Source organism: Oleispirillum naphthae, from assembly GCA_027864655.1.
Taxonomy (GTDB): Bacteria; Pseudomonadota; Alphaproteobacteria; order Rhodospirillales; family Rhodospirillaceae; genus Oleispirillum; species Oleispirillum naphthae.
Genome location: JAQAZG010000013.1, coordinates 57,672 through 112,007 on the forward strand (window position 1 = coordinate 57,672; position 54,336 = coordinate 112,007).

At 69.6% G+C, this 54,336-nt stretch carries 54 protein-coding genes and 2 tRNA genes (2 of these 56 running past the window's edge); 32 read left to right on the top strand and 24 right to left on the bottom strand.

What is annotated here, in order from left to right:
* From O7R11_RS13340 to O7R11_RS13350, 3 genes are all read left to right on the top strand, one after another.
* Window positions 1-414 carry the 3' portion of a TRAP transporter permease gene (locus tag O7R11_RS13340; protein WP_337998022.1) on the top strand. The gene continues 1,449 nt to the left of window position 1, outside the view, so the window shows 414 of its 1,863 coding nt (coding positions 1,450-1,863); its start codon lies beyond the left edge, outside the window; the stop codon is at window positions 412-414.
* A 5-nt stretch (window positions 415-419) separates the two neighbouring features.
* Window positions 420-968, top strand: coding sequence for a manganese efflux pump MntP (locus O7R11_RS13345; RefSeq protein ID WP_337998023.1), 549 nt, complete (start codon window positions 420-422; stop codon window positions 966-968).
* 73 nt (window positions 969-1,041) lie between these two features.
* A complete protein-coding gene (locus O7R11_RS13350) occupies window positions 1,042-2,802 on the top strand; it encodes a cation:proton antiporter domain-containing protein (RefSeq protein ID WP_337998024.1) in 1,761 nt (586 codons plus the stop codon).
* Window positions 2,803-2,954: 152 nt separating this feature from the next.
* On the opposite strand, the gene O7R11_RS13355 is transcribed toward O7R11_RS13350, so the two are convergent.
* The 4 genes from O7R11_RS13355 to O7R11_RS13370 form a co-directional block, all read right to left on the bottom strand.
* On the bottom strand, window positions 2,955-3,497 hold the full coding sequence (locus tag O7R11_RS13355) for an SH3 domain-containing protein (protein WP_337998025.1): 543 nt from the start codon (window positions 3,495-3,497) through the stop codon (window positions 2,955-2,957).
* 123 nt (window positions 3,498-3,620) lie between these two features.
* Window positions 3,621-3,697 (bottom strand) — tRNA-Arg (locus O7R11_RS13360).
* Between the two features lie 78 nt (window positions 3,698-3,775).
* The gene (locus O7R11_RS13365) at window positions 3,776-4,684 is read right to left on the bottom strand and encodes an acetyl-CoA carboxylase carboxyl transferase subunit alpha (RefSeq protein WP_337998026.1); all 909 of its coding nucleotides are present in this window, start codon (window positions 4,682-4,684) and stop codon (window positions 3,776-3,778) included.
* An 8-nt stretch (window positions 4,685-4,692) separates the two neighbouring features.
* Complete coding sequence (locus tag O7R11_RS13370) at window positions 4,693-5,583, bottom strand: NUDIX hydrolase (protein ID WP_337998027.1); 891 nt, start codon at window positions 5,581-5,583, stop codon at window positions 4,693-4,695.
* A gap of 224 nt (window positions 5,584-5,807) precedes the next feature.
* Between O7R11_RS13370 and scpA the strand changes: the two genes are divergently transcribed.
* The 6 genes from scpA (at window position 5,808) to rpmB (ending at window position 11,408) form a co-directional block, all read left to right on the top strand.
* A complete protein-coding gene (gene scpA / locus O7R11_RS13375; RefSeq protein WP_337998028.1) occupies window positions 5,808-7,964 on the top strand; it encodes a methylmalonyl-CoA mutase in 2,157 nt (718 codons plus the stop codon).
* A 131-nt stretch (window positions 7,965-8,095) separates the two neighbouring features.
* Window positions 8,096-8,824: a hypothetical protein gene (locus tag O7R11_RS13380; RefSeq protein ID WP_337998029.1), complete on the top strand. Its 729-nt coding sequence runs from the start codon at window positions 8,096-8,098 to the stop codon at window positions 8,822-8,824.
* An 83-nt stretch (window positions 8,825-8,907) separates the two neighbouring features.
* The gene (locus tag O7R11_RS13385) at window positions 8,908-9,333 is read left to right on the top strand and encodes a hypothetical protein (RefSeq protein ID WP_337998030.1); all 426 of its coding nucleotides are present in this window, start codon (window positions 8,908-8,910) and stop codon (window positions 9,331-9,333) included.
* A 13-nt stretch (window positions 9,334-9,346) separates the two neighbouring features.
* Window positions 9,347-10,384 (top strand): methylmalonyl Co-A mutase-associated GTPase MeaB, encoded by a 1,038-nt coding sequence (meaB, locus tag O7R11_RS13390; RefSeq protein WP_337998031.1) that lies wholly within the window; start codon window positions 9,347-9,349, stop codon window positions 10,382-10,384.
* A gap of 27 nt (window positions 10,385-10,411) precedes the next feature.
* Window positions 10,412-11,020, top strand: a complete 609-nt coding sequence (locus O7R11_RS13395) for a protein phosphatase CheZ (protein ID WP_337998032.1) — start codon at window positions 10,412-10,414, stop codon at window positions 11,018-11,020.
* 85 nt (window positions 11,021-11,105) lie between these two features.
* Complete coding sequence (gene rpmB, locus O7R11_RS13400) at window positions 11,106-11,408, top strand: 50S ribosomal protein L28 (protein ID WP_337998033.1); 303 nt, start codon at window positions 11,106-11,108, stop codon at window positions 11,406-11,408.
* Window positions 11,409-11,631: 223 nt separating this feature from the next.
* Here rpmB and O7R11_RS13405 read toward each other — a convergent pair whose 3' ends face one another.
* From O7R11_RS13405 to O7R11_RS13415, 3 genes are read right to left on the bottom strand one after another with little or no spacing between them, the layout of a single operon-like run.
* Window positions 11,632-13,503 (bottom strand): cobaltochelatase CobT-related protein, encoded by a 1,872-nt coding sequence (locus tag O7R11_RS13405; protein ID WP_337998034.1) that lies wholly within the window; start codon window positions 13,501-13,503, stop codon window positions 11,632-11,634.
* A gap of 4 nt (window positions 13,504-13,507) precedes the next feature.
* Complete coding sequence (gene cobS, locus O7R11_RS13410) at window positions 13,508-14,524, bottom strand: cobaltochelatase subunit CobS (protein WP_337998035.1); 1,017 nt, start codon at window positions 14,522-14,524, stop codon at window positions 13,508-13,510.
* 24 nt (window positions 14,525-14,548) lie between these two features.
* A complete protein-coding gene (locus O7R11_RS13415) occupies window positions 14,549-15,151 on the bottom strand; it encodes a J domain-containing protein (RefSeq protein WP_337998036.1) in 603 nt (200 codons plus the stop codon).
* Between the two features lie 362 nt (window positions 15,152-15,513).
* Between O7R11_RS13415 and O7R11_RS13420 the strand changes: the two genes are divergently transcribed.
* On the top strand, window positions 15,514-15,834 hold the full coding sequence (locus tag O7R11_RS13420; protein ID WP_337998037.1) for a ribbon-helix-helix domain-containing protein: 321 nt from the start codon (window positions 15,514-15,516) through the stop codon (window positions 15,832-15,834).
* A gap of 48 nt (window positions 15,835-15,882) precedes the next feature.
* Here O7R11_RS13420 and O7R11_RS13425 read toward each other — a convergent pair whose 3' ends face one another.
* From O7R11_RS13425 to O7R11_RS13445, 5 genes are all read right to left on the bottom strand, one after another.
* A complete protein-coding gene (locus O7R11_RS13425) occupies window positions 15,883-16,458 on the bottom strand; it encodes a DUF2889 domain-containing protein (protein ID WP_337998038.1) in 576 nt (191 codons plus the stop codon).
* A 58-nt stretch (window positions 16,459-16,516) separates the two neighbouring features.
* Window positions 16,517-16,951 carry a CBS domain-containing protein gene (locus tag O7R11_RS13430; protein ID WP_337998039.1) on the bottom strand — a complete coding sequence of 145 codons (435 nt, stop codon included), beginning with the start codon at window positions 16,949-16,951 and terminating at the stop codon, window positions 16,517-16,519.
* Window positions 16,952-17,074: 123 nt separating this feature from the next.
* Entirely contained in the window at window positions 17,075-18,337 is a 1,263-nt protein-coding gene (locus O7R11_RS13435) for an HlyC/CorC family transporter (RefSeq protein WP_337998040.1), read from the bottom strand.
* Window positions 18,334-19,479, bottom strand: a complete 1,146-nt coding sequence (gene aroB, locus O7R11_RS13440; protein WP_337998041.1) for a 3-dehydroquinate synthase — start codon at window positions 19,477-19,479, stop codon at window positions 18,334-18,336. Before aroB ends, O7R11_RS13435 begins: the two co-directional genes overlap by 4 nt.
* Window positions 19,476-20,045, bottom strand: a complete 570-nt coding sequence (locus tag O7R11_RS13445) for a shikimate kinase (protein ID WP_337998042.1) — start codon at window positions 20,043-20,045, stop codon at window positions 19,476-19,478. Before O7R11_RS13445 ends, aroB begins: the two co-directional genes overlap by 4 nt.
* A 171-nt stretch (window positions 20,046-20,216) precedes the next feature.
* Between O7R11_RS13445 and O7R11_RS13450 the strand changes: the two genes are divergently transcribed.
* Genes O7R11_RS13450 through O7R11_RS13460 form a run of 3 tightly spaced genes read left to right on the top strand, consistent with a single transcriptional unit; the run spans window position 20,217 to window position 23,089 of the window.
* The gene (locus O7R11_RS13450) at window positions 20,217-20,354 is read left to right on the top strand and encodes a hypothetical protein (protein WP_337998043.1); all 138 of its coding nucleotides are present in this window, start codon (window positions 20,217-20,219) and stop codon (window positions 20,352-20,354) included.
* Window positions 20,355-20,385: 31 nt separating this feature from the next.
* The gene (locus tag O7R11_RS13455) at window positions 20,386-22,179 is read left to right on the top strand and encodes a hypothetical protein (RefSeq protein ID WP_337998044.1); all 1,794 of its coding nucleotides are present in this window, start codon (window positions 20,386-20,388) and stop codon (window positions 22,177-22,179) included.
* A 1-nt stretch (window position 22,180) separates the two neighbouring features.
* Window positions 22,181-23,089, top strand: coding sequence for a site-specific tyrosine recombinase XerD (locus O7R11_RS13460; protein ID WP_337998045.1), 909 nt, complete (start codon window positions 22,181-22,183; stop codon window positions 23,087-23,089).
* A 170-nt stretch (window positions 23,090-23,259) separates the two neighbouring features.
* On the opposite strand, the gene gluQRS is transcribed toward O7R11_RS13460, so the two are convergent.
* Window positions 23,260-24,108, bottom strand: a complete 849-nt coding sequence (gluQRS, locus tag O7R11_RS13465; protein WP_337998046.1) for a tRNA glutamyl-Q(34) synthetase GluQRS — start codon at window positions 24,106-24,108, stop codon at window positions 23,260-23,262.
* 168 nt (window positions 24,109-24,276) lie between these two features.
* Here gluQRS and O7R11_RS13470 point away from each other — a divergent pair, with 168 nt between their 5' ends.
* A complete protein-coding gene (locus O7R11_RS13470; RefSeq protein WP_337998047.1) occupies window positions 24,277-24,837 on the top strand; it encodes an HNH endonuclease in 561 nt (186 codons plus the stop codon).
* Between the two features lie 169 nt (window positions 24,838-25,006).
* On the opposite strand, the gene O7R11_RS13475 is transcribed toward O7R11_RS13470, so the two are convergent.
* The 6 genes from O7R11_RS13475 to amrS all read right to left on the bottom strand — a co-directional run bounded on the left by O7R11_RS13475 (window position 25,007) and on the right by amrS (window position 31,136).
* Window positions 25,007-25,522: a disulfide bond formation protein B gene (locus O7R11_RS13475; protein WP_337998048.1), complete on the bottom strand. Its 516-nt coding sequence runs from the start codon at window positions 25,520-25,522 to the stop codon at window positions 25,007-25,009.
* 19 nt (window positions 25,523-25,541) lie between these two features.
* Window positions 25,542-26,126: a YqaA family protein gene (locus O7R11_RS13480; protein WP_337998049.1), complete on the bottom strand. Its 585-nt coding sequence runs from the start codon at window positions 26,124-26,126 to the stop codon at window positions 25,542-25,544.
* Window positions 26,127-26,191: 65 nt separating this feature from the next.
* Entirely contained in the window at window positions 26,192-26,953 is a 762-nt protein-coding gene (locus O7R11_RS13485) for a sulfite exporter TauE/SafE family protein (RefSeq protein ID WP_337998050.1), read from the bottom strand.
* Window positions 26,929-28,422 carry a leucyl aminopeptidase family protein gene (locus O7R11_RS13490; RefSeq protein WP_337998051.1) on the bottom strand — a complete coding sequence of 498 codons (1,494 nt, stop codon included), beginning with the start codon at window positions 28,420-28,422 and terminating at the stop codon, window positions 26,929-26,931. Before O7R11_RS13490 ends, O7R11_RS13485 begins: the two co-directional genes overlap by 25 nt.
* Window positions 28,419-29,951, bottom strand: coding sequence for a leucyl aminopeptidase (locus O7R11_RS13495; RefSeq protein WP_337998052.1), 1,533 nt, complete (start codon window positions 29,949-29,951; stop codon window positions 28,419-28,421). Before O7R11_RS13495 ends, O7R11_RS13490 begins: the two co-directional genes overlap by 4 nt.
* Window positions 29,952-30,044: 93 nt before the next feature.
* The gene (gene amrS, locus O7R11_RS13500) at window positions 30,045-31,136 is read right to left on the bottom strand and encodes an AmmeMemoRadiSam system radical SAM enzyme (RefSeq protein WP_337998053.1); all 1,092 of its coding nucleotides are present in this window, start codon (window positions 31,134-31,136) and stop codon (window positions 30,045-30,047) included.
* A 125-nt stretch (window positions 31,137-31,261) separates the two neighbouring features.
* Here amrS and amrB point away from each other — a divergent pair, with 125 nt between their 5' ends.
* From amrB to O7R11_RS13515, 3 genes are read left to right on the top strand one after another with little or no spacing between them, the layout of a single operon-like run.
* Entirely contained in the window at window positions 31,262-32,641 is a 1,380-nt protein-coding gene (gene amrB, locus O7R11_RS13505) for an AmmeMemoRadiSam system protein B (protein WP_337998054.1), read from the top strand.
* Entirely contained in the window at window positions 32,641-33,594 is a 954-nt protein-coding gene (locus tag O7R11_RS13510; RefSeq protein ID WP_337998055.1) for an L-threonylcarbamoyladenylate synthase, read from the top strand. Before amrB ends, O7R11_RS13510 begins: the two co-directional genes overlap by 1 nt.
* Window positions 33,595-33,620: 26 nt before the next feature.
* On the top strand, window positions 33,621-35,039 hold the full coding sequence (locus O7R11_RS13515; RefSeq protein WP_337998056.1) for an FAD-binding oxidoreductase: 1,419 nt from the start codon (window positions 33,621-33,623) through the stop codon (window positions 35,037-35,039).
* 187 nt (window positions 35,040-35,226) lie between these two features.
* Here O7R11_RS13515 and O7R11_RS13520 read toward each other — a convergent pair whose 3' ends face one another.
* The gene (locus tag O7R11_RS13520; RefSeq protein ID WP_337998057.1) at window positions 35,227-35,934 is read right to left on the bottom strand and encodes a response regulator transcription factor; all 708 of its coding nucleotides are present in this window, start codon (window positions 35,932-35,934) and stop codon (window positions 35,227-35,229) included.
* Window positions 35,935-36,062: 128 nt separating this feature from the next.
* Window positions 36,063-38,327, bottom strand: coding sequence for a PAS domain-containing hybrid sensor histidine kinase/response regulator (locus O7R11_RS13525; RefSeq protein WP_337998058.1), 2,265 nt, complete (start codon window positions 38,325-38,327; stop codon window positions 36,063-36,065).
* Between the two features lie 159 nt (window positions 38,328-38,486).
* On the opposite strand from O7R11_RS13525, the gene O7R11_RS13530 reads away from it, so the two are divergent.
* Window positions 38,487-39,299: a hypothetical protein gene (locus O7R11_RS13530; protein ID WP_337998059.1), complete on the top strand. Its 813-nt coding sequence runs from the start codon at window positions 38,487-38,489 to the stop codon at window positions 39,297-39,299.
* Here O7R11_RS13530 and O7R11_RS13535 read toward each other — a convergent pair.
* Window positions 39,296-40,114: a polyphosphate kinase 2 family protein gene (locus O7R11_RS13535; RefSeq protein ID WP_337998060.1), complete on the bottom strand. Its 819-nt coding sequence runs from the start codon at window positions 40,112-40,114 to the stop codon at window positions 39,296-39,298. The two genes, O7R11_RS13530 and O7R11_RS13535, sit on opposite strands and share 4 nt — an antisense overlap.
* A gap of 334 nt (window positions 40,115-40,448) precedes the next feature.
* Here O7R11_RS13535 and gap point away from each other — a divergent pair, with 334 nt between their 5' ends.
* From gap to O7R11_RS13565, 6 genes are all read left to right on the top strand, one after another.
* Window positions 40,449-41,456 (top strand): type I glyceraldehyde-3-phosphate dehydrogenase, encoded by a 1,008-nt coding sequence (gene gap, locus O7R11_RS13540; RefSeq protein WP_337998061.1) that lies wholly within the window; start codon window positions 40,449-40,451, stop codon window positions 41,454-41,456.
* Between the two features lie 93 nt (window positions 41,457-41,549).
* Window positions 41,550-42,737 (top strand): phosphoglycerate kinase, encoded by a 1,188-nt coding sequence (locus O7R11_RS13545; protein ID WP_337998062.1) that lies wholly within the window; start codon window positions 41,550-41,552, stop codon window positions 42,735-42,737.
* A 21-nt stretch (window positions 42,738-42,758) separates the two neighbouring features.
* The gene (locus tag O7R11_RS13550) at window positions 42,759-43,262 is read left to right on the top strand and encodes a hypothetical protein (protein WP_337998063.1); all 504 of its coding nucleotides are present in this window, start codon (window positions 42,759-42,761) and stop codon (window positions 43,260-43,262) included.
* Window positions 43,263-43,604: 342 nt separating this feature from the next.
* Window positions 43,605-44,594 (top strand): hypothetical protein, encoded by a 990-nt coding sequence (locus O7R11_RS13555; protein WP_337998064.1) that lies wholly within the window; start codon window positions 43,605-43,607, stop codon window positions 44,592-44,594.
* A gap of 83 nt (window positions 44,595-44,677) precedes the next feature.
* Window positions 44,678-45,175, top strand: coding sequence for a xanthine phosphoribosyltransferase (gene gpt, locus O7R11_RS13560; protein WP_337998065.1), 498 nt, complete (start codon window positions 44,678-44,680; stop codon window positions 45,173-45,175).
* Between the two features lie 279 nt (window positions 45,176-45,454).
* Window positions 45,455-45,531 (top strand) — tRNA-Asp (locus O7R11_RS13565).
* Window positions 45,532-45,611: 80 nt separating this feature from the next.
* Here the strand turns inward: O7R11_RS13565 and rquA are convergent.
* The gene (gene rquA / locus O7R11_RS13570; protein WP_337998066.1) at window positions 45,612-46,382 is read right to left on the bottom strand and encodes a rhodoquinone biosynthesis methyltransferase RquA; all 771 of its coding nucleotides are present in this window, start codon (window positions 46,380-46,382) and stop codon (window positions 45,612-45,614) included.
* Window positions 46,383-46,551: 169 nt separating this feature from the next.
* Entirely contained in the window at window positions 46,552-46,989 is a 438-nt protein-coding gene (locus O7R11_RS13575; RefSeq protein ID WP_476445263.1) for an SRPBCC family protein, read from the bottom strand.
* A 174-nt stretch (window positions 46,990-47,163) separates the two neighbouring features.
* Between O7R11_RS13575 and O7R11_RS13580 the strand changes: the two genes are divergently transcribed.
* The 8 genes from O7R11_RS13580 to hydG form a co-directional block, all read left to right on the top strand.
* Window positions 47,164-48,756, top strand: a complete 1,593-nt coding sequence (locus tag O7R11_RS13580; protein WP_337998068.1) for a peptide chain release factor 3 — start codon at window positions 47,164-47,166, stop codon at window positions 48,754-48,756.
* The gene (gmhB, locus tag O7R11_RS13585; protein WP_337998069.1) at window positions 48,753-49,301 is read left to right on the top strand and encodes a D-glycero-beta-D-manno-heptose 1,7-bisphosphate 7-phosphatase; all 549 of its coding nucleotides are present in this window, start codon (window positions 48,753-48,755) and stop codon (window positions 49,299-49,301) included. Before O7R11_RS13580 ends, gmhB begins: the two co-directional genes overlap by 4 nt.
* Before the next feature lie 336 nt (window positions 49,302-49,637).
* Complete coding sequence (locus tag O7R11_RS13590; RefSeq protein WP_337998070.1) at window positions 49,638-50,366, top strand: AzlC family ABC transporter permease; 729 nt, start codon at window positions 49,638-49,640, stop codon at window positions 50,364-50,366.
* Window positions 50,359-50,724, top strand: a complete 366-nt coding sequence (locus tag O7R11_RS13595) for an AzlD domain-containing protein (RefSeq protein ID WP_337998071.1) — start codon at window positions 50,359-50,361, stop codon at window positions 50,722-50,724. The genes O7R11_RS13590 and O7R11_RS13595 overlap by 8 nt, the downstream gene beginning before the upstream one ends.
* A gap of 77 nt (window positions 50,725-50,801) precedes the next feature.
* A complete protein-coding gene (locus tag O7R11_RS13600; protein ID WP_337998072.1) occupies window positions 50,802-52,247 on the top strand; it encodes a mannose-1-phosphate guanylyltransferase/mannose-6-phosphate isomerase in 1,446 nt (481 codons plus the stop codon).
* Between the two features lie 10 nt (window positions 52,248-52,257).
* Window positions 52,258-52,851, top strand: coding sequence for a D-sedoheptulose-7-phosphate isomerase (locus O7R11_RS13605; RefSeq protein WP_337998073.1), 594 nt, complete (start codon window positions 52,258-52,260; stop codon window positions 52,849-52,851).
* 355 nt (window positions 52,852-53,206) lie between these two features.
* Window positions 53,207-54,298 carry a [FeFe] hydrogenase H-cluster radical SAM maturase HydE gene (gene hydE / locus O7R11_RS13610; protein WP_337998074.1) on the top strand — a complete coding sequence of 364 codons (1,092 nt, stop codon included), beginning with the start codon at window positions 53,207-53,209 and terminating at the stop codon, window positions 54,296-54,298.
* On the top strand, window positions 54,286-54,336 hold the beginning of the coding sequence (gene hydG, locus O7R11_RS13615) for a [FeFe] hydrogenase H-cluster radical SAM maturase HydG (protein ID WP_337998075.1). It continues 1,356 nt past the right edge of the window; the window shows 51 of its 1,407 coding nt (coding positions 1-51); it begins with the start codon at window positions 54,286-54,288; its stop codon lies beyond the right edge, outside the window. Before hydE ends, hydG begins: the two co-directional genes overlap by 13 nt.

Here is a 54,336-nt window from a genome sequence, read left to right on the forward strand (position 1 = left end):
GCCGCCTACATCATCACCGTCGCGGTGGCGGGCCCGGCGCTGGTGGACCTCGGCCTGCCTGAGCTCTACGCCCACCTCTTCGTCTTCTGGTACGCGCTTCTCTGCACCATCACCCCGCCGGTGTGCGGCAACGTGTTCATCGCCGCGGGCATCGCCAACACTGCGTGGCTGCCGGTGGCGTGGCGTTCGATGCAACTCGGCATCGGGCTGTTCATCCTGCCCATGGGCTTCGTCGCCAACCCGTCGATGCTGCAGATGGGGAACGCGCCGCTGCTCGCGCTGGCCGCCAGCCTCAAGGTGGGGCTCGGCGTCTGGCTGTTCTCCGCCGCCGCGATCAATCCGCTGCGCCGCTGGTGGGTCACCCCGCTCGGCGCGCTGGCGGGCGGGGTTCTGATCTTCGGCTTCGGGATATGATGGGAATGTTCGCAACCCTTTCGCTTGCCGTCGGGCTTTCCGTCGATTCGCTCGCCGCCGCGCTCGCCACCGGGGTGGCGCTGCGGCGGCCGCGCCTGGCCGATGCGGCGCGCGTCGGCACCGCCTTCGGTCTGTGCCAGATGGCGATCGCCCTCGCCGGGATCCGCCTCGGCGTCGCGCTGGTGCGGGTGGCGAGCGCCTGGGACCACTGGATCGCCTTCATCCTGCTCTCCGCCGTCGGCGGCCAGATGGCGGTCAAGGCGCTGTCCGGCGGCGCGGCGGAGCCGGTGTGTCCGGCCTGGCCCGCGCTGCTCGCCATGGGGGTGGGCACCAGCATCGACGCGGGCGTGGTCGGCGTCGGCCTGGGCATGACCGAGGTCGATGCGCCGTTGACCGTCGCGGTGATCGGCCTCGTCACCTTCGGCTTTTCGGCGGTGGGGGTGCTGTTCGGCTGCCGCGTCGGCCGCCGCGCCGGAACCGCGGCGCAGGTGGCGGGCGGCCTGGTGCTCGCCGCGCTGGGGGGGCGCATTCTCGCCGCCCACCTGCTCGCCTGATCCCGCCGGGGTTGCGCTCCACGGGGGAGACTCCCCACTCTTTAAAGGGACCCCCGCACCCGAAAGTCCGCTCATGCCCCACGCCTCGCCCCTGATCTCCACCATCGTCGTCGGCATCGGACTCGCCTTCGTCTTCGGGGCGCTGGCGGCGCGCCTCAAGGTTTCGCCGCTGGTCGGCTACCTGCTCGCCGGATTGGTGGTCGGGCCGCATTCGCCGGGCTTCGTCGCCGACCAGACGCTCGCGCCGCAGCTCGCGGAGATCGGCGTCATTCTGCTGATGTTCGGCGTCGGCCTGCATTTCTCCTGGAAGGACCTGCTCTCCGTGGCGCGCGTCGCGGTGCCCGGCGCGCTGGCGCAGATGCTCGTCGCCACGCTTCTCGGCTCCGCGCTCGCCTTCGCCATGGGGTGGACGGCGGGCGAGGGTGTGGTGTTCGGCCTGGCGCTCTCGGTGGCCTCCACCGTGGTGCTGCTGCGCGCCCTGCAGGAGCGCCACATCTTCGATTGCGAGCGCGGCCGCATCGCCGTGGGCTGGCTGGTGGTGGAAGACGTCGCCATGGTCCTCGTTTTGGTGCTGCTGCCGGTGGTCGCGGGCGCGCTCGGCGGCACCGCGCCCGCCACCGCCGGGGACTGGCTGGCGACCCGCCTCGGTCTCGGCTTTTCCGGCGTTCTCGCGCTCACCCTCGCCAAGGTGGTGCTGTTCGTCGCGCTGATGATGGGCGTCGGCCGCCGCGTCATTCCGGCGCTGCTGCACGTCGTCGCGCACATGGGCTCGCGCGAGCTGTTCCGCCTTGCGGTGCTGGCGATCGCCCTCGGCGTCGCCTTCGGCGCGGCGCAGCTGTTCGGCGTGTCGCTGGCGCTCGGCGCGTTCTTCGCCGGCATGGTGCTGAGCGAGTCCGAACTCAGCCAGCGCGCCGCGGAGGAGACCCTGCCGCTGCGCGACGCCTTCGCGGTGCTGTTCTTCGTTTCCGTCGGCATGCTGTTCGACCCCTCGGACCTGTGGCGCAGCCCGGGGCCGATCCTCGGCGTGCTGGTCATCGTCATGCTCGCCAACGGCCTCACCGCGCATTTCGTCGTTTCGCGCCTCGGCCAGCCGCCCGCCACCGCCTGGATGCTTGCCGCCGGGGTGGGGCAGATCGGCGAGTTCTCGTTCATCCTCACCGAACTCGGCATCCGCCTCGGGCTGCTGCCCGAGCATGCCCGCGGCCTGGTGCTCGCCGGGGCGATCCTCTCCATCCTGCTCAATCCGCTCGCCTTCCTCGCCGCGGAACGCCTGCAGGCCCGCGCCGAGGCGCGCCTCGGCCCGCCGCCCGAGCCCGCCGCCCCCGGCACGCCATCGCCGGAACCGGCGCGGACGGCGCTGCCGCGCACCGAGCTTTCCGGTCACGTGGTGGTGGTCGGCGGCGGCGCGGTGGGCAGCCGCATCATCGCGGAACTGGTGGCGCGCGATGTGCCGGTGCTGGTGATCGAGGAGTCCGACATCAAGGTGGAGAAGCTGCGCGCCGAAGGGGTGGCGGCGATCCTCGGCAATGCCGCCGACCCGGAGGTGCTGGCCGCCGCCAACCTCGAAGCGGCGCGCCAGCTTGTGGTGGCGATCCCCCAGGCGTTCGAGGCGGGGCAGGTGGTGGTGCAGGCGCGTGCGGTGAGCCCCGGCCTCGCCATTCTGTCGCGCGCCTATTCCGATGCGGAAACCGAGCGCCTGCTGGAATTCGGCGCCGACCGGGTGATCACCGGCACCCACGAGGTGGCGAAGGCGCTGACCCGCTACCTCGCGCCGGTGGAAGCGGCGCCTCCCGCGGCCGAACCCGAGCCGGTGACCGACGGCGCCAGCATTTAAAAACTTCGCGGAGGGGCTCGGTCCCTCCGGAACTCCCATGACTTTTGGTTTTGCGCGCAGCGCCACAAGCCTGCTGTCGATAGCCGCTATGTGGCGAAAAAATTAGGGGGAGCGCGAGGGGTCCAAGACCCCTCGCAAAGTTTTTGGTGCTGCTACCGGCAGCGGCCGCCCGGCGCGCGGCAGTCGGGCTGCTGTGGCTGGCGATGCTGCATCTGCGGCTTCTGCTGCTGTGGCTGGCGATGTTGCACCTGCGGCTGCCGCGGCGGCTGCGGCTGGTGATGCTGCATTTGCGGCTTCTTCACGTAATAGGGCTGCGGCGCGTGCCGGTAGCTGTCGCGCTGGTGGTAGAAGCGGCGGTCGCGGTAGTGGTTGTCCCAGTACGAGGCGAGGTCGAACACCAGGAACGGCGCGCCGATCTGCACCGAGACCACCGGCGGCCCGCCCAGGGCGCCGCCGATGTAGCGGCCGGAAACCCAGCCGCGCAGCGGCCCGGAGGCGACGTCGCACCACGAGCCGCCCGCGAGGCAGCCCTGAATGGCGAGCGGGATGCCGGGCGGCATCTGTGCGAGCACGGGATAGCCGGTGCCGGGCCCGGCGCGCAGGTTGACCCCGGACAGCGTGTAGCCCTCGGCCGCCCAGGCGGGAGCGGCGGCGAGCATCAGGCATCCGAAGGCGGCGGCAGGAAGGTATTTCATCGTCGGGACTCCTCGGTGTTCTCCCCTTCCCCCGCGATATGGGGCAAAGGCGTGGCGGCGGGCAATCCCGGCGGGCGCAAAGGTTCCGTAAGGATTGCGCGAAAAAACCGTGAGGGGGGGGAATGGCGCGCCCGAGAGGATTCGAACCCCTAGCCTTCTGATCCGTAGTCAGATGCTCTATCCAATTGAGCTACGGGCGCCTGCCGCCCGCGGTTGCGGGCAAGGGCGACTGAATACGCAATTTCCGACCCCCGCGCAAGACAAAAAACAGCCTTTCGTCACGGAGCCGCGGCGGCGCGTCCGAAGGCGGCGAGGCGCTCGCGCCGCCTGGCGCGCAGGAGGCCGCCATCGACGTGGCGCAGGGTTTCGAGCCGCGCCAGCAGCGCCGCGCCGATCTCCCGCGCCGCGGCGAAGGGCTCGCGGTGCGCGCCGCCGCGCGGCTCCGCGATCACCGCGTCGATCACCCCCTGGGCAAGCAACGCGGCGGCGGTGAGGTGCAGGGAGTCCGCGGCGGCGGAAAGCGTGCGCGCAGCGTCGCCGCCCTCGGGCCAGAGCGCCGCGGCGGCCTCCGGCGTCACCACCGAGAGGCAGGCGTGCTGCAGCATCAGGGGCGCGTCGGCGCAGACGGAAAGCGCCGCCGCGGGCCCGGCGAGCGCGCCCGTCGCCACCGAGACGAGCGGCACGCGCAAATCGAGCGCGGTCTCCAGGCAGGCGCGCAGGGCGGGTCCGGCGTCCTCCGCGGCGGGCGCGGCGGCGGCGATCAACACCGCGGGCAGGCGGAAGCGCTCGGCGAGGCGCAACAGGCGCGCGGTCTTGCGCAGGCCGGAGGCGGCGGGGCGGGGCGCGCCGTCCTCGGCGCGGTCGTGGCCGATCAGCACCACGCCGTGGTCCTTGATCCGCGCGATGCCGCCCGCGACCAGCGGGTCGTCGCCCTCGGCGCGGTCGCCCGCAAGCTCGATCAAGCCGCGGCCGAGCACGCGGATCACCTCGCGCGCGCCGGGGCGCTCCGGGTGGCGCGCCACCTGCACCGTCTGCCACGGGGTGAGGCGGCCGTAGAGGGCGTCGAGCTGGCGGTCGATGCGGGCCTTGAGCCGCGCCTCTTCCTCGCCGCCGCCGCCGCCGTGGCGCAGCTCGGCGAGTTCGGCTTCCAGGGCGGCGACGGAGTCCTCGAAGTCGAGAAACAGCATGCCCTTCCTCAAGGTTCCAGCGGTTCGGAATCGGGAAACGGCCGGCGCAGGTTGCTGGCGATCGCGGTGTATTCCGGCGCGTTCTCCGGCGTCAGCACGCCGTGGCGCAGGCAGAAGTCGAGAATCACCAGGGGCACGTTGAACTTGAAGTCGTCGGTGCGGGCGAGCGTTTCGAGCACGCGCGCCACCGGCCACAGTTCGAAGGCCTCGCACTCGTCGTCGCCGGGGGTGGGGACCACGTCGCCGGGCATTTCCAGGTCGTAGCAGAAGAGGGTGTCGGGCTTCAGCCCCTCGGGGGTGGAGAAGCAGTAGCGCACCAGCCCCACCGGCGATGCGCGTTCCGCCAGCGCGCGCGGCAGAGAGGCCTCTTCCGCGCATTCCTTGATCAGGTTCTCCTTGAGGGTGAGGCGCGCCGGCTGGCCGCCCGCCACCATGTTGTCGAGCTTGCCCGGGGCCACCGCCTTGTCGCGGGCGCGCCGCGCCACCCAGAGGTGGATGCCGTCGCCGCGCCGCACGAAGCCGTTCAAATGCACGCCGAAGGCGCGCACCCCCATCGCCACCGAGGCGCTGCGGTCGATCGCGCAGGCCACCGGGGCGCCCCACTCGGTGGTCACCGGGTAGAGTTCGCCGCGCAGCGGCCGGATCTGCCCGGTGCGCGCCAGCGCCTTGGCCACCGCGGCGAGCGCCGCGGTGCGCGCCGCGGTGGTGCGGCAACTTTCGGCGAAGCGCCAGATCGCGCCGTCGCGCACGAAGTGGCGGTCGAGACTCGCCATGGCCTCCTGCGCCGCCGCACCGGGCCACGCGAGGCGCCGGTACTCCGCAACCAGAGGGCTCACCCGCGTCAGATTGCGCACGTTGCAGGCCGAAACATGACGAAAAAGGCCGGGACCGAACAACATCAGCCGTCTCTTCCTTTATGTAATAAAGGCACTTCCCGCATCGCGCCGGAACGCCCGCGGAGAGGCAGTGTGACGCGCCCGGAAGCGGTTGTGAAGAGCCGCCGCAAAAAAGCCGCGGGTTCCGTAGACAGCCTCGGCTTTTCGGGTATAATGCCGCCGCTTGCGAACGACCGATAAGCCGGAAAACCGGCGGGACGTTCGACCTTCAATAGGGGAAATTCACAATGGCCGTTAAATTCGAACAGTCCCGGGCTGCCTGGGAACAAGCCGTCACGAAAGACCTGAAGGGCAAGACCTGGGAGTCCCTGGTCCGCGATACGCCCGAAGGCATCAAGATCAAGCCGCTCTACACCGCCGAAGACCTGGAAGGTCTGGAACACCTCAACACCTTCCCGGGCATGCCGCCGTTCACCCGCGGCCCGCGCGCGTCCATGTACACCGGGCGTCCGTGGACGATCCGCCAGTACGCCGGTTTCTCCACCGCCGAGGAATCCAACAAGTTCTACCGCGCGAACCTGGCCGCCGGTCAGCAGGGCGTGTCGGTGGCCTTCGACCTGGCCACCCACCGCGGCTATGACTCCGATCACCCGCGTGTGGTCGGCGACGTCGGCAAGGCCGGCGTGGCGATCGATTCCATCGAAGACATGAAGATTCTCTTCGATGGCATTCCGCTCGACAAGATGTCCGTCTCGATGACGATGAACGGCGCGGTGATCCCGATTCTCGCGGGTTACATCGTGGCCGGCGAAGAGCAGGGCGTCGATAAGAAGGTGATGGCCGGTACGATCCAGAACGACATCCTCAAGGAGTTCATGGTTCGTAACACCTACATCTACCCGCCGGCTCCGTCGATGCGGATCATCTCCGACATCATCGCCTACACCTCGGCGAACATGCCGAAGTTCAACTCCATCTCGATCTCCGGCTACCACATCCAGGAAGCCGGCGCGACTGCGGTGCAGGAACTCGCCTTCACCCTGGCCGATGGCCTGGAGTATGCCAAGGCTGCCGTCGCCACCGGTCTGCCGGTCGATGCGTTCGCGCCGCGTCTGTCGTTCTTCTTCGGCATCGGCATGAACTTCTTCATGGAGATCGCCAAGCTGCGCGCCGCCCGCTTCCTGTGGGCGCAACTGATGAGCCAGTTCAATCCCCAGAAGGCGGATTCGCTCGCTCTGCGCACCCACTGCCAGACCTCCGGTTGGTCGCTGGCGGAAAAGGACCCGTACAACAACGTCATCCGCACCACCCTGGAATGCCTGGCGGCGGTGCTCGGCGGTACGCAGTCCCTGCACACCAACGCGCTCGACGAAGCGATTGCGCTGCCGACCCCGTTCTCGGCCCGCATCGCCCGCAACACCCAGATCGTCGTCCAGGAGGAGAGCCGCGTCTGCCAGACCGTCGATCCGATGGCCGGCTCCTACTACGTCGAAGCCCTCACCGGCTCCCTGATCGCCGAAGCCCAGAAGCTGATGGACGAGATCGCGGAACTGGGCGGCATGGCCAAGGCCATCGAGTCCGGCATGCCGAAGCTGAAGATCGAGGAGGCCGCGGCTCGCCGTCAGGCCGCCATCGACCGCGGCACCGAAGTCATCGTCGGCGTGAACAAGTACAAGCAGAAGGAAGAGGCGCCGATCGACATCCTCGAAGTCGATAACACGGCGGTTCGTGAATCGCAGGTTGCGCGCCTCAAGCAGATCCGCGCCACCCGCGACGAGAAGGCCTGCCAGGCGGCTCTCGACGCGATCACCAAGGCGACCGAGAGCGGCGAGGGCAACCTCCTCGACCTGGCCGTCACGGCGACCCGCGCCCGCGCCACCGTCGGCGAAATCTCCACCGCCATCGAGAAGGTGGTCGGCCGCTACAACGCCCAGATCCGCACGGTCTCCGGCGTGTACGGCGCGGCCTTCGAAGGCGATGCCGAGTTCGACGCCCTGAAGAAGGACATCGACGTCTTCGCCGAGAAGGAAGGCCGTCGCCCGCGTATGCTGGTCGCCAAGATCGGCCAGGACGGTCACGACCGCGGCCAGAAGGTGGTGGCTTCGGCCTTCGCCGACCTGGGCTTCGACGTCGATGTCGGGCCGCTGTTCCAGACCCCGGAAGAGGCCGCGAAGATGGCCGTCGAGAACGACGTGCACGTCGTCGGCTTCTCCTCGCTCGCTGCCGGTCACAAGACCCTGGCTCCGGCTCTCATCAACGAGATGAAGAAGCTCGGCGTCAAGGATCCGGTGGTGTTCGTGGGCGGCGTGATTCCGCACCAGGACTACGACTTCCTGTTCAAGGCGGGCGTCAAGGCCGTGTTCGGCCCCGGCACCCACCTGCCGACCTGCGCCCGCAAGGTGCTGGACATCCTGAACGGCGCTCCGGCCGTCGCTGCCGAGTAATCGGTTCCGGCAACGGAGTGGTAATGAGCACCGGGCTTCGGCCCGGTGCTTTTTTGCGCGGAGGTGACCCCCGTCACTGCGCCGCCGTGCGGCAGATGCGATTCTCTCGCAAATTCCGGCACGGAGGCGCCATGGGACGCATTCTCGGCGAAATCGCGGTTCTGGTCCTGGCCGTACTGCTGTCCATTGCAGTGCTCGGACCCGCGGCACGCGTCGTCATCGCCGGGTTGCACCCCTCACCGCTCGACACCGCCTTCCTGGTTCTCGGCATGGTCTACGGCATGGTCGCGCCGATCGGCTATTTCCTCGTCGAGACCGCCCTGCGCCGCGCCTTCGTTCTCTTCGCCGCCGCCGCCGCCGCTTGTGCGTTCGCCGCCGCCTCCTTCCTCTTCGAGACCCACCGTCCGGCCGCCGCGTTCGCGGTGCTTGCCGCGCTTCTCTGCGCCGGGATGGCCGCAGGGTTGATCGGCGCCGCGGTGCGCCGCCGCCGCGCCGAGGCGATCGCCGCGGTGGAGGCCGGAACCGTGGCGGTGATCGTCGAGGCAGCGCGCGCCGGGAGCCACGGCAGCGCGGAGATGCGCCAGGCGGCGCTGCTCGCCGAGCGCCTTGCGCTCGCCGCCGCCTGGATGGCGGCGCGCGAGGCCGAGAGCGGCCCCGGCGTGGCGCCGCGCATCGACGCGGCGCTGGCGCTGCTGCAGGCCGACCTCGCGGTCAACACGGTGATCGCCGCCGCACCCTTCGCCGCCCGCCTGATCGGCGAGATGCGCGCCCGGTTGCGTCCCACCGCGCGCGCCGCCATTTCCCGCACCCGCCACGGCGCGTCCCTGGGCTTCTCCGAACCGCTGCGCCAGGCCCCTTGACCCCGCGAAATCCCGCCGGAATCCTAGGAAAACTCTTGGACCCGCTTCCGAACGTGCTACACTCGCGCGGCCGTTAGGAGCGCATGACGTCGGCTGCGGATATGAGTTGGTTCTGGAACGGCTTGCTTCGATTGTTCATGTCGAGGGAGGCGTGCGAGAAAATGGACGCCTATCACGCGGCGCAGCGGCGACAGCCGCGCGGGGAAGCGCTGCGAACCGTCTCGCCTGAACCTGCGCCGCCCGGACCGCAGTCCGATAAGGACTTGGTCGAGGCGGTGGACGCCGCGGTGACGCGCATCGCTTTGGCGGAGGGTCTCGACCGGACGGAAGGCCTCCCGCGCCAGCGGGAAGGCGCCTCGCCGCCCGTGGGGCGAGCCGAGTTGATTCGTCGAGCCATGGCTCTGCACAAAGAAAAACAATCGGTTCTGGCCGAACTCGACGATCAGACGCGGCGCAAACTCGCCGCGGCGGCGATGCAGGCCTTCTTCAACGGGAAGTCCAAGACATAAGGGGGAAGTAACAGTGACGACGCTCAATACGACGCGGATGGTGACGCGGCCGTCGGGGCCGCAGTACGACGTCGAAGAACTCTACGAGGGCGTTCTGGCCGGGAATACCCGCGCGCTCGCGCGGTCGATCACCCTGATCGAATCGCAACGCCACGATCACCGGGAGGTCGCCGACCAGCTCCTCACCAAGCTGCTGCCGCATACCGGCAAGTCGCTGCGCATCGGCCTTTCGGGGGTGCCGGGCGCGGGCAAGTCCACCTTCACCGAGGCCTTCGGCACCTACGTGACCGAACAGGACCACCGCATCGCGGTGCTCGCCATCGACCCTTCGAGCCCCAAGACCAAGGGCTCGATCCTCGGCGACAAGACCCGCATGGAACACCTCGCCACCAACCCCAACGCCTATATCCGCCCCACGCCCTCGGGCTGCACGCTCGGCGGCGTGGCGCGTCGCACCCGCGAGGCCATGCTGGTCTGCGAGGCGGCGGGCTACGACATCATCCTGGTGGAGACCGTGGGCGTCGGCCAATCGGAAATCGCCGTGGCGCAGATGACCGACGTGTTCGTCCTGGTTCTGGTGCCGGGCGGCGGCGACGAGTTGCAGGGCATCAAGAAGGGTATCGTGGAGCTTGCCGACGTGCTCGTCGTCAACAAGTGCGACGGCGACCTGGAACGTGCCGGCGACCGCGCCAAGGGCGCCTACCAGAACGCCCTGCAACTGCTCTATCCGTCCAATTCCAAATGGATTCCGCCGGTGATGAAGGTCTCCTCGCTGGAATCCCGCGGGATTGACGAAGTCTGGGAAACCTTGGAGGATTTCAAGGGCGTGATGCTGGAGGCCGGTCTCTTCGACAAGCGCCGCATGGCGCAGGCCCGCGACTGGATGTGGTCGGAAGTCGGCGACAACCTGATGGAGGCGCTGCGCGCCCACCCGGCGGTCAACGCGATGATCGGCGATCTGGAAGGCGAAGTGGCGCATTCGCGGGCGACGCCTTCGGCGGCCGCCAAGGCGATGATGGAGGCCTTCGTCAAGGGCAGCTACCGGCCCTGAATCCGGGCCGGCGGAGGAAAGACCAGGATGGGAAAGACCCCGACCAAGACCGAAGTGGACATGCTCAAGTACGAACTGCTGGGCCTGTTCGAACACATCCAGAAAATCCGCCGCGAGATCGCGGCGATCCGTCGGCCGGGCGATTCCGAGGACCGCTTCGAACAGATGAGCGACGAACTCGACGCCATCGTCGAACATACCGAGGCGGCCACCAACACCATCATGGAGAACGTCGAGGCGATCTCCGATCTCGTCGCGGAGGCCCGTGAAAAGGCTCGGAATCCCGAGGTCTCCGCGGCGCTCGCCAAGGTGGACGAACACGCGGGCGAAATCTTCACCGCCTGCTCGTTCCAGGACATCACCGGCCAGCGCATCACCAAGGTGGTGCGCTCGCTGAAATTCGTCGAGGAACGGGTCAACTCCCTCATCGGCATGTGGGGCCGCGATGCGCTCGCCGCGCTCAAGGGCGAGGACGCCAAACCGGCGGACGCCGATGCGGCGCTGCTCAACGGGCCGCAACTGGCGGGCCAGGGCGTCTCCCAGGACGATGTGGACCGCCTGTTCGGCGGCGGCGGCGATGCCGCCGCGCCCTCCGGCTCGGCGTCGCAAAGCGACATCGACAAGCTCTTCGGCTGAGCGCGGTTTTTGCTTGACGCACAAGGGTCCGCCTTGTAGAACCACGCCTCTTGCAGGCGTTTTATGATTTCGGAAGGAATGTGTCATGGCTCGTCGTTGCGCCATCACGGGTAAGGGTGTGCAGACCGGCAACAACGTCAGTCACGCCAATAACAGGACGCGCCGCCGCTTCCTGCCCAACCTCCAGGAAACCTCGCTGATCAGCGAAGGCCTGGGCGTGCCGGTGCGTCTGCGCCTCTCCACCAATGGCCTGCGCACGATCGAACACAACGGCGGTCTGGACGCCTTCCTGCTGTCCACCGCGGACGTGAAGCTGCCGGAAGAGGCGCTCAAGGTGAAGCGCCGCCTGAAGAAGGCCCTGGCCGCGAAGGCCGAAAAGGCCGCGTAAGCAGGCCGCACGGCGAAGACGGAAACGGGCGCCCCTCGGGGCGCCCGTTTCGTTTGTGCGGAGGGCCGGGCCAGGGGCGCTGCCCCTGGACCCCGCAAAGGGCCGGGAGGCCCTTGTGCCTTACGACCGTCACGCCGCGTGATGGCTCTATCGCGCTGCGCGTAAAAACCAAGGTTATGGGGGGTGTGGGGGGGCCGAGTCCCCCCCGCGACGTTTTGGTTGTTCAGAACACCCGGCCCGCGCGGGTATTGGGGTCTTCGTCGAGGAAGAGGCCGGTGAGTTCCTTGAGCATGGTGCCCCCCAGTTCCTCCGCATCGACGATGGTGACGGCGCGGCGGTAGTAGCGGGTGACGTCGTGGCCGATGCCGATGGCGGTGAGCTGCACCGGCGAGGTGGCCTCGACCCAGGCGATGACTTCGCGCAGGTGGCGCTCCAGGTAGACGCCGGTATTGGCGGAGAGCGTCGAGTCGTCCACCGGCGCGCCGTCGGAGATGACCATCAGGATGCGGCGGTGTTCGCTGCGCGCCATCAGGCGGTGGTGCGCCCAGAGCAGGGCCTCGCCGTCGATGTTCTCCTTGAGGATGCCTTCGCGCAGCATCAGGGCGAGGTTGCGTTTGGCGCGGCGGTAGGGGGTGTCCGCGCCCTTGTAGACGATATGGCGCAGGTCGTTGAGGCGGCCCGGGTTGGCGGGGCGGCCGTCCTTTTCCCATTGTTCGCGGGCCTTGCCGCCCTTCCACGCGCGGGTGGTGAAGCCGAGGATCTCCACCTTCACGCCGCAGCGTTCGAGAGTGCGGGCGAGGATGTCGGCGGAGAGCGCGGCGACGGTGATCGGCCTGCCGCGCATCGAGCCGGAATTGTCGATGAGCAGCGTCACCACGGTGTCGCGGAAGTCGGTCTCGTGCTCGATCTTGAAGGAGAGGCTGTGCGTCGGCGCGGCGACGATGCGGGCGAGCCGCGAGGCGTCGAGGATGCCTTCCTCCTGGTCGAACTCCCAGGAGCGCAACTGGCGCGCCATCAGGCGGCGCTGCAGGCGGTTGGCGAGCCTGGCGATGACGCCCTGCAGCGGCAGCAGCTGGCGGTCGAGGAGCTGGCGCAGGCGGGCGAGTTCGACCTCGTCGCCGAGTTCGGCGGCGGGGATCTCTTCGTCGTAGGCGGTGGTGTAGGCGGCGTAGCCGCGGGCGGCGCCGGGCGGCGCGAAGGGGTCGTTGCGGCGCTGTTCCGACGGCCCGCCGGGCTGATCGGCGCCGTCGGCGTCCATCATCAGGCTTTCGTCGTCGTCCATCACCAGGCTGCCCGAGGCGTCCGCCGCCTCCTGCGCTGCGGCGGAGGCGGAGTCCATTTCCGAGTCGCCCTTTTCGCCGCTGCCCTGCTGGGCGTCCGGCGGCGCGCCGTCGCCGTCCTCGGCTTCGGCGTCGGCATTGTCGTCCGGGGCGGGGTCGATTTCCGGCTCGATATCCATTTCCGCCAGCAATTGACGGGCGGCGCGGGCGAAGGCGGCCTGGTCGGTGAGGGTGGCGCGCATCGCATCGAGGAGGCGGTCCATCTCCGGCTCGGCGGCGCTTTCCCACAGTTCGGCGATGTGGGCGGCGGGCGGCGGCACGTCGCCCCCAAGGAAACGGGCGAGCGCCGCGCAGTGCAGCGCCTCGGGCACCGGCACGTGGTCGGGCTTGAGCGCGGCGTGCAGACCCTGGGCGCGCAGGGTGCCGTCCAGCGCGGCGGCGAGGTTGTCGTGCACGCCCGCCAGCGCCAGCGCGCCGAGCGCCTTGGTGCGCGCGCTTTCCAGCGCGTCGAAGGCGCGGGCGGCGTCCGGCCCCAGGGGGGTGAAGCGGCCGTGAATGCGTTCGTTGTGGTAGCGCAGGGTCAAGGCCGCGGCGTCGGCGATGCCGCGCAGGCGCGGCACCAGGGCGGGGTCGAGGTGCCCGGCGGGCACCGGCAGCTGCACATGCTCGCCCGTCACCGCGGCGGCGTTGCCCGGCGAGAAGCCGACCTCCACCTCCGGACGCCCGGCGATGGCGCGCACGCAGCCCGCGGTGGCGCGCTTGAAGGTTTCGACGAGTTCCGCGTCGTCGGGCGGCAGCGCGGCGGCCGGGCTCATGGCGTCACGCTTGCCGCGACGAAAGGGACAGCGCCGGTGCGGTGAACGAGGTTTCCGGCAGGTCCTGGCCGATGCAGCGCTGATAGTATTCCGCCACCAGCGGGCGCTCCGCCTCGTCGCACTTGTTGAGGAAGGTGAGGCGGAAGGAGAGCGCGGTGTCGCCGCCGAAGATCTCGGCGTTTTCCGCCCAGGTGAGCACGGTGCGCGGGCTCATCACCGTGGAGACGTCGCCGTTGATGAAGCCCGAGCGGGTGAGGCCCGCGACCCCGACCATGGCGGCGAGCAGCTTGCGCCCGTCCGGCGTGTCGTAGGCGGAGAGCTTGCGCAGGACGATCGCCTCCTCGCGTTCCGGGGTGAGGTAGTTGAGGGTGGCGACGATGTTCCAGCGGTCCATCTGGCCCTGGTTGATCTGCTGCGTGCCGTGGTAGAGGCCGGTGGCGTCGCCCAGACCCACGGTATTGGTGGTGGAGAACAGGCGGAAGCACGGGTGCGGCTGGATCACCGTGTTCTGGTCGAGGAGGGTGAGGCGGCCTTCCACCTCGAGCACGCGCTGGATGACGAACATCACGTCGGGGCGGCCCGCGTCGTACTCGTCGAACACCAGAGCCATCGGGCGGCGCAGCGCCCAGGGCAGGATGCCCTCGCGGAATTCGGTGATCTGCTTGCCGTCCTTCAGCACGATCGCGTCCTTGCCGATGAGGTCGATGCGCGAGACGTGGCTGTCGAGGTTGATGCGGATGCACGGCCAGTTGAGGCGGGCGGCCACCTGCTCGATGTGGGTGGATTTGCCGGTGCCGTGGTAGCCCTGAATCATCACGCGGCGGTTGTGGGCGAAGCCCGCAAGGATGGCGAGCGTGGTGGTGGGGTCGAAGCAGTAGGTGTCGTCCACCTCCGGCACGTGCTCGGTGCGCTCGCTGAATGCCGGGACCGAGAGGTCGCGGTCGATGCCGAAGGTTTCGCGCACCGAAACGGTGGTGTCCGGCAGGTCCGGGGCGGCGGGGGTGAACTGCTCCTGGGTCATTTTGGGTTCGGCTATCCGTTGTTGTCAGACCGCGGTTTTCCTTGCGCCGCCGTCGATGTGGCGCAGCAGGATGGCGTGGGCCTGGTTGATGATCTTCAGACGTTCCTCGGCGGCCTTGTCGCCGCCGTGACGGTCCGGGTGATGTTCCTTGACGAGATCATGGTAGCGTATTTTCAGGGCTTGTCGCGTCAATGGGAAGTCCAAGCCTAAAATTTCCATGGCGTGGCCCGGCGAACCGGGGGGCGCTTTGGGCTTCTCGCGGGTGTTGGCGGCGGCCTCGGGGCCTTCCTCGAACACCGAGAAGGGATCGCGCACGTGGGCGCGTCCGGCGTGGAAGACGCGCGCGGAGGCCCCCGCCTTTTCACCCAGGCGCCAGGTCGGGCGCTGCCAGACGGTGTCGCAGCGCAATTCGCTCTCGATTTCCATCTGGCTCAGGCCCGCATAGAAATCCCAGGACTGGTTGTACTCCCGCACGTGGTCCAGGCACAGCCACATATAATCCGAGAGGGAGCGGTCGCGCGGCGCGCGGTACACGCCGGGGCGGGTGCAGCCCGGATGTTCGCAGGCGGGCGCGCCGCTCTCCGGGCGGTCGCCGAGGTAGCGCTTGCTGCGTCTGGTCGGTTTCATGACCACACTATGCGCATTCGATTCGCCCGGCGCAAGGCGAGTCCGAGCGAAATGCTGCGCGCAACGGCGTCGGTATGGGTGGACATGCACGGGATACTGGCGCTAATACAAGAGGAGTTCCGCGGAGTCGCCGGAGGGGATGCCGGTTGGTGCGGACAATGCCGGAGAAAGCCGCAAGCCGACTTTCCGGCACGGTGAGAGGGGGGAGCGCCGGGGCATGCCGCTTCGGCGAAGGGCGGTTTTTGCAGTCATAAACGACAATCAAAACACGTCATTTCACCTCTCTCTTAACTATATGGTTGCAAGACGGAGCGCCGATATGATTATCTATCGGTGCCGATAAAAGCGAAGAATGACGGATCATGAACACGCTATCGAACAGAAACGTTACCGTGAATGGTCGTCGCACCAGCATGCGTCTTGAGCGGGAGATGTGGGAGGCGTTGCGGGAAATTTGCCGGAGGGAGGACATGACCGTGCATGAGTTGTGTTCCCTGATCGACGACCGTAGGGGGCTTTCGAGCCTGACCGCGGCTACCCGCGTCTTTATCCTGATGTACTACCGCGCAGCCGCTACCGATGAAGGGCACCTCACCGCGGGCCACGGCCAGAGGGTGAATCTGCATCTTCTCGATCGCTTGGGCATCGATTTGAGCGGCAGGGAGTTCCCCTCCGCCCAGTAATGGTACGGCGCGCCGGGGCAGCGGGGCGCCGAGTTCAGGTAGGGGTGGCTAGTCGTTTCCGGGCTTCGGGTCCCGGGCGAACTCGGGCCACTTCAGGCGAACCACCGGTCCGTCGGCGCGCAGCGCGTGACAGGTGTCGATGATCGCCGGACGCCGCGGGGGCAGTCCCGCGGCGTCGCGGGCGTCGTTTTCCTTCCAGCGGACTTCGTGCAGGGTCTGGAAGGCGGTCGCCGCCACCTCGCTCAACAGTTCCAGAACATGGGTGCACCCCTTGGCGCCGCCGATGATGCGCCGCGCCTCGGTCATGAAGCCTTTGCCGATGGAGAGCCCCGCGAGTTTTGCGGCAAGCGGCGCGGCGAGCGGGCAGATGGCGAAGGGGGCGTTGCCGATTTCCGCCTCGGCGGAGAGAATCTGCGCCGAGTCGTCCACCACCAGGCGCAACCGCATGCCGTGCAGCGGCACCCCCGCGGGGATCGGCCCCTGGTCGCCCTCGCGGTAGGTTTCGGACTTGGTGTCGGCGAATCCGCCCTCGATTTCCCACAGGCCATCCTCGCGGGCGTAGCCGGTGCAGACGATGGTGCGCTGGTGGACGAGGCGGCGCGGCGAAGGCGGCGTCAGGGGCATGGGGCGGGGACTCTGCGGCCGGGGTGCCGCCCGCCGCAAGGCGGCGGACGGCAGCGGGTTACATCGGCAGGCCGAAGATCATCGCTTCGCGCTCGGTGAGGTCGTGCTCGAGTTCGTTTTTCATCGCGGCGAACACGTCGCGGATCGACATCATGCCGACCAGCGCCTCGCCGTCCATCACCGGCAGGTGGCGGATCTTGCGGTCGCGCATCTTGGTGAGCGCGGAGGAGAGGCTTTCCGCCGCCTGCACGGTGATCGGATCGCGGGTCATGATGTCGGCGACGCGCACGCGGTCGGCATCGGCGCCGCCAGCGATGATGCGGAACACCAGATCGCGTTCCGACAGCACGCCGACGAGTTGGCCGTCATCGACGACGGTGACCGCGCCGATCTCCTTGTCGGCGAGGTACTGCGCGGCCTCGCGGGCGGTGGCGGTGCTGGGCAGCGTGAAGAAGACGCGGTCCGCGAGCACACTGGCAATGGAACAGGTCATGGTGTGAGGCTCCCAAATTGACGACGCCCCGGGTTCTTGACGGCCCGGTCGCAGGTTTGACAAAGACCATGCGGGGGAGGCATTCGACCCGCCGCCGCGCGGTCCCCCGCGCGGCTTCCTCCGTCAGCGCCCGTCCTCTTCGGGGGGCGTGACTCGCAAACTGATCAGGCGGTTCTGCTGCCGCCGCAGAATCTCGAAACGGAAGCCGTGGAAGCGGAAAACCTGCCCCGGCTCCGGGATGCGCTGGCTTTCGTGAATCACCAGTCCGGCGACGGTGGCGGCATCCTCGTCGGGCAGCGACCATTCGAATTCGCGGTTGAGATCGCGGATCGTCACGTCGCCTGCGACGATGAAGGAGCCGTCGGCCTGCGCCCGCACTCCGGCAATGACGATATCATGTTCGTCATCGATGTTGCCGACGATTTCCTCGAGAATGTCTTCCAGGGTGACGATGCCCAGGAGCGAGCCGTACTCGTCCACGACGATGGCGAAGTGCTCGCGCCGGGTGCGGAAGGACTGCAACTGGTCCAACAGCGAGGTGGTGTCGGGAATGAACCACGGCCTGCCCGCGACCGCCGCGATGTCGAGTTCCGTCACCGGACCCTGATGCGCCTGCACGGCGCGGAACAGCGCCTTGGCGTGCAGCACGCCGACGATGTTGTCCGGGTTGTCGCGGAAAAGCGGAATGCGGGTGAAGGGGCTTTCCAGCACCGCGGCGATGATCGCCTCGGCGGGGGTGTCGAGGTCGATGGTCACCAGGTCGCGGCGATGCGTCATCACCTCGCCCACCTCGACGTCGGCAAGCTCCAGCACGCTTTTCAGCATGGCGCGCTCGTGGCGCACCTCTTCCTGCTCCTCGGTGTGCATCTCGATCGCGCCGCGCAGCTCGGTGAGGTGCTGGGCCAGGGATTTCTCCGCCTCCTTGACGCCGCAGAGCTTGAGGATGACGCCGATCACCGCATTCAGGCCGAACATCACCGGCGCGAGCACGCGGGTGAGCGGGCGCATCACCGGGGCGACGGCGAGCGCCAGGGCGTTGGCGTTGCGGATCGCATAGGTTTTGGGCAGAATCTCGGAAAAGATCAGGACGATCAGGGTCATCCCCAGCGTCGCATAGGCGATGCCGGTCTGCCCGAACCAGGAGATCAGCACGCTGGTGGCGAGCGCCGAGGCGGCGATGTTGACCGCGTTGTTGCCCAAAAGGATGGTGCCGATCAGGCGGTCGCGGTGGCGGTCCATCTCGTTGACCAGGGCGGCGCGGCTATCCCCCTGCTTCTGCATCTCGCGCATCAGCGGCCGCGAGGCGGCGGTGAGCGCCGTTTCCGCGCCGGAGAAGAAGGCGGAGAGCAACAGCAGCACGAAGATCGCGGCGAGGCTCCAGATCATCGGCCGGGCTCTCCCGCCAGAGCCTCGGCGAGCACCGCGCGCACCGCCTCGGGCGGCGCCTCGGGGGTGAGCGCCGCCGCGCCGATGTCGCGCGCCAGCACGAAGGTGATGCGCCCGCCTTCCACCTTCTTGTCGCCCTGCATGGCGTTCCACAGGGCGTCCACGGTGAAGTCCGCGCCGATCTCCACGGGCGAGACCGGCAGGCCGACGCTGCGCAGATGCGCCGCCACCTGCGCCGCGCGGCCGGGCGGGCAAAGGCCGAGCCTCTCGGACAGCGCGAAGGCCAGCACCATGCCGATGCTCACCGCCTCGCCGTGGCGCAGGCGGTCGCCGAAGCCGGTGAGCACCTCGAAGGCGTGGGCGAAGGTGTGGCCGAGGTTCAGAAGCGCGCGCGGCCCGCTTTCCGTCTCGTCGGCGGCGACGATCGCGGCCTTGGCGCGGCAGCTCTCGGCGATGGCGGCGGCGCGCGCCTCGGCGCATACCGCGGCGGGCACGCCCGCGCCGCCGATCACCTCCGCGCCGTGAATCTCCAGCCACGCCCAGAACTCCGGGCGGTCGATCAGGCCGTACTTCGCCATCTCGGCATAGCCTGCGCGCAGTTCGCGCAACGGCAGGGTGGAAAGCGTGTCGGTGTCGGCGAGCACCAGGCGCGGCTGGTGGAACGCGCCGATCAGGTTCTTGCCCTGGTGCGCGTCGATGCCGGTCTTGCCGCCGACCGAGCTGTCCACCTGGGCGAGCAGGGTGGTCGGCACCTGGATGAACGGGATGCCGCGCAGCACGATCGCCGCGGCGAAGCCCGCAAGGTCGCCGGTGACGCCGCCGCCGAGGGCGACCAGCGTGGTCTTGCGCTCCACCCGTGCGTCCAGCAGTTCGCCCAGCAGCGCCTCCAGGGTGGTGAGCGATTTGCTCTCCTCCCCCGGCGGGATCAGCGTGGCGGCGTGCGCGATGCCCGCGGCGGAAAGCGAAGCCGCAAGCGGCGCGAGGTAGTGCGCGGCGACCGTGGCGTCGGCGACGATGTGCACGCGCGGCTGCGGCAGCAGCGGGCGCATCGCCTCGCCGGCGCGGGCGATCAGCCCGGGGCCGATGAAGATCGGGTAGCTGCGCGCGCCGAGATCGACGGATACGGTTTCAGGCTGGGTCATCGCGCTTCGCTCTCCCGGTTGGTCCACCAGGCGTCGATCGCCGCGAGAACCCGCGCCAGGGTGTTTTCGGAGGGTTCGTTGCGGGTGTCCACGACGACCTGCGCCTCGGCATAGAGAGGATAGCGCTTTTTCATCAAATCCCCCAGAATCGCGCGCGGGTCTCCGGTCAGCAGCAGCGGCCGGGTGGCGCGCCCGGCGGTGCGCAGGACCAGAAGGTCGAGCTCGGCGCGCAGCCACACGCATACCGCACGGGAAAGCAGGGCGGCCCGCGTGGCGGGATCGACGAAAGCGCCGCCGCCGGTGGCGAGCACGCAGGGCGGCCCGTCGATCAGCCGCGCGATCACCTTGCGCTCGCCCTCGCGGAAGGCGGCCTCCCCCATGGTTTCGAAGATGTCGCGGATCGGCCGTCCGGCGGCGCTTTCCACCTCGGCGTCGGAATCCAGGAAGGGCCGTTCCAGCACGCCGCCGAGGCGGCGGCCGATGTGGCTCTTGCCGCAGCCCATCAACCCGACCAGGGCGATGGTGCGGGGTATGGCGGCGACGCGGGCGGCAACGGGGTCTGACATGGCCTTTCGGAACGAAGCATGAAAAAACGGCGCCGTGCGGGGCGCGTTGAACGCGCGCGGGCAAGAGGCTACACTGCCCGGCGCGCGCCGCTACTGTAGCGGAATTCACCGTGTTGTCACGCGGAACGGTGCGGTGCGGACGAACGGGTTTTTCTCAAGGAGAAGGTTGCCGTGGGGCTTATCGTGCGCTTGGTTCTGATCGTCTGCGTCCTCGCCGTTGCGGGGGGCGCGGTTTTTCTGGCGACCTGGGACATGCCCGCGCCGACGGCGCGGGTGGAAAAGGCGATCCCGGCGGATCGCTTCAAATAATCGCGGCTCCGGCCACAGGGGGGGACGACCGATGACGATGCGGGTTTCATGGTGCGTCGCACTGGCGGCGGTTCTCGCCGCGGGAACGGCGCACGCGCAAAGCCTCGGCGGCGACGCGCCGATGCCGCTGTTCCCCTCTTCCGGCGCGCCCCCCGCGCCGTTGCAGGTGCAGATCGCTCCCTCGGGGATTTCCATCGGCGGCCTTTCCGACGTCGATCCCGAGGCGGTGGGCATTCTCTCCGCTTCCGCCGCGGAGCCCTGGCGGCGCGACCTCGGCACCCAGGTGTGGTTCGGCCAGGACCGCCTCGCGGTGCTCGCCGGGCTCAAGACCCTGCCTGCCGCCTCCGTCTCCGCCGCGGCGCGCGGCATGGCGCGCCAGCTTCTGCTCACCGCCGCCGCGCCGATGAGCCTTTCCGGCACGCCCGCGACTCCGGGAGTGCTCGCCGCGGCGCGCCTGGACGCCCTGATCGCCGCAGGCGACGCCGAGGACGCGCTGGCGCTCGCCGCCCTGGTGCCGCGCAGCGTGCAGAGCGAGGCGGTGCAGCTTGCCGTCGCCCGCGCCGCCTGGCTGAAGCGCGACGTGAAAGCCGCCTGCGCCGGGGTGGAAGAGGGGTTGCAGCGCTTCGACGCACCGGTCTGGGGCAAGATGAACGCCGCCTGCGCCGCCGCCGCCGGAGCCACCGACAAGGCGCGGCTTTCGGTCAGCCTGCTCACCGATCTCGGTGCGGTGGACGAGGCCTTTGCCCCGGTCGCCGACCGCATCCAGGGCCGGACCAGGCTCTCGCTCGCCGAACTGCCCGCGAGCATCGGCGTGTTCGAGGCCGGCGCGCTCGCCGCGCTCGACGCCAAGTTTCCCGAGGGCCTGCCGCTTGCCGCCAAGCCCTGGCTCGCCCGCCTCGCGGTGCCGAAGGACGGCACGGTGGGCGACGGCGCGCTCGCCATCGTCGAGGAGGGGCTGCGCCGCGGCGCCATCCCCGCGGCGGAGGCGCAGGCGGTGCTGGAGCGCGTGGCGTTCCCCAAGGCCGACGTCGAGGAGGCCAAGGCGCTCAAGGCCGATGCCGCCACGCCGCGCGGCCGCGCCCTCTATTGGCAGATGCTCAAGGCCGCGCCGTCCGCCCCGGCGCGCGCCGAAATCCTCGCCCGCATGCTCGCCCCGGCGCATGCCGACCCGGCCCTCTGGCCGGTGCTTTCTGCGCTGCTGGCGCAGCCGCTCGCCGATCTCTCCACCGAACCGGCGGCGGCCTGGCTCGCGGGCGACGCGGCGCGCGCCGCCTTCTGGAACGGCGATTGGACGGTGGCGAAGCGCTGGGTGGAACTCGCCGCGCGCAACGGCGGAGGCTCCGACGCGGCGCGCACCGTCTCCGGGAACCTCGCGCCGCTCGTCGTGCTGGTCGATGCGCCCGCCGCGGCGCAGGACCGCGCACGCATGGCGGTGCCGACGCTCGCCGTCTGGCAGAAGCTGGAGGAAGCGCGCGGCGTCGCGCCCGCATCCCTCAAAACGGTGCGCGACCGCCTGCTCGCCCTCTACCGCGTCTTCTCCCTGCCGGCGTCCGATGCCGACTGGCGCGCCGCCCTGGCCGACCCGGCGGCCCCCGCAGCGGCCCCGGCGGCCTCGCCCGTCCTCGCCGCCGCGACGCTGGACGCGGCGCAGAAGGGCGCTCTCGGCCGCACCCTGATGCTCGCCGCGCAGCAGCTCGACGCGGGCGACGGCAAGCCGGTCTCCGCGGCGGCGGCGGACGGCGTGGCCGCCGCGCTGCTCGCCGTGGGCGCGGCGGACTGGGCGAAACGCGTCGCGGTGGAGAGCCTGATCGCCGCAGGGTACTGAAATGGGCCACGAGGCCGAGCGCTTCCTCGAAATGATGCGGGCGGAGCGCGCCGCCTCGCCCCGCACCGTCGATGCCTACCGCCGCGACCTCGCCGACCTCGCCGCCGCGCTCGCGCCGCGCTCCCTCGCGGGGGCCGGTGGCGCGGACCTCAAAACCTACCTGCGCGGCCTGATGGCGCGCGGCTTCTCGCCGCGCACCCAGGCGCGCCGCCTCTCCGCCATCCGCCAGTTCTACCTTTTCCTCCAGGCCGAGGGCGAACGTGCCGACAACCCCGCCCGCCTCCTCGACTCCCCGCGCATCGGCCGCCCGCTGCCGAAATACCTCAGCGAGGGCGAGGTGGACCGCCTCATCGCCGCGGCGCGCGCGCTCCCCGGTCCCTCCGGTCCGCGCACCGTCGCCCTCCTGGAAGTCCTTTACGCCACGGGCTTACGCGTTTCCGAACTCGTCGGCCTGCCGTTCTCCGCCGTCGCCCGCAACCCGGAGGTCCTGCTCGTCATGGGCAAGGGCCGCAAGGAACGCGCCGTGCCGCTGACCCCGGCGGCGCGCGACGCGCTCGCCGCCTACCTGCCGCACCGCGCCGAAACCGCCCGCGGCCTGCGCGGCGGCGGCAAATGGGCCTTCCCCGGCCCAGGGCGCAGCGGCCACCTCACCCGCGACGCCTTCTACAAGATGCTCAAGACCCTGGCGGCCAACGCAGGCATCTCCCCCTCCAAGGTTTCGCCCCACGTGCTGCGCCATTCCTTCGCCTCGCACCTCCTCGCCCACGGCGCGGACCTGCGCGCGGTGCAGAGCATGCTCGGCCACGCCGATATCGCCACCACCCAGATCTATACCCACGTCCTGGAAGACCGCCTGCGCAGCCTCGTCGAAACCGGCCACCCCCTGGCCGGGCTGAAGCTGAAGCTGTAAAACCAGGCCGGGCTCCGCCCGGACCCCATAACTTCGAGTTTTTGCGCGTAGCGCGATAGAGCCATCACGCGGCGTGACGGTTATGGCCGCTTACGCGGCGAAAAACCGGTTATGGGGTCATGGGGCCTCCCGGCCCCTTGCGGGTCCAGGGCGGAGCCCTGGCCTGGTTTTTACCCCGCCCACCCGATCAGCGCCTTTACCTCTTCGGGCGTTGCGCCCGCGTCGCGCAGGCTGGACAGCGTCGGCGCGCCGGTGCGTTTGGCGAGGCGGTGGCCGGAGGCGTCGGCGAGCAGACGGTGGTGCCGCCATTCGGGAGTGGGGAGGTTGAGGAGGTATTGGAGGAGGCGGTGGACGTGGGTGGCGGGGAGGAGGTCTTCGCCGCGGGTGACGCAGGTGATGCCTTGCGCCGCGTCGTCGAGGGCGACGGCGAGGTGGTAGCTCGCCGGGGTGTCGCGGCGGGCGAGGACGACGTCGCCGAAGATCTCCGGCGTGGCGGTTCGGCTGCCGCGGTCGCGGTCGTGCCAGGCGAGGCGTGGGGCGCGGGCGAGCGCCTTTCCCATGTCGAGCCGCCAGGCGTGGGGGGCTCCGGCGGCGATGCGGCGGGCGGCCTCCTCGCTGGGGAGGCCGCGGCAGGTTCCGGGGTAGAGCGGGCCGTCGGGACCGTGGGGGGCGGAGGCGGAGGCGGCGATTTCACGGGCGATGTCGGCGCGGGAACAGAAGCAGGGGTAGAGCAGGCCCTCGGCCTTGAGGCTATCGAGGGCGCGGGCATAGGTTCCCATGCGTGCGGACTGCCGCCACACCGGGGCGGGCCAGGCGAGGCCGAGCCAGGCGAGATCGGCGAAGATGCCTTCGACGAAGGGTTCGCGGCAGCGGGTGGAATCGATGTCCTCGATGCGCAGCAGGAAGCTGCCCTCGGGACCCGCCTCGCGCGCCGCGAACAGGGCGGAGAGCGCGTGCCCGGGGTGGAGCGGACCGGTGGGGCTGGGGGCGAAGCGGGTGGTCTCGGCGCGGCGTGTCATTGCACCGGCATAGCCGATTTTCCATCGGTATCGCAACGGCCTGCGGGACAGGTGCGACCGTCACAATCCTGTGATGCAAGATCAAGGGGTTTCTGCTATATCTGGACACCAGATGTCGTGCCCCATGTGGCGACATGGCGTGCGGCTTTCCGACCGTAGGAGGTTCCGGTGACCTTCGATGGGGATTTCGCCCCGGCCCTGGTGCTGAATGCGGACTTCCGTCCGCTGAGCTATTTTCCGTTGTCGCTTTGGTCCTGGCAGGAAGCGATCAAGGCGGTCGTGTCCGATCGGGTGCAGGTTCTCTCCGAATACGACACGGTGGTGCGCTCCCCCAGCCAGTCGATGCGTCTGCCCAGCGTGATCGCGCTCAGGGACTACGTGCCCACGGTGCGGCGTCCGGCGTTCACCCGCTTCAACGTGTTCCTGCGCGACCGCTTCTGCTGCCAGTATTGCGGCCGGCGTTTCCCCACCCAGGACCTGACTTTCGACCACGTGATGCCGCGTTCCCGCGGCGGGCGGACGAGTTGGGAAAACGTGGTCACCGCCTGCCAGTCGTGCAACCTGGCGAAGGCGGACCACCTGCCGAACCGCCCCGGCTTCCGCCCATGGCGCATGCCCGAGATGCCGACCACCTTCGAATTGCAGGAAATCGGCCGTTCCTTCCCGCCGCACCACCTGCACAAGAGCTGGTGCGACTTTTTATACTGGGATACGGAACTCGAGGATTAGCGCCGGTAGAATCAGCTCAGGGGCGCTGCCCCCGGCCCCCAACTTTTTTCGCCGCGCAGCGGCAGACAACCGCCACGCCGCGTGATGGCTTTATCGCGCTGCGCGCAAAACCGAAAGTTAGGGGGTGCGCGAGGGGTCTAAGACCCCTCGCAAAGTTTTGGTTTTCAGCCTAGCCCCGCGGGTAGAAGCGGCGTTCGCGCCAGAGGCGGCGTTCCGAGGCGAGGATCAGGCACAACAGCGTCAGCCCGGACGAGGCGATCAGGTTGTAGGCGGTGAGCGACAGGCCGAAGAGGGTCCACGGCACCGCGTCGCAGCGCACGGTGGGTTTGACGGAGAGCGCCTTTTCCATGTCGGCGAGGGTGAGCGTGGCGGTTTCGCCGGTGCAGCCCTGGCTGCCCGCCCACCAGGCTTGCTCCACGCCGACGTGATAGAGGGCGAGCGCCGCGCCCGCGGCGAAGATCGCGGCGCAGATGAGGACCACGGTGCGCCGCCGCGCCGGGGCGAGCGGCATTGCCGTGCCGAACAGGGCGAAGCCGGTGGTCAGCGCATAGGGCACCCGCTGGTAGGTGCAGAGCACGCAGGGGTCGATGCCGAAGACGTATTGCATCACGAAGGCGGCGGCGAGGATGCCGAGGCTGGTGACGGCGAGGAAGAGGCAGACGCGGATATCCGGGGAACGGGGCATCGGGCTTTCGGGGTTGAGGTCAGACCGCCAAATACTTAAGGGCGACGAACCCGCCGATCAACAGCACGAAGAACAGGGTGGCGAGCTTGCCGAGGTGCGCCTCGATGAATCCGCGGATCGGATCGCCGAACTTCCACAACAGCGCGGCGACGAGGAAGAAGCGCAGCCCCCGCGCCAGCACCGAGGCGATGGCGAAGACGAAGGGGTTGAGCGCGGTCAAGCCGCTGGCGATGGTGATCACCTTGTAGGGGAAGGGGGTGACCCCCGCGCCGAAGACGATCCACGCGCCCCAGTGATTGTAGAGCGCCTGGAAGGACTCGAACTTGTCCATGTAGCCGTAGAAGGCGAGAATCGGCCGCGCCACCTGGTCGAACAGGAACAGCCCGATGGCGTATCCGGCGAAGCCGCCGATGACGCTGGCGACGGTGCAGACCAAGGCGATGCGCCAGGCGCGGTGCCGTGCCGCCAGCACCATGGGGATGATCAGCACGTCGGGCGGAATGGGAAAGACCGAGCTTTCGACGAAGGCGACGACGGCGAGCGTCGCCATGGCGTGCGGGGTGGCGGCTTGCGCCATGGTCCAGTCGTAGAGACGTCGCAGCATGATGGCCTTCGCGGCGGAAAAAACCGGCTCGTGTGTAGCAGGCGGCGCGGGGCGCGTCTACAGGATCAGAAGAGGACGCGGCGGATCATGTTGAGGCCGACGATCAGCAGCATCGCGCCGACCAGGGTCATGAAGCGCTCCTGCGGAATGCGGTCGCGCAGGCGCTTGCCGATCGCCATGGCGCAGCCCACCACCCCCCATCCGGCGGCGGAGAGCGCCCACACCGAGGGCGGCGCGAAACCGGAGACCGCGAGGCCGAAAAACAGCGGCGCTTCGCCGACCAGGAAGATCACGCCCATGGTGCGCACGAAGGCGGTCTTGTCGAGGCGCAGGCTGAACAGGTAGGGCACCACGGTCGGCGCGAAGAAGCTGCTCATCCCGCCGACCAGGCCGGAGACGAGGCCGATGGCGGGGCGCAGCCGCCGGTCCACGCCGGAGGGGATCGTGGGCTTCCACCCCGCCAGGGTGGACACCGCGAACAGGCTGACCAGGCTGCCGAGGATGATCGCGGCATAGGCGGTGGGAATGGAGGTGATGAGCAGCGCGCCGACGGTGCTGCCCAGGAACATCGGGATCAGCAGCGCGCGGAAGGCGGCGGCGGTCTCCAGCAGGCTGCCGCCGACGCGCGCCTGCAGGAAGTTGGCCCCCATGATCGGCAGGATCATCGTGGCGATGGCGGAGCGCGGGTCGATCACCGTGGAGATGATCGGCACCGCGATCATCGGCAGGCCCATGCCGACGGTGCCCTTGACGGTGCCGCCGACGGCGAAGGCGAGTGCGATGACGGCGAGGTCGGCGGCGCTCAGGTCTCCGAAGAGGAAGTCCACGGGGTTGTCTCCAGGTTTTGGATCAGGGCGTCGAGCAGCCGCACGCCGAAGCCGCGCGGTCCGCCGCGTTCCTGTTCGGTTTCCGCGGGCGCGTCGGCCGCGCCCGCGATGTCGAGGTGCGCCCACGGCGTTTCCGCGGCGAAGCGGGAGAGGAAGCCCGCGGCGTGCAGCGCGTCGGGCGCCGTGCCCCAGGCGCAGTTCTTGACGTCGGCGATGGTGGAGGAGAGCGCGTCGTCGTCGGCTCCGGGCAGCGGCAGCCGCCACACCGGCTCGCGGCTCGCGGCGGCGGCGGCGGCGATGCGCGCGGCCGCGGCGTCGCGGTTGGCGAACAGCCCGGCGTGCCAGGCCCCGAGGGTGCGCACCACCGCACCGGTCAGCGTGGCGAGATCGACCATCAGGAAGGGGGCGAACGCCTGCCGCGCATAGGCCAGCGCATCGGCCAGCACCAGGCGGCCCTCGGCGTCGGTATCGACGATTTCCACGGTGGAGCCGTCATGCGCGGCGATCACGTCGCCGGGGCGCGCGGCATTGCCGGAAACCGCGTTTTCCGCCACCGCCAGCAGGCCGACGACGGGCAGCGGCGATTTGCGTTCCGCCGCGGCGCGCACCGCGCCGAGCACGGCGGCGGCCCCCGCCATGTCGCCCTTCATCTCCTCCATGCGGTCCGCGGGCTTGATCGAGATGCCGCCGGTGTCGAAGACGATGCCCTTGCCGACCAGCGCCAGCGGCGCGGCCTTGGGGTCCGCCCCCGGCCAGGCGAGCACGATGAGGCGCGGCGGCCGCGCCGAGCCGCGCCCCACCGCGTGGATCAGCGCCAGGCGGCTTTCCAAAAGCGCCTCCCCGGCGATGGTGGAGACGCGCACGCCGAGGGGGGCGAGGCTCTCCGCCGCCGCCTGCATCTCGTCGGGGCCGAGGCGGTTGGCCGGTTCGTCGGCGAGGCGGCGCGCCCACAGCGCGGCCTCGACGGCGGGGCCGAGTCTTTCCCACGCGGCTTCCGCCGCGGCGGGGTTGGTGGAGAGGATCACCGCCTCGCGGGGGCGGGCGGCGGGGTCGGCAAACGGGTCCTTCACCCGGCTTTTCAGCGAGAGGCGCGGCTCGACGCGCAGCGCCAGCCCGGCGGCGAGCGCCGCCGCGGTCTCGGGGAAGAGGTCGGCATCGACGAACACCCGGCGCACCCCGGGCCGCGCCGCCGCCGCGCCGATGCGCCGTCCCAGCGCCTCCGCCGCCGCGGCGGTGAAGTCCGCCGGGTTGCCCAGGTCCGCCGCGCCGGTGAAGCCGCAGGGACCGATCGCGGCGGGGTGGAGAAGGCCGCCCGGCGCGGGTTTCTTCGGCACGCCTGCGGGGCGCGCGGCGGAGCCGCGCACCGCCGGGCGCTTGCGTGTCCCGGCGATCCAGGCGTCGGCGGCGCCGAGGGGAAGGGTCCGCCACGGCGCCGCGTCGTTCCGTCCGGCGAAGCGGATGCGGATCATTTCCGGGCTTTTCTCGCCGGAGCCTTGGGCGCGGGGGCCGCCTCATAGGCGGCGGCGATAAGGCGCTCCAGCAGGCGCACGCCGAAGCCGGAAGCGCCCTTCGGCACGGTGCCCTTGGCCTTCTTGGTCCAGGCGACGCCCGCGATGTCGAGGTGCGCCCAGGCGGTGCCCTCCCGGACGAAGCGTTGCAGGAACTGCGCCGCGGTGATCGCCCCTGCCTCGCGGCCGCCGGTGTTCTTCATGTCGGCGATGTCGGAGTCGATCTGCTTGTCGTAGGCCTCGCCCAGCGGCAGCCGCCACAGCGGTTCGCCCACCTCGGCTCCCGCGGCGGCGAGCGCGGCGGCGAGCGCGTCGTCGTTGGAGAAGAGCCCCGCATGCTCGGAACCGAGCGCGATGACGCACGCCCCGGTGAGGGTGGCGAGGTCGATCACCGCCTTGGGGTGGAAGGTCTCCTGCACGTACCACAGCGCATCGGCGAGCACCAGGCGGCCCTCCGCGTCGGTGTTGATCACCTCGATGGTCTGGCCGGACATCGAGGTCACCACGTCGCCGGGGCGCTGCGCCGCGCCCGAGGGCATGTTCTCCACCAAGCCGAGGATGCCGACCACGTTCACCCGCGCCTTGCGGCGGGCGAGGATCTGCAACAGGCCGGTGGTCACCGCCGCGCCGCTCATGTCGGTCTTCATTTCTTCCATGTTGGCGGCTGGCTTGATCGAGATGCCGCCGGAGTCGAAGCATACGCCCTTGCCGACGATGGCGACCGGCGGTTCGTCCTTTTCGCCGCCCTGCCAGCGCAGCACCACGAGCTGGGAGTCCCGCTCCGAGCCCTGGCCGACGCCGAGGAGCGCGCCCATGCCGAGCTTGGCCATCTCCTTCTCGCCGAGCACGGTGACCTCGACGCCGTCCTTTTCCAGGCCCTTGGCGACCTTGGCGAAAAGCTCCGGCGAGAGCACGTTGGCGGGTTCGGAGACGAGGTCGCGGGTCAGGCCGACGCCGTCGGCGACCGCCGACATCGGCAGGAAGGCGGTCTTGGCGGCGGCGAAGTCGTCCAGCCGCACGGTGAGGTCGGAGACGCTGGGCTTGTCTTCCGGCTTCTGCCTGGTGCGGTAGAGGTCGAAGCGGTAGGAGGCGAGCGCCGCGCCGAGCGCCGCGTGCGCCGCGAGCATGGCGGCGGAGGCCTTGGTCTTGGCGATCGCGTCCACGGAGATGGTCAACTCCGCGGCGCGGGCCTTTTCCGCCGCCGCCTGCGCCGCCGCGCCGAAGGATTCCATGCGGCGGGCGTCGATTCCCTCCGCCTTGCCGAGGCCGATCAGCACGATGCAATCGGCGGAAACCCCGGCGGGGGCGACGACGGAAAGCGTCTGCTCCGCCTTGCCGGAGAAGCGCGCCGCGGCGATGGCGCGGGTGAGCGCGCCGCCGCAGGCTTCATCGACGGTCTGGGCGCTGGGGGTGAGGATGCCGGTCTCGAGAACGCCGACGGCAAGGCACCCGGCTTTCGGCAGTCCGGGCTTGGCGAAGGTGACTTTCATGCGGAAGATTCCTTAAGACAACGGGCGCGGAAGCGCCGCGGAAGGTCGATGGTTTCGATATTGCCCGGAACCGCATGCGGTGCAAGGCATTGCTCAGGTTTTTCGGCACGGCCGGCGGCGGATAGGCATCTCCACGGGTTCGCGCCGCCGCCCCCAGGTGCCGGGCGGTCCGTCGAAGACGCCGGGCAGGCGCGTGCCGCAACGCACGCAACGGCCGGAAGCGTCGAGGCCGTAGCCCTCGATCTCGTACCAGTCGCGGCGGATCGCCGCCGCGCCGCAGCCGGGGCAGAACGTGGCGTCGCCCTCCGCATCGTGGACGTTGCCGGTGTAGACGAAGCGCAGGCCCTCGGCCATGGCGATGCCGCGGGCGCGGGCCAGCGCCGCGGGCGGCGTCGGCGGCACTTGCATCATCCGGTGGGCAGGGTGGAAGGCGGAGAGGTGCAGCGGCACGTCGGGGGAAAGCTCGGCGGCGATCCAGGCGGCCATCGCCGCGATCTCCGCGTCGGAATCGTTGTGGCCGGGGATGACCAGGGTGGTGATCTCGAGCCAGGTCGCGGTCTCGCGGGCGATGAAGCGCAGCGCCTCCTTCACCGGGGCGAGGCGCGCGCCGCAGACGCGGGCGTAGAACGCCTCGGTGAAGGCCTTGAGGTCCACGTTCACCGCGTCGAAGGCGGGGAAGAATTCCGCCGCCGCGGCGGGGGTGATGTAGCCCGCGGTCACCGCCACGCTGCGCACCTGCGCGGCGCGGCAGGCGGCGGCGACGTCGAGGACGAATTCCAGCGCGACGATCGGCTCGTTGTAGGTCACCGCGACGGCGCGGCAGCCCTTGTGCGCCGCGGCATAGGCGATGTCCTCCGGCGTCACCTCCGGGCTCAGGCGTCCGGTTTCCCGCGCGCGGGAGATCTCCCAGTTCTGGCAGCAGGCGCAGGCGAGATTGCACCCCGCGCCGCCGAAGGAGAGAATCGGCGAACCGGGGAGGAAGTGGTTGAGCGGCTTCTTCTCCACCGGGTCGATGCAGAAGCCGGAGGAGCGCCCGTAGGTGAGAAGCTCCATCCGCCCGCCCGCGTTGGCGCGCGCGAAGCAGGCGCCGTGCCCGCCGGGGGCGATGACGCAACCGCGCGGGCACAGATCGCAGGCGATGGAGCCGCCCTCGCCGGTCGGATGCCAATAGCGGGCCGCCGACATGATTCCCTCCCGCGGCATGGAATGCTAGAGTGATAAGACTTACTTTATAGCCGTTTATTATTCTTGAAAACGGATTGCCGCCCCGGTTTGCGGGGCGCGGAATGCATTCACGGAGGCTGCCAGGCATGAACCAGCATGCATTGCGGGTGCGTCCCGCCGCCGTCGCCGGCATGTTCTATCCCGAGGACCCCGAGGATCTGCGCCGCGAGGTGGCGGATTATCTCTCCACGCCCGAGGCGGCGGCGGAGGAGGACCTGCCCAAGGCGGTGGTGGTGCCGCACGCGGGCTACCGCTATTCCGCGCCGGTGGCCGCCGCGGCCTATGCCCGGCTCGCGGCCGCGCGCGGCAAGGTGCGCCGCGTCGTCCTCATCGGGCCGACCCACCGCGTCGCGGTGGCGGGCTTCGCGCTGTCCAATGCCGAGGCGTTCGACACGCCGCTCGGCCCGGTGGCGGTGGATACCGCCGCGGTGGACCGCCTGGCGCAGCGCCCGGATGCGGTGCGCATGGACCTGGCGCACGCGCAGGAACACTGCCTGGAGGTGCAGCTTCCCTTCCTCAAGGAGACCCTGGGCGAGGTTTCCATCGTGCCGGTGCTGGCGGGCCAGGTGTCGCCCGAGGCGGTGGCCGACCTGCTCGCCGGGCTGTGGGGCGGCCCCGAGACCCTGATCGTGGTGAGCTCCGACCTCTCGCATTATCTGTCCTACGACGATTGCGTGACGCTTGACGCGGTGACCACCCACGCCATAGAGACGATGTCGCCGGAAAAGATCGACCGCCCGCAGGCGTGCGGACGGCTGCCGATCGCCGGCCTCCTGCTCTGCGCCAAGGCGCGGGGGATGTCGGTGAAGACCCTGGACGTGCGCAACTCCGGCGATACCGCCGGGCCGCGCGGCCAGGTGGTGGGATACGGGGCCTGGGCGTTTTTCGAGGGGAAGATGGAACAACCGCTGACCGAAACCTACGGCGAGGAGATGCTGGCGCTGGCCGACGCGTCGATCCGCCACGGCCTGGACCACGGCGCGCCGCAGCCGCTCAACTTCGACGCGGTGTCGCCGGAGCTTCTGGAATACGGCGCCACCTTCGTCACCCTGCACCGCGAAGGCCGCCTGCGCGGCTGCATCGGCACGATGCGCACGGCGCGCACCATCGCCGAGGACATCGTCGCCAACGCCTTCGCCGCGGCGTTTTCCGACTCGCGGTTTCCGCCGCTCACCGCCGAGGAGATGGACGGCCTCGACATTTCGGTCTCGCTGCTCGGGCCGCTGGAGCCCATCGACTTCACCGACGAGCACGACCTCGTGGCGAAGCTCGACATGGGCGTCGATGGGCTGGTGATCGCCGACCACGGGCGGCGCGCGCTGTTCCTGCCGCAGGTGTGGACCCAACTGCCGGACCCGGTGGTGTTTCTCGCGCAGTTGAAGCTCAAGGCCGGGCTGCCGCTCGCCGAAAGCCCGACGCTGCAGGCGTGGCGCTTCCGCGTCGATGCGGTGGGCCGCGACGCCTGATGCCCGCACCGCTTCCGGCCGATGACGCGGTCATCCGCGCGGCGGGGGAACGCCTCGCCCGCGGCGAACTCGTCGCCTTTCCCACCGAGACGGTCTATGGCCTCGGCGGCGACGCGCGCAACGACCGCGCCGTCGCCGCGATCTTCGCGGCGAAGCGCCGCCCCGCCTTCAACCCGCTGATCGCCCACGTGCCGGACCTCGCCGCGGCGCTGCCGCTGGCGCATTTCTCCGCTGCGGCGCGGACGCTCGCGGAAGAGTTCTGGCCCGGGCCGCTCACCCTGGTGCTGCCGCGCCGCGACGGCTGCGGCCTTTCCCACCTGGTTTCCGCCGGGCTTGCGAGCGTCGCCATCCGCATCCCGGCGCATCCGGTGGCTCTGGCCATCCTCTCCGCCGCGGGCTGCCCGGTGGCGGCGCCCTCGGCCAATCCCTCCGGCCGGGTCAGCCCGACGTGCGCCGGCCACGTGGCCGAGGGCCTGGGCGACGCGGTGGCGATGATCGTCGATGGCGGCCCCTGCGCGGTGGGCGTGGAAAGCACGGTGCTGGACATGACCGGGGGTGCTCCCCATGTGCTGCGTCCCGGCGGGGTGACCGCGGAGGCGGTGGCCGCCGTCCTCGGCGTGGCGGTGGGCTTCGCGCCGCCGCCCGCGCCGGACGGGCCGCTGCTCTCGCCGGGGCAGATGGCCAGCCACTACGCGCCCGGCCTGCCGGTGCGGCTCAACGCCGCGGCGGCGGAAGCGGGCGAGGCGCTGCTGGGCTTCGGGCCGGTGGCCGGGGCGGCGCTCAACCTCAGCCCCGCGGGCGACGTGGTGGAGGCGGCGGCCAACCTCTTCGCCATGCTTCGGGCGTTGGACGGCGGGCCGTATCGTGGTATTGCGGTGTCTCCGATTCCGGACGCCGGGCTCGGAGTCGCGATCAACGACCGGCTGATGCGCGCGGCGGCGCCGCGCCCCTGATTCATAGACGTTTTCGAGGTCCCCGAATGAGCCAGACCGCCCTTCTCGCGGCATTGAAGTCGATTGTCGGCGAGGCCAACCTCCTCACCGCCGCCGCCGATATGGAAACCTACATCAACGAGGAACGCGGCCTGTTCCGCGGTTCGCCGCTGGCGGTGGCGCGCCCCGGCACGACCGAGGAAGTCTCCGAGGTCGTTGCGGCCTGCGCCGCGGCGGGGGTGGCCATCGTGCCGCAGGGCGGCAACACCGGCCTGGTCGGCGGCGGACTGGCCGACGGCGAGGTGATCGTCGCCACCGGACGGCTCAACCGCATCCGCTCCCTCAACCCCGAGGACTTCACCATGACGGTGGAGGCGGGCTGCGTGCTGGAAGACATCCGCAATGCGGCGGAACGGGCGGACCGGCTGTTCCCGCTGTCGCTGGGCGCGCAGGGGAGCTGCCAGATCGGCGGCAACATCTCCACCAACGTCGGCGGCATCAACACCCTGCGCTACGGCACCGCGCGCGACAACATCCTCGGCCTCGAGGTGGTGCTGCCCGACGGCCGCATCTGGAACGGCCTGCGCGCCCTGACCAAGGACAACACCGGCTACTCCCTGCGCAACCTCTTCGTCGGCGCGGAGGGCACGCTCGGCATCGTCACCGCCGCGGTGCTCAAGCTCTATCCCAAGCCGGTGCAGATGGAGACCGCCTTCTGCGCGCTCGAAAGCCCCGAGGCGGCGCTGGAACTGCTCGCCCGCGCGCGCCGCGCCAGCGGCGACCAGGTGGCCGCCTTCGAGCTGATCTGCCGCGACGGGGTGCGCCAGTCGGTGACCTATCTCGAGGGCGTGACCGACCCGCTGGACGCGGAATACCCGTGGTACGTGCTCACCGAGTTCACCTCCGCCAACCCGGAGGAGCCGCTGCGCGACACCTTCGAGGGCTTCCTCGGCGATGCGCTGGAGGACGGCGTGATCCTCGACGCGGTGCTCGCCGAAAGCCTGGAGCAGCGCCGCAGCCTGTGGCGCATCCGCGAGGAACTGCCGGAGGCGGAGAAGTACGAGGGCGGCTCGATCAAGCACGACATCTCGGTGCCGGTGCGCTCGATTCCGGAATTCATCCGCCGCGCCACCGCCGCGGTGCTGGAGTTCATGCCCGGCAGCCTGCCGGTGCCCTTCGGCCACGCGGGCGACGGCAACATCCACTTCAACGTCACCCAGCCCAAGGGCATGCCGGTGGAGGAGTTCTTCACCCACTGGCACCCGATGAGCCGCATCGTCTACGACATCGTGGACGAACTGAACGGCTCGTTCTCCGCCGAGCACGGCGTCGGACGCTTCAAGATCGAGTACCTGGAGCGCTACCGCCCGGAGGTGGAACTCGACATGATGCGCCGCATCAAGGCCGCCCTCGACCCGCAGAACACGATGAACCCCGGCGCGCTGTTCGGCCCGCCGCTGGAATAAAACCAAAACGTCCTGGAGGGTCGCGGACCCTCCAGACCTCCCGTAACCTTGGTTTTTGCGCGGAGCGCCATAAGACCATCACGCGGCGTGACGATTGCCTGCCGCGACGCGGCGAAAAACAAGTCATGGGGAGCGCGAGGGGACCGAGTCCCCTCGCAACGTTTTAGCTTTTCAAAAATTGGTTGGTTTAAACCGCGATCATCGCCTGGCCGTCGCCGCCGTTGCCGAGCGGCGGGTTGACCGCGGCCTGCACGCCTTCGCGCAGCGCCAGGGCCACCGCCTGGGTGCGGTTGGTCGCGCCGATCTTGCGGAAGACGTTGCGCAGGTGGGATTTGATGGTGATCTCGGTGAGGCCGAGGACGCGGGCGATTTCCTTGTTGGAGGCGCCGCCGACGAGTTGGGTGAGAATCTCGTATTCGCGCCGGGTGAGGGCGGAGAGCGGCGAGCGGTCGTGCGGCGTCGCCACGGAGTCGGGGTCCGCCTGCGACTGGATCGATTCGTTGGCCAGAACCTCCGGCGGATAGTAGGGCACGCCGCACAGGATGAGGCGCAGCGCATGCATCATCGCGGTGCCGTTCAGCGACTTCGGCAGATAGCCGGAAACCCCCAGGCGCATCGCCTCCAGCACGTCGGTGCGGCTGACCCAGCCGGTGACGATGACGACGCGGGTATTGGGGAAGGCGCGTCGCAGCCGCAGCACGCCGTCGGTGCCGTCCATCCCCGGCATCCGCAAGTCGAGCAGCACCAGGTCGGGGTGTTCCGCCGCGATCGCGTCGTGGGTCGAAGGATAGTCGCAGGATTCGAGAATCTTCACGTCGTCGCCGATCTTCGACACGAAAGGCTTCAATCCGTCCCGCAACAGCGCATGATCGTCGGCGATCAACACTTTCATCATGCGTTCTCCTTATCGGTTGGTGCGCGATCCGCGCGGAGAAGGATCGGAGTTTTACGATTCCAGAATGATACCCAAGTTGATTTTGAGCAAGCATCCGCTTAACCCGCAACCGCCGGATCCGGATGGTTTTACGCCAGAGAGCGCAGGGTTTCGGCGAGTTCGCGCAGACTGACCGGCTTGCGCAGGATCGCGTCCACGCCGTTTTCCAGCTCCGCCAGGGCCTCGCGGTCGCGCAGCGGCTGGCCGGTCATCACCACCAGGCCGATGTGGGGGTATTCCGCCGCCGCCTCGGCGATGAGCTGGAAGCCGTCGCCGTCGGGCATGCGCAGGTCGGTGATGAGGATGTCGATGTGGGTGGCGGCCAGCACCTCGTGCGCCTGCCGCCCCGAGGCGGCGGTGAAGGCGGTGTGGCCGGACTTCTTGAGGAAGGCGGCGATCTCGCGGGTGGCGAGTTCTTCGTCGTCCACCACCAGCACCGCCATCGGCGGCGTTTCCGCGGCGGCGGGCGGCGGCGCGGCGGCTGCGGCGGGCGGCGGCGGCTCGACCGGGGTGTCGAGGCGGGCGGGCAGCGCCACGCGGAAGCGGCAGCCGCCCTCGGGGCGGTTTTCCACCTCGATGCGGCCGCCCATGGCGGTGACCAGGCCGAGGCTGATCGAGAGCCCGAGCCCGGTGCCCGCGCCCTCGGTCTTGCGGGTGAAGAAGGGGTCGAAGAGGTGCGGCATGTCCTCCTCGCGGATGCCGGTGCCGGTGTCGGCGATCTCCAGGCGGATTTCCGCGGCCGCGCCGCGCGGCGTCTCGATGCGCGCGGAGAGGACGATCTCGTCGGCTCCGCCCGCGCGCGCGGCGCGGCGCTCGACGATGGCGTCCACCGCGTTGTTGAGGAGGTTGATCAGCACCTGCTCGGCCTGGCGCGCGTGGCCGAGCACCGGCAGCGGCGCGTCCGGCAGGTGGCGGGCCACCGCGATGCCGCGGTTGGCGCATTGCGGCAACACCATGCCGAGCGCCGCCTCCACCGCGTCCCTGAGGTCGAAGCAGCGCCGAGGCCCGGCGTCGCGGCGGCTGAATCCCTGCATGTAGTCGATGGTTTCGCGCAGGCGGTCGGACTGCGCGCCGATGATCTCGAACTTGGCGCGCATCGCCGCGGCGTCGCCGTCCTCCAGGGACAAGAGCGCGCTTTCCGCGGCGAGGCGGATGACGTTCAAGGGCTGGCTGATCTCGTGCGCCAGCGAGGCGGACATCTCGCCGAGCAGCGCGAGCTTGGAGGCGTGGCGCAGCACCTCCTCCATGCGGCGGCGTTCGGTGACGTCCTCCACCACCATGAGGAAGCCGCCGTCCTCGCCCATGCGGGCGAGCAGGAGGCGCGCGTGGCCGGGTTCGCAGCCGCCGCGGACGAGGCGGCTTTCGCCGTCCACGGTGCGCAGTTGAGGCTCGCGGGCGAGGCGCTCCATCATCTCGGCGATCGGCGGGGTCGCCTCCGGCAGGCGCGCCTCGGCGCTTTCGTCCTCGCCGAGGTCCGCCCCGGCGAGGACGCGGAACGCCGGATTGGCGGAGAGGATGCGCCCCGCCCCGTCGAGGGTTAGGATGCCGAAGGGGGTGCTCTCGATGATGCTGCGGAAGCGCCCCTCGCTGTCGCGCAGGCGTTCGCTGGCGCGGCGCAGGTCGGTGACGTCGGTGATCACCGCGAAGTGGCCGGAGACGCCGCCCTCTGCGGCGCGCAGGGGCGCGGCGGAAACCAGGGCGAAGCGCACCGCGCCGCCGACGCAGACGAGCGGGATTTCCACGGCGCGCGGCGCCGCGGCGGAGAACAGGGCGGCGAGGCGCTCGCGCTCCGGCGGCGTGGTGAGGTCGGCGAGCGGGCGGCCCAAGAGCGCCATGTCGCCGCTGCCGTACCAGGAGAGGAAGCGCGGGTTGGCATAGACGATGCGGCGCTCGCGGTCGAGCACGATGAGGCCCTCGGTGATCGTCTCCACCAGCAGGCGGTAGCGGTATTCGCTGTCCTTGAGCGCGCCCTCGCGTTGGCGCTCGGCGGTGACGTCGCGGCAGGTGACGAGGTGGCGTCCGGCGGCGATGGCGGTCTCCGCGATGCGCAGCGCGAGGCCGCCGGAGAGGGCGAGCAGGCACGGCGCGGCGGTTTCCGGCGCGGCGCGGCGATGCGCCAGCCACGCTTCGGCGGCGCCGCCGGAACGGCCGATCGCCGCCGCCGCCTCGAGATTTTCGGCGAAGGTGAGCGAGCGCACCAGAGGCACCCCGAGCAGCGCCCACGCCCGCGCGAAGGCCGGGTTCCAGGCGAGGATGCCGTCCTCGGAGTCGAGCACCAGGAGGCCGTCGTCGAGGCTGTCGAAGGCGAGGGTGGCGGCGGAATCGGTGGCGGCGGCGGGCCTGAGCGGGCGCATGGGAGGTCGGCAATCCTTTGCAATGGGCCGAAAAACCATAGCACGCGGCGGCGGCGCGGTCATCGCCGCGCGCCGGATTGGCCGGATTCGCCGTTTCGCCGCGCCGCCGCCGGTCGTATGCTGGTCTTACGGACTTCTTTTCGCAGGCGGAGGCTTGCCATGACGACTCGCAGAGCGCTGTTTCCTGGTCGGCCGGGGGTTTGTTCCGCGGCGGAAGGCGGCGGCGGCCGGGTGGTGGTGCCCATCGCCACCGCGGAGCGCCGCGCCGCCGCGCCGTCGGAGCACCGCGCCGACGTGCTGGTGGCCGGCGCCAATCCGCTGTTGAACGCGCTTGCGGCGCTGGCGGAGGTGCGCGCCGGGCGGCGCGTCATCGTCGCGCCGCTCGCCGATGCCGACGACTGGCCCTACGATCTCGGTTTGCAGGCCTCCTTCCACCGCTTCGTCGATGCGGCGGCGGAGACGCTTTATGCGCTCTCCCCCAGCCGCCGCCTGGACTTCCGCCACTCGCCGTTCCCCCGGGCCGACCGTGCGCTGCTGTTCGCGCGTCTGCGGGAGCGCCGCCGCCGCATCCTCGATGCCGACGTGATGCGCCTCGCGGCGGGCAGCCGCCTCGCCTGGGACGGCGAGGACGGCGGCGCGGTGCGGCTGCTGCTGCGCCCGCCCGCCGGTTTTCCCGCAGAGCCGGACCCGGTTTCGGAGAACGCCGCGATGCTCGCCGCGGCGGAGGCGGACTGGGGCTTCGACATTCCGCGTGCGGTGTTCGGCGGGAAGAGCCGTGCGTCGCGGCGCGTCCTCGCGCGGATGGTGGTGGTCACCTCGGCGGGAGCGATCGCCGCCGCTCCGGAGAAGGGGCCGCGGATCAAGAACCTGGGTTCGGCGTGCGGCGCGCACCCCGACGACGCGGCGCGCGAGGGCTCCGCCTTCGACGACGTGCTCGCCGCGATCTCTCCGGTGGCGCTCCCCGAGGGCTAGGGTTCGATGCCGTAGCGTGTGCGGAACATCTCCACCACCTCCGGATCGGCGGGCGGCGGCGTGGTCTCCACGTCCTTGCCGAGCACGTCGAGGATCGTCTCCAGCGCCTGGATGCGGCCGTGGAGCTTGTGCTCGGCGGAGATCACGTGCCAGGGCGCGGCCTCGGTGTGGGTCTTTTCGAACATCTCGGCGATCGCCTCCTCGTAGGCGGGGCGCTTGTCGCGGTTGCGGATGTCCTCGGCGGTGAGCTTCCAGCGCTTGTGCGGCTTCTGCAGCCGTTCGGTGAAGCGGGCGAGTTGCTCTTCGGGGGAGATGTGGAGGAACAGCTTGACGATGCGCGCCCCGTCGTCCGCCAGCATGCGCTCGAACTCGTTGATCTCCGCATAGGCGCGCTGCCATTCCTCCTTGCGGGCGAAGCCCTCCACCCGTTCCACCAGGACGCGGCCGTACCAGGTGCGGTCGAAGATCGCGAGGTCGCCCTTGAGCGGCAGCTTCATCCAGAAGCGGTAGAGGTAGTGCCGTCCCTGGTCGTCCGGGTTGGGCGCGGCGATCGACCAGACGTGGCAGTGCCGCGGCTCCAGGCGTTCGTTGAGGCGGCGGATCACCCCGCCCTTGCCCGCCGCGTCCCAGCCCTCGAAGGCGACGATGGCGCGCCGGCCTTCGTGCAGATAGCGCTGCTGCAGGGCGAGCAGCTTGAACTGCAGTTTGGAGATCTGGCGCTCGTACTCCTCGACGGTATCCACCGCCGCGGAAAGGTCCACGTCGGCGAGGGAAGGGGTCTTGCCGTTCTTATGGGATTTCTTCTTTCCGGACATCGGGGGTCCTCGGGTGGTTTTTGCCGCGAGCGGCCATTATGTGGCCTATCGGCGCGAAGTCAAAATCCGGGCATGAATTTTCAGCGTCCGCGCACGATCCGCTGGATTCGGGCGGGCAAGTGTGACAAACACTCAAGATGTTGCGGGCAGGCGCGCGGCGGCAACCGCCGCGGACGATCTTTCGCCCCCAGCCTTTTCGAGTGGGATGTCGGGACGCCCCGCCCGGCCGTCAGGTGGGCTGGCGGCGCCTTTCCGGATTTGGGCTTCTTGTGACATTGCGGATGACCGCCCGTTGCGGGGATGCGCGGGCGGCAAACAAACGGGAGGAAGGACTATGGCGGTACGGGTTGCGATCAACGGGTTCGGCAGGATCGGGCGGCTGGTGTTCCGCGCCCTCGTCGAATCGGGGCGCACGGATATCGAAGTCGTGGCGATCAACGATCTGGGTTCCGCCGAGGCCAATGCCCACCTGGTGAAGTTCGATTCCGTGCACGGCCGCCTGCCGGAAGACGTTTCGGTGACCGGCGACGTGATGACGGTGGGCAGCCGCAAGATCAAGGTGGTCGCCGAGCGCGACCCGTCGAAGCTGCCGTGGAAGGAACTCGGCATCGACATCTGCATGGAATGCACCGGCATCTTCACCGACCGCGACAAGGCGAAGGTGCACCTGGAGGCGGGCGCGAAGCGGGTTCTGGTCTCCGCTCCGTCCAACGGCGCCGACCTCACCGTGGTCTACGGCGTCAATCACGACAAGCTGACCCGCGATCACCTGGTGGTCTCCAACGCGTCGTGCACCACCAACTGCCTCGCGCCGGTGGCCTATGTGCTGCACAAGGAATTCGGCATCGAGCGCGGCTTCATGACCACGGTGCATGCCTACACCGGCGACCAGCGCCTCGCCGACACCCTGCACAAGGACCTGCACCGCGCCCGCGCCGCGGCGATGTCGATGATTCCCACCACCACCGGCGCGGCCAAGGCGGTCGGCCTGGTGCTGCCGGAACTCAAGGGCAAGCTCGACGGTTCGTCGATCCGCGTGCCGACTCCCAACGTCTCGATGATCGACTTCAAGTGCGTGGTCAAGACCGCCGCCACCATCGAGGCGATCAACGCCGCGATGGAAGCCGCCGCCGCCGGGCCGCTTGCGGGCATTCTCGCGGTCAACGGCCTGCCGCTGGTCTCGGTGGACTTCAACCACTGCGCCAACAGCTCGACCTTCGACCTCGCCGAGACCAAGGTGATCGAGGGCACCTTCGTGCGCGTGCTGTCGTGGTACGACAACGAATGGGGCTTCTCCAACCGCATGCTGGACACCGCGGCGGCGATCGCCAAGCTGATCTGACCTGCGGCGCCATGGTTGCGTCTGCGGCCGCGCCTTGCCGCGCGGCCGCGGGCGGCTTTCGGAACGGGCAAGAAACGCGGGGAGGAACCGGAGATGGCCTTCAAGACACTGAGCGACATCGCGGTGCGCGGCAAGAAGGTATTCGTGCGCGCCGATCTCAACGTGCCGGTGAAGGACGGCGTGGTCACCGACGCGACGCGCATCGACCGCTCCGCCGCCACGATCTCCGAACTGCTCGCCGCCGGCGCGGCGGTGATCGTCGCCTCCCACTTCGGCCGCCCGAAGGGGCCGGAGGCGAAGTATTCCCTCGCTCCGGTGGTGGCGCCGCTCTCCGCCGCCCTGAACGGCGTGGCGGTGGCCTTCGCCCCCGATTGCGTCGGCCCCGAAGTGGAAAAGCTCGCCGCCGCCTTGAAGCCCGGCGAGGTGCTGCTGCTCGAAAATCTGCGCTTCCACCCCGAGGAGGAAAAGAACGACCCGGCCTTCGCCGACGCGCTCTGCCGCCTTGCCGACATCTACGTCAACGACGCGTTCTCCTCCGCGCACCGCGCGCATGCCTCCACCGAGGCGATGGCGCATCGCCTGCCCGCCGCGGCGGGCCGCCTGATGCAGGCGGAGCTCGAAGCGCTCGCCGCGGTGCTGGAAAGCCCGAAGCGCCCGGTCGCCGCGGTGGTGGGCGGGGCCAAGGTCTCGACCAAGCTCGACCTGCTGGGCAACCTCATCGCCAGGGTGGACACCCTGATCATCGGCGGGGCGATGGCCAACACCTTCCTCGCCGCCAAGGGCATTCCCGTCGGCACGTCGCTGTGCGAGACCGAGATGCTGGATACCGCGCGCGAGGTGATGCGGGCGGCCGAGGACAAGGGCTGCGACCTGGTGCTGCCCGCCGACGTGGTGGTCGCGCCCGCCTTCGCCGAGGGCGCGCCGTCGCAGGTGGTGGCCGCGGATGCGGTGCCCGCCGACCGGATGATCCTGGATATCGGGCCGGTGGCCGCGCGCACCGTGATCAACCGCCTGGCGGAGAGCAGCACGCTGCTGTGGAACGGGCCGTTCGGCGCCTTCGAGATCAAGCCGTTCGACGCGGGCACCAACGCGGTGGCGCGCGGCGCGGCGGACCTTACCGAAAAGGGCATGCTGGTGTCGGTGGCGGGCGGCGGCGACACCGTCGCGGCGCTGATCAACGCCGGGGTGGCGGAGCGGCTGAGCTACGTTTCGACGGCGGGCGGGGCCTTCCTGGAGTGGCTGGAAGGCAAGACCCTGCCGGGCGTCGCGGCGCTTGGCTAGGCACCCCGGGCGAGGCCGCGCGTGACCGGGGCGTCCGCGGGCGGCACGATGTCGGCAGCCGAGATGGCGGCGCGTCTCGAAGGCACCAACATCAGCCCCCAGACCTTCCTCGCCACCGACTACCTCAACCACTTCAACGAGGTGGTGATGCTGCTCGGCATGCTGGGCGACATGCCCGAGATGTTCGAGGACGTCGCCGCCTGGGCGCCCAAGAGCTACGCCGACCACTTCCGCGACAGCAACTTTTCCGACCGCGATCTCGCCATCGCCGCCTACGAGATGGCGCCCGCGCGCTACCGCCGCCCCTTCGACGACACCATCGCCCAGGCGGAGCGCGTCGTCGCCCGCTCGGTGGCGGAGATCGGCTGCGCCATCGACGCCGGGGAAACCGGCCGGGCGGCGCTCCTCGGGGAAAGCGCCTCGCGCATCCTGCAGAAATTGATCGATGTCGCCTCCGGGATCATCCACGGCTCGGAGAAAGGGATGTCGCAGGCGGAAGTCGATGCCTTCATCGGCGGCCCATGATCCCCGCTTCGCCAAAGAATCCTTCCGGGACGGGATTTCCCGTGTCATTCTCGGTTGTCGCGGGGTAAGGCTTTGGATACACTGCGGCGGGTGGAGTTTCACGGTACAGGGGGACACGTGCCGGTCCGGGACTTCGCTTCTGCTACTTAAAGGGATACCGAATTCGGAGCGGGCGGAACGCTCGGGGATCATACAAAAAGGTAGTTCGGGACGATGGCCTTCTCGCAAATCCGGGTTTTGTTGATTGGCTCAGCCATGCTTCTGGGCGGCTGCTCCTTCTCTTCCGATTCCTTGTTTCCCTCTCTGGGGGGTGGAGACAAGCCGGAATCGGCTTCCGACAGCATGCCGGAAGGCGCCAGAGGACCGGCGCTGGGCACCACCAACTTCGAACCGGGCCCGGTTACGCCGGGTGCGCCGACGGGGACCTTCGTCGGCCGTAAGGTTCAGGCGTTCCGCGGCGATCTTGCCGCGCTCAAGGCGATCATCAGCCAGCGCAACGCCACCTTGCAGGGGCTGCGGTCGCAGACCTCGCGGTCGGCCGGCTCCTATCATGAACTGGTCGGCGCGATCAACACGCGGTTGCAGGTCGGTTCCACTCCGGGCAACCCGATCCTCGTCGCCAACTGGCGCAAGGCCCAGGAACTCCTCAACGGCATGACCGCCGACGTGGCCAAGCTGTCGCAGCTGTCCACCGAGGTTTCCTCGGACTCCGCGATGGCGGCCTACCTGCTGGACTCGGTGCGGGCCTCCTATTCGCTCTCCGGCGCGATCGAGGAAGACCATCGCCAGCTCCGCGTGCTCGAGGACGACACCAACCAGACGGTGGTGCTGATCGACCGCCTGCTCAAGGAGCTCAACGGCGACATCTCCCGCCAGCAGCAGTACATCGCCAACGAGCGCGCCAATCTCAACGTGCTCTCCGCCTCGGTGCAGAGCGGCCAGATGTACGGCAGCGGCGTTGCCGCCTATGCCTCCCACAGCGGGGCCGAGGCCACCGCGCCGATGCGCCTGTCGCCGCTCAATCTCGCCGACCGCCGCCCGCTGGTGGTGATCCGCTTCGACCGCGCCAACGTCGCCTACGAGCAGGCGCTCTACCAGGCGGTGCGCGACGCGCTCGACCGTCGCCCGGATGCGCGCTTCGACCTCGTCGCGGTGTCGCCGTCCGCGGCCTCTCCGGGACAGACCGCGCTTGCCTCCAATGCGGCGCGCCGCAATGCCGAAAAGGTGATGCGTTCGCTCTCCGGCATGGGCCTGCCCGCCGACCGTGTCGAAATGTCGGCGACCACCAGCGCCCAGGCGCGCGGCAACGAAGTGCACCTCTACATGCGCTGATCCGCGGCTTCATAAAAAGTTTGAAAACGGTGCCTCCGGGCGCCGTTTTCGTTATTGTGTTTGACCCGCAGGCGCGCAACCGGATGAGGACGACGAAGGTGGCGGACAAGGACTACACCGGCAGCCGGTACATGGGCATCTCCTGGGACATGTTTCACCGCGATGCGCGCACGCTTGCGGCGCGCCTGATGCCGCGCGGGCCGTTTTCCGGCATCGTGGCGATCAGCCGCGGCGGCCTGGTGCCCGCGGCGGTGGTGGCGCGCGAGCTCAACCTGCGCCTGGTGGATACGCTCTGCGTGGCGAGCTACGACGACCGCGTGCAGGGCGACGACGCCCTGGTGCTCAAGGCGCCCGCAGGCGACGGCGAGGGCTGGCTGGTGATCGACGACCTGGTGGATTCCGGCCGCACCGGCAAGGTGGTGCGCCGCCTGCTGCCCAAGGCGACCTTCGCCACCGTCTACGCCAAGCCGCAGGGGCAGGCGCTGGTGGACGAGTTCGTCGTTGCGGTGGACCAGCACATCTGGCTGCTCTTCCCCTGGGATGCGGAGATGCAGCCCTCCCCGCCGCTCGCCGGGGCATGAAAAACCGGGCCGGTCTTGGGGAAGAACCGGCCCGGATGAAGGGGAACGAAGAATCCGGAGGCAATATCTGGACGGACGAGCCGCCGGATTCTGCGAAGCCGTTGTTCAAGGCTTCGGCGGCGAAAGTGCATGGGTTTCGCCCGCAACGCATTGCGTTCCGTCAATTTTTCCCGGGGCGCTCACGATTTATTGCAGGACTGTAAAAATCCGTGAATTGCAGGGGAAAAAAGTGCTTGCATCGTCCCTAGGGCATTGGTACATAGGCGCCTCACCGCTTGCGGGGGTGTAGCTCAGCTGGTTAGAGTGCCGGCCTGTCACGCCGGAGGTCGCGGGTTCGAGCCCCGTCACTCCCGCCACTTTCCCTCCGGGGAAGCGCCGCGGACACGAAAAAACGGACCGCCTTTCGGTGGTCCGTTTTTCGTTGCGCGGCGCGGCCTTACGCGATGCGCTTGGCGACGATCTTCTGGTAGAGGCCGCCGAAGCTGGTGGACTTGGTCCAGGAGAAGCGGGCGCGCCGGTCCGACGTCGCGTAGTCGGCGATCTCCTTCTTCCACAGGGCGAAGGTGAAGGGTTCCAGCCACCACGCGACGAACGCCATCACCGGCCACAGCGGCTGCCACCACGTCATCTTGTGGTAATCGACGAACACCGCCTTGCCGCCCACGTCCACCTGGTCGAGCAGGCGGTTGATGATGGCGACCTTGTAGTCCTCCGGCACCTCGTGCAGCAAGAGGAAGCTCACCGCCACGTCGTAGGGGCCTTCGATCGGCTCCGCGGCGTTGGCGCGGCGGATGAACAGATTCTTGAGGGCGTGCAGGCGGCGCTTCTTGCGCAGGCCGTAGAGCTGGATGGTGGAGATGTCGGAGATCGTCACCGGCCCCGGCGCCGCTTTCTGCGCCATGTCGATGCAGAAATGGCCGTAGACGCTGGCGGGCATGTAGACGCGGTCGCCCGCGGCGATCTCTTCGAGCACGCTCCGCATCAGCGCCCCGTCCTGGTACCAGAGAATCTGCGCGACCACCCACTGATGGTCGAAAACACGCCGCACATAGGGCGCGACGTAGGCCCAGGTGTAGACCTCGCGCAGATAGCGCGGCACCGGCAGGCGCCAGCGCTCGCGCGCGGCGTGGGCCTCGCGGTCCGCCTCGGTCTGCGAATCGACGACCAGCGTATCGGCGAAGTCGGACAGCAACGGTCGGGCATCCATGATGGGAAACCTCCACTCGGGATAGGACGAAGCCAGCGGCATTCCTGCCGTTTCCGCCGCAAAAAGCCCCCAGGCGGATGGCGCGCATGCCGGTCTGTCGGCACCACCGGTCCGGCGCTCTCGCGGCGTCTTGAAACGGGGCTGAAAAAAACTGCACTTTAGTAGCGGCTCACGCGCGGCTAGGCAAGGTTTCTCTTGCGCGGCGTTCGAAGGCGGCGATCATCGCCTCCACGTCGTCGGGGCCGAAGCGGCAGAGCAGCGCCTGCAAGGTGCGCGAACGCATCTCGCACAGGAAGTCGAGACTGATGAAGCTGCCGGTTTCCTGGCGGCGGAAGCGCCACAGGATGGTCAGGCGGCGGAACGGCGCCTGGTTCGCGGTGATGTCGATCGCCTCGAACGGGTGCAGCGTGGTGAGGGTGCGGAAATGCTGGCGCATGAAACGCATGCGCACCGTCTGTTCGGTGCCGTAGGCGTTTTCGCTGCGCGCGATGATGCGGGCGGTCACCCAGCCGGGAACGAATTCGGGATAGCGCTCGACATCGGCGACGAGGTCGAAGACGTCCTCGACCGCGAACGGCAAAGGCCTGTGAACGGCATATCGAAACATCGACGCCCCGCGTGTTGTCCCCCCGGTTGATCCTAGGGCGGAAGGGTGGGAAACGGCAACCGAAGATTGCCCGTTCGGGCAGGACGGGATTTCCCCCTTGCCCCGGAGCGCGAAAATGCGGACAGTCCGCCAGACGAAAACGAACCGGAGCGCGGCTCCCCAGAGTGGATGCGTATGCCTGACTTCACCGATGCCGTGACGACGCGGCGGACCTTTGCGATCATCTCTCACCCCGATGCCGGCAAGACCACGCTGACCGAAAAACTGTTGCTGTTCGGAGGCGCGATCCAGGCCGCGGGCGCGGTGAAGGCGCGCGGCGACGCGCGGCGGGCCCGTTCCGACTGGATGAAGGTGGAGCAGGAGCGCGGCATCTCGGTCGCCTCCTCGGTGATGACCTTCGATTTCGCGGGCTGCGTGTTCAACCTGCTGGACACCCCCGGCCACGAGGACTTCTCGGAGGATACCTACCGCACGCTGACCGCCGTCGATTCGGCGGTGATGGTGATCGACGCGGCCAAGGGCATCGAGGAACGCACCCGCAAGCTGTTCGAGGTCTGCCGTCTGCGCGACGTGCCGATCGTCACCTTCATCAACAAGATGGACCGCGAGGCGCGCGACCCCTTCGACCTCCTCGACGAGATCGAGCAGACGCTGGCGCTCGACGTCACCCCCGCGTCGTGGCCGATCGGCATGGGGCGCGATTTCCTCGGCTGCTACGACCTGTTGAAGGACCGCCTGGCGCTGCTGCACAAGAAGGGCCGCGGCGAACTGCCGGATCCGGGCGAGGTGTGCGAAGGCCTGGAAGACCCCAAGCTCGACGCGCTGCTGCCCGATTACGCCGTCGCCACTTTGCGCGAACAGGTGGACATGGTGCGCGGCCTGTGCCCGGAATTCGACCTCGAATCCTATCGCGAAGGCCACCTCACGCCGGTCTACTTCGGCTCGGCGATCAACAATTTCGGCGTGCGCGAGCTGCTTCAGGGCCTCGCCGAGATCGCGCCGTCGCCGCGGCTGCAACCCGCGAGCCCGCGCCCCGTCGCGCCGGAGGAGGAGGCGGTCACCGGCTTCGTGTTCAAGATCCAGGCGAACATGGACCCCAAGCACCGCGACCGTATCGCCTTCGTCCGCCTCGCCTCCGGCCACTTCCGGCGCGGCATGAAGCTGACCCACCTGCGCACCGGCAAGCTGCTCAACCTGCACAACCCGGTGCTCTTCCTCGCCCAGGACCGCGAACTGGCGGAGGAGGCCTTCGCCGGCGACATCATCGGCATTCCCAACCACGGCAACCTGCGCATCGGCGACGCGCTGACCGAGGGCGAGGCCCTGCGTTTCACCGGCATTCCCAGCTTCGCGCCGGAACTGCTGCAGAAGGTGCGGGCGCTGGACCCGCTGAAGGCCAAGCACCTCGGCCGCGCCCTGCAACAGCTGGCGGAGGAAGGCGCGGCGGCGGTGTTCAAGCCGCGCATCGGCGCGGACTGGATCGTCGGCGTGGTCGGGCAGTTGCAATTCGAGGTGATGGCCGACCGCATCCGCACCGAATACGGCATCCCCGTCGTCTTCGAGGCGACGCAGCTCTACACCGCACGCTGGGTCGCCGCCGACGATCCGCTACAGCTCAAGCGCCTGATCGACGCCAACGCCGTGGCCATCGCCGACGACCACGACGGCCAGCCGGTGTTCCTCGCCCGCAACGCCTGGCACCTCGGCAAGGCGGAGGAGGAGTTCCCCAAGGTCCGCTTCCTCAAGACGCGGGAGGCGGTGCTGTGACGACGCTGCGGCCCGCCGTCCTCCTCGACCGCGACGGCACCATCAACGTCGATCGCCACTACCTTTCCGATCCGGCGCAGATGGAACTGCTGCCCGGCGCGGCGGAGGGCCTCAAGCGCTTCGCCGCCATGGGGTATGCCCTCGTCGTCGTCACCAACCAGTCGGGCATCGCCCGCGGCTATTTCGACGCCGCCCGCCTGGAAGAAATCCACGCCCGCCTGACCGAACTCCTCGCCGCCGAGGGAGTCGCCCTCGACGGCATCTACGTCTGCCCGCACGGCCCGGGCGACGGCTGCGCCTGCCGCAAGCCGCTGCCCGGCCTCGCGCTCGCCGCCGCCGCCGACCTCGGCCTCGACCTTGGAAAAAGCGTGGTGATCGGCGACAAGGCCGCCGACGTCGGCCTCGGCCGCGCCATCGGCGCGAAGGCCGCGATCCTGGTGCGCACCGGCTACGGCGCGCACCAGGAGGCCGAGGCGAACGCCGACTTCACCGCCGATACCCTCGACGAGGCCGCCCTCTGGCTCGCGGGGGAGCGCGAGGCGTAAAAAAACCAGGCCGGGCCCTGCCCGGACCCGCAAGGGGCCGGGAGGCCCCTTGACCCCATAAGTTTTTCGCCGCGCAGCGGCTATCGCCCGTCACGCCGCGTGATGGTTCTATGGCGCTACGCGCTATGGGGTCTGGGGCCCGCGGCCCCGGCGGGTCCAGGGCGGAACCCTGGCCTGGTTTTTCCTCTGCAACGGCCGCGGGGCAGCGGTGCGCGATGCGGGGGGTGTTTTTATCGGCGAAACTTGGTATACGAAAAGCGGGGAGACGACCGTGCGCCGCATGCGGCGTGCGGCGCATGCGGGCTGGAACGGCATGAACGGCAGGGTTGTCGCGTGATGTCCAGTCAGTCTTCTTTTCCGTCGGCGTCCTCGGTATTCTGGGATGCCGCCAAGTCCTCCTATCTCATCGTTCTCACGTTCGTGGTGATGTTCATCGGCGTCGGCCAGTTGAGCGCGCGCGCCGGGCTCGACGCGGTGCAGACGATGCTGATGACCACTTTCACCCTGGCCGCACCGGCGCAGGCGGCGGCGATGTCCATCCTGCTGTCGGCGGGCGGCGCGGCGGGCGGCGCGTGGATCACCGCGCTCACCGCCGTGGTGCTGATCAACCTGCGTTTCGTGGTGATGGTCGCCTCGGTGATGGCGCGGCTGCCGCGGATGTCGATTCCGCGCACCGTGGCGACGCTCGGGCTGCTCTCGGCCAGTTCCTTCGCCGTGGCGTTTCCGCGGCTGGTCAACGACCCGCCGAAGCGGCCCGCGCTGTTCGTCTTCTTTTTGTGTTTCCTCTGCTGCACCTCGGCGGTGGTGGGCTCGGTGCTCGGGCATCACATGTCCGGCACGGTTTCGCCGCTGCTCGGCGCGGTGCTGGGCGCGGTGATTCCCATCTATTTCGCCACCCTGCTCGCCAACCAATGGAAGGAGCGCATCCTGATGCTGAATGCGGTGGCGGGCGCGGTTCTGGTGCCGATGGCAGCGCCGGTTCTGGGCAGCACCTCGCTGCTCGTGGTGCCGCTCGCCTTTGCCGCGCTCACCGTGGCCCTGCGCCGGAGGCCCGCCGATGACTGACATTCTGGTTCTCGCGCCCTGGCAGGCCTGGGCGGTCGCGGGTGGGGCGGGTCTCGCCACCGTCGCCCTGCGCGTCGCGCCGATCCTGGCGCTGCGCAACATCGGCAGCGGCTGGTTCCGCGATATCCTCGACCGCACCGGCTTCGGCATCATGGGAGGCATCGTGGCGCAGACGGCGCTGCGCTCCGGCCGCGCGATGTTCGCCGCCGATCCGTCGCTGCAGCAACTCGGCATGCTGTGGGCGGTGCTGGCGGTGCTGCTGACCTTCCTGCTGTCGGTGCGCTTCAAATGGAAGCTTCTCGCCACCTTGAGCGGGCTCGGCTTTCTCGCCCTCGGCGGGGTGGTTTTCGGGGCGTGACAAATCCGGGTTGACACCGCGCGCGGCGGCGGCTTTGCTCCGGGGAGATTGCGACTCCCGCGACGAAGGAACCCGAGATGACAGAAACGCCTAACGAGACGCCCGCGATCGTCCCGGTGATCCTCTCCGGCGGCAGCGGCTCCCGGTTGTGGCCGCTGTCGCGCTCGGCGTTTCCCAAGCAGTTCCTCAGCCTCGCCGGGATGCACACGATGATCCAGGAGACGGCGCTGCGCGTCGATGTGCCGGGCTACGGCGCGCCGCTTCTGGTGAGCAACCGCGAACACCGCTTTCTGCTGGCCGAGCAGATGCGCGAGATCGGCGTCGCGCCGCGCGCCATCCTGCTCGAACCCGTGGCGCGCAACACCGCCGCGGCGGTCGCCGCCGCCGCCGCGGTGGTGGCGGAGGCCGACCCCGCCGCGCCGCTGCTGGTGCTGCCTTCCGACCACGTGATCGACGACGTGCCCGCCTTCCACGCCGCAGTGGCGCGCGCCCTGCCGCTTGCCCGTGCGGGCGCTCTGGTGCTGTTCGGCATCACCCCGGACTACCCCGCCACCGGCTACGGCTACATCCGCGCGGGCGCTCCGGCGGGCGCGGGCTTCGCCGTGGCGCGCTTCGTCGAAAAGCCGGATGCCGCCACCGCCGCGGCCTATCTTGCCGAGGGCGGCTATTCCTGGAACAGCGGCATGTTCCTCTTCCGCGCCGACGCCATTCTCGCCGCGCTCGCCGAGCATGCGCCGGAGGTGGCGCAGGCCGCCGCCGCCGCCGCCGCCGCGCGCCGCGCCGACCTCGACTTCGAGGTGCTGGACGCCGATGCGTTTTCCGCCGCGCCGTCGGTCTCCATCGACGTCGCGGTGATGGAAAAGACCGACCGCGCCGTGGTGGTGCCCGCCGCCCTGGGGTGGAACGACATCGGCGCATTCCCCGCCCTGTGGGAGCGCGCGGACAAGGACTGCAAGGGCAACGCGCTTCTCGGCGACGTCGCCGCTCTGGATACGGAGGGCTGCTACATCCGCGCCGGGGAGCGCCTGGTCGCCGTGGTGGGGGTGAAGGACCTGGTGATCGCCGAGACCGGCGACGCGGTTCTGGTGGCGGCGAAGGACCGCGCGCAGGAGGTGGGCGATCTGTTCAAGCGCCTCGCCGACGCCGACCGCATCGAAGCGGAGCAGCCGCTCCTGGTGCACCGGCCGTGGGGCACCTTCAAGAGCGTGGACGCGGGCGACCGCTTCCACGTCAAGGAGATCGCCGTCTCGCCGGGCCGCCGCCTCTCGGTGCAGCGCCACCACCACCGCGCCGAGCACTGGGTGGTGGTGGAAGGCACCGCCCGCGTGCTGCGCGGCGAGGAGTGGATGATGGTCTACGAGAACCAGTCGGTGTTCATCCCCATCGGGATGGTGCATTGCCTGGAAAATCCGGGCAAAATCCCGCTGCGCCTGATCGAGGTGCAGTCCGGCGCCTATCTCGGCGAGGACGATATCGAGCGCCTCGACGACGTCTACGGCCGCGCCGTGCCGGAACCAACCTGAGGGAGACAGAATGTCCTGCATCGTCGCCGGCGCATCCGGCCTGGAAACCTATCTGCTCGCCTGCGCCGACCGCATGCGCGCCGCCGCCACCCTGGAGCTGGAGGCCGCGTTCAACGCCGCGGTGGAGGCGATCTCCGCGGCGCTTTCCGCGGGCAGGCCGCTCTTGATCTGCGGCAACGGCGGCTCGATGGCGGATGCGCAGCACATCGCGGGCGAACTGGTGGCGCGCTTCCTCCTCGACCGCAAGGCCCTGCCGGTGATCGCGCTGGGGGCCAATGCCGCCACGCTGACCGCCTGGGGCAACGACATCGGCTTCGCCGGGGCCTTCGCCCGCGAGGTGGAGGCCTTCGGCGCGGCGGGCGGCGTGCTGCTGGCGATTTCCACCAGCGGCAACTCGCCGAACATCCTCGCCGCGGTGGAGCAGGCGAAAACCATGGGCATGACCACGGTGGCGCTCACCGGCGGCAGCGGCGGCAAGCTCGCCCCCGCCTGCGACATCGCGATCTGCCCGAAGGCGGACGGCGCCGCGGCGATCCAGGAACTCCATACCCCGATCTTCCACCGCCTGTGCGAACTGGTGGAAGCCCGCTGCGCCGGGGCGTGACGCAAAAACGTTACGAGGGGTCGCGGACCCCTCGCGCTCCCCATGACTTTTGGTTCTTGCGCGTAGTGCGAGAAAGCCATCACGCGGCGTGACGGTTGATGGCCGCAGCAAGCTGGGGGAGGTCCGGAGGGTCCGCGACCCTCCGGGCGGGGTACGGGGCGGCAGCCCCGTTGTCCATCGCGCTTATGGCGCCGGACGGCCTGGTTTTTAGGACAATGCCACTGACCTGATTTTCCCCGGAAGATGCAGATTTTCTTAAGCTTTTTCGGTAAAATTTTTTTCTTTTTTTGCAAGGCCGGTGGGGGTAAAGGCAGTAAACTCGAGTCGTTCGAGACCATTGAGGACGTGTCCCGGCATGGGCGAGCGCGAACACGAGGCCGATTCGGAACCCTTACAACCTCTGCCCTCTGCGGCGGAGGCGGAGACGGTTTTGCGGTTGCCTCGGGCGCGGCTGTTCGCCTGGGCCGACGGCGTGCGCCGCGCCCGCATGGGCGATGCGGTGTTCCTGCGCGGCATCGTCGAGGTTTCCAACGTCTGCGCCAACGACTGCCTGTATTGCGGCATCCGGCGGTCCAACGCCGCGGTGCGGCGCTACCGCATCGGCGCGGAGGAGGTTTTCGCGGTGGCGCGGCGCATGGCGGACTGGGGCATGGGCACCATCGTGCTGCAATGCGGCGAACGGCCCTCGCCCGCGGGCGACCGCGATCTCGGCACGCTGATCGCCCGCATCAAGGCGGAGACGCCGCTGGCGGTCACCGTTTCGGCGGGCAACCGGCCGCGCGCGGTCTATGCGCACTGGCGGGACTGCGGCATGGACCGTTACCTGCTGCGCTTCGAGACCTCCGATGCGGAGGTTTTCGCCCGCGTCCACCCCGACTGCACGCTGGCGGAGCGGCTGCGCTGCCTCGCGGACCTGCGCGGCCTCGGGGTGCAGGTGGGCAGCGGCTTCCTCATCGGCCTGCCGGGGGAGACGCTTTCCCGTCTTGCGGCCAACATCCTGCTCTGCCGCGACCTCGACCTCGACATGATCGGCATCGGCCCGTTCATTGCGCACCCCGGCACGCCGATGGCGGGGGCGGAGAACGCCTATGCGGGCGATGCGGAGATGCCCTTCGTCGCCCTGGCGGCGCTGCGCCTGTTCAACCCGGATGCGCACATCCCCGCCACCACCGCCTTCGACGCGGCGTTTCCCGGCCGCGGCCGCGACCTCGCGCTGCGCCGCGGCGCCAACGTCTACATGCCCAACGTCACGCCGCAGGCCTACCGCGGCGACTATCTGCTCTACCCCGGCAAGCCCTGCGTCGATGAAGCGGCTTCGGTGTGCGCGCAGAGCGTGCCCGCGCGCATCCGCGCGCTGGGGCGCGGCCTCGGCGCGGGGCGGGGGGATTCGTTCAAAAAGGGCGGCCGTGCGGCCGCAGAATGTGGAGAGGTGAGATGTCCGGAGTGAAGGAGTTGCAGACCGCGAACTGGCTCGACGAGGGCCGG

Excerpts from the sequence above, each read along its gene's own strand:
- O7R11_RS13345 (WP_337998023.1), top strand. The coding sequence starts at position 420 with ATGTTCGCAACCCTTTCGCTTGCCGTCGGGCTTTCCGTCGATTCGCTC.
- O7R11_RS13350 (WP_337998024.1), top strand. The coding sequence starts at position 1,042 with ATGCCCCACGCCTCGCCCCTGATCTCCACCATCGTCGTCGGCATCGGA.
- O7R11_RS13355 (WP_337998025.1), bottom strand. The coding sequence starts at position 3,497 with ATGAAATACCTTCCTGCCGCCGCCTTCGGATGCCTGATGCTCGCCGCC.
- O7R11_RS13365 (WP_337998026.1), bottom strand. The coding sequence starts at position 4,684 with ATGCTGTTTCTCGACTTCGAGGACTCCGTCGCCGCCCTGGAAGCCGAA.
- O7R11_RS13370 (WP_337998027.1), bottom strand. The coding sequence starts at position 5,583 with ATGTTGTTCGGTCCCGGCCTTTTTCGTCATGTTTCGGCCTGCAACGTG.
- scpA (WP_337998028.1), top strand. The coding sequence starts at position 5,808 with ATGGCCGTTAAATTCGAACAGTCCCGGGCTGCCTGGGAACAAGCCGTC.
- O7R11_RS13380 (WP_337998029.1), top strand. The coding sequence starts at position 8,096 with ATGGGACGCATTCTCGGCGAAATCGCGGTTCTGGTCCTGGCCGTACTG.
- O7R11_RS13385 (WP_337998030.1), top strand. The coding sequence starts at position 8,908 with ATGACGTCGGCTGCGGATATGAGTTGGTTCTGGAACGGCTTGCTTCGA.
- O7R11_RS13395 (WP_337998032.1), top strand. The coding sequence starts at position 10,412 with ATGGGAAAGACCCCGACCAAGACCGAAGTGGACATGCTCAAGTACGAA.
- rpmB (WP_337998033.1), top strand. The coding sequence starts at position 11,106 with ATGGCTCGTCGTTGCGCCATCACGGGTAAGGGTGTGCAGACCGGCAAC.
- O7R11_RS13405 (WP_337998034.1), bottom strand. The coding sequence starts at position 13,503 with ATGAGCCCGGCCGCCGCGCTGCCGCCCGACGACGCGGAACTCGTCGAA.
- cobS (WP_337998035.1), bottom strand. The coding sequence starts at position 14,524 with ATGACCCAGGAGCAGTTCACCCCCGCCGCCCCGGACCTGCCGGACACC.
- O7R11_RS13415 (WP_337998036.1), bottom strand. The coding sequence starts at position 15,151 with ATGAAACCGACCAGACGCAGCAAGCGCTACCTCGGCGACCGCCCGGAG.
- O7R11_RS13420 (WP_337998037.1), top strand. The coding sequence starts at position 15,514 with ATGAACACGCTATCGAACAGAAACGTTACCGTGAATGGTCGTCGCACC.
- O7R11_RS13425 (WP_337998038.1), bottom strand. The coding sequence starts at position 16,458 with ATGCCCCTGACGCCGCCTTCGCCGCGCCGCCTCGTCCACCAGCGCACC.
- O7R11_RS13430 (WP_337998039.1), bottom strand. The coding sequence starts at position 16,951 with ATGACCTGTTCCATTGCCAGTGTGCTCGCGGACCGCGTCTTCTTCACG.
- O7R11_RS13435 (WP_337998040.1), bottom strand. The coding sequence starts at position 18,337 with ATGATCTGGAGCCTCGCCGCGATCTTCGTGCTGCTGTTGCTCTCCGCC.
- aroB (WP_337998041.1), bottom strand. The coding sequence starts at position 19,479 with ATGACCCAGCCTGAAACCGTATCCGTCGATCTCGGCGCGCGCAGCTAC.
- O7R11_RS13445 (WP_337998042.1), bottom strand. The coding sequence starts at position 20,045 with ATGTCAGACCCCGTTGCCGCCCGCGTCGCCGCCATACCCCGCACCATC.
- O7R11_RS13455 (WP_337998044.1), top strand. The coding sequence starts at position 20,386 with ATGACGATGCGGGTTTCATGGTGCGTCGCACTGGCGGCGGTTCTCGCC.
- O7R11_RS13460 (WP_337998045.1), top strand. The coding sequence starts at position 22,181 with ATGGGCCACGAGGCCGAGCGCTTCCTCGAAATGATGCGGGCGGAGCGC.
- gluQRS (WP_337998046.1), bottom strand. The coding sequence starts at position 24,108 with ATGACACGCCGCGCCGAGACCACCCGCTTCGCCCCCAGCCCCACCGGT.
- O7R11_RS13475 (WP_337998048.1), bottom strand. The coding sequence starts at position 25,522 with ATGCCCCGTTCCCCGGATATCCGCGTCTGCCTCTTCCTCGCCGTCACC.
- O7R11_RS13480 (WP_337998049.1), bottom strand. The coding sequence starts at position 26,126 with ATGCTGCGACGTCTCTACGACTGGACCATGGCGCAAGCCGCCACCCCG.
- O7R11_RS13490 (WP_337998051.1), bottom strand. The coding sequence starts at position 28,422 with ATGATCCGCATCCGCTTCGCCGGACGGAACGACGCGGCGCCGTGGCGG.
- O7R11_RS13495 (WP_337998052.1), bottom strand. The coding sequence starts at position 29,951 with ATGAAAGTCACCTTCGCCAAGCCCGGACTGCCGAAAGCCGGGTGCCTT.
- amrS (WP_337998053.1), bottom strand. The coding sequence starts at position 31,136 with ATGTCGGCGGCCCGCTATTGGCATCCGACCGGCGAGGGCGGCTCCATC.
- amrB (WP_337998054.1), top strand. The coding sequence starts at position 31,262 with ATGAACCAGCATGCATTGCGGGTGCGTCCCGCCGCCGTCGCCGGCATG.
- O7R11_RS13510 (WP_337998055.1), top strand. The coding sequence starts at position 32,641 with ATGCCCGCACCGCTTCCGGCCGATGACGCGGTCATCCGCGCGGCGGGG.
- O7R11_RS13515 (WP_337998056.1), top strand. The coding sequence starts at position 33,621 with ATGAGCCAGACCGCCCTTCTCGCGGCATTGAAGTCGATTGTCGGCGAG.
- O7R11_RS13520 (WP_337998057.1), bottom strand. The coding sequence starts at position 35,934 with ATGATGAAAGTGTTGATCGCCGACGATCATGCGCTGTTGCGGGACGGA.
- O7R11_RS13525 (WP_337998058.1), bottom strand. The coding sequence starts at position 38,327 with ATGCGCCCGCTCAGGCCCGCCGCCGCCACCGATTCCGCCGCCACCCTC.
- O7R11_RS13530 (WP_337998059.1), top strand. The coding sequence starts at position 38,487 with ATGACGACTCGCAGAGCGCTGTTTCCTGGTCGGCCGGGGGTTTGTTCC.
- O7R11_RS13535 (WP_337998060.1), bottom strand. The coding sequence starts at position 40,114 with ATGTCCGGAAAGAAGAAATCCCATAAGAACGGCAAGACCCCTTCCCTC.
- gap (WP_337998061.1), top strand. The coding sequence starts at position 40,449 with ATGGCGGTACGGGTTGCGATCAACGGGTTCGGCAGGATCGGGCGGCTG.
- O7R11_RS13545 (WP_337998062.1), top strand. The coding sequence starts at position 41,550 with ATGGCCTTCAAGACACTGAGCGACATCGCGGTGCGCGGCAAGAAGGTA.
- O7R11_RS13555 (WP_337998064.1), top strand. The coding sequence starts at position 43,605 with ATGCCGGAAGGCGCCAGAGGACCGGCGCTGGGCACCACCAACTTCGAA.
- gpt (WP_337998065.1), top strand. The coding sequence starts at position 44,678 with ATGAGGACGACGAAGGTGGCGGACAAGGACTACACCGGCAGCCGGTAC.
- rquA (WP_337998066.1), bottom strand. The coding sequence starts at position 46,382 with ATGGATGCCCGACCGTTGCTGTCCGACTTCGCCGATACGCTGGTCGTC.
- O7R11_RS13575 (WP_476445263.1), bottom strand. The coding sequence starts at position 46,989 with ATGTTTCGATATGCCGTTCACAGGCCTTTGCCGTTCGCGGTCGAGGAC.
- O7R11_RS13580 (WP_337998068.1), top strand. The coding sequence starts at position 47,164 with ATGCCTGACTTCACCGATGCCGTGACGACGCGGCGGACCTTTGCGATC.
- O7R11_RS13590 (WP_337998070.1), top strand. The coding sequence starts at position 49,638 with ATGTCCAGTCAGTCTTCTTTTCCGTCGGCGTCCTCGGTATTCTGGGAT.
- O7R11_RS13595 (WP_337998071.1), top strand. The coding sequence starts at position 50,359 with ATGACTGACATTCTGGTTCTCGCGCCCTGGCAGGCCTGGGCGGTCGCG.
- O7R11_RS13600 (WP_337998072.1), top strand. The coding sequence starts at position 50,802 with ATGACAGAAACGCCTAACGAGACGCCCGCGATCGTCCCGGTGATCCTC.
- O7R11_RS13605 (WP_337998073.1), top strand. The coding sequence starts at position 52,258 with ATGTCCTGCATCGTCGCCGGCGCATCCGGCCTGGAAACCTATCTGCTC.
- hydE (WP_337998074.1), top strand. The coding sequence starts at position 53,207 with ATGGGCGAGCGCGAACACGAGGCCGATTCGGAACCCTTACAACCTCTG.